Consider the following 40,730-nt stretch of genomic DNA (forward strand, 5'->3'; position numbering starts at 1 on the left):
CCCGCCGTCCAGCATGAGCTTGCCCATGCGGGCGAAGTCGCGGTCGGTGGCGTAGATGCAGCAGTAGCCGAGGGCGTCGCCGTGGGAGTCGTTGCCGACGTAGGCGGTGGCGGCCATGCCGCCGGGGCCCCAGATCTTGTCCTGGAGGTACCGGTAGTACGGCTGGCCTGTGGCCCGCTGGAGGACGAGCGCGAGCACGGCGGTGTTCAGGCTCGTGTAGTTGAACTGGGTGCCCTGGTCGACGGCCTTGGTGCGGGTCGCGGCGAACTGGAGCGTGCTGTAGAGGCCGAGGCTGACGCCGACGTGCAGCGGGACGTCGTCGACGGTCTCGTTCCAGGCGATCCCGGACGCCATCCGGAGCAGGTTGCGGATCGTCACGGACCCGTAGGCGGTGTTCGCGAGCTCGGGGACGTAGGCGCCGGCGGTGTCGTCGATCGAGCGGATCCTGCCTTCACCGAGGGCGACGCCGATCGCGTCGGCGGTGTAGGACTTGGCCATCGACCAGGACTGGAACAGCGAGTCCTTGGAGTAGCCGGGCGCGTACCACTCGTCGACGATCTTGCTGCCGTCCAGGACGACGAAGCCCTGCGCGGCGCGGTTCAGGTAGTCCCGCACCGTGTGCGTCTGGCCGTTGTAGGTGTAGGTGACCTTGCCGAGGTCGTGCGGGTCGCTGGTCAGCTCGACGGGGTTCGCGGACGGGGTGAGCGGGTCGAAGTTGGGCAGCTTCGCCGCTTCGAGGGCGGCCGCGGTGGACGGCGAGACGGGCGGTCCGGGCGGTCCGGGCGTGGCGAGCGCGGGGGCGGCGGTGAGGCCGAGGGTGAGGGCGGTGGCGAGCGCGACGGCGGCGGGCCTGCGGCGCATGGGGGCTCCCGGGGGGTGGGGTGGTCGGGCATGCGACGTCGAATCGAATAGCGATCGTTTCGGATTCGGCCTACCGAAACGTAACCTCGCGCGGAAGCCCCGGGCTATGGCCAACGGTGACAAACCGGGGCGCGGAACGCGCACACCGGGTAGGGGGACGGCATGCCGGAGCTGCCCGATGTCGAGGGGTTCCGCCGGGTGCTCGCCGAGCACGCCGGCGACCGGATCCGGTCCGTCGAGGTGCGCGACGCCGGGGTGCTGCGCGGGGTGGACGCGCGGCGGCTGGAGCGCGCGCTGCGCGGGCACCGGTTCGAGGAGCCGCGCAGGCAGGGCAAATGGCTGATCGCGCCCGCCGAGGGCCCGGTGCTGATCCTCCATTTCGGGATGACCGGATCGCTGTCGTGGCATCCGGCGGGCGAGCCGGAACACCGGTACGACCGGGTCGTGTGGCGTCTCGACGGCGGTGAGCTGCGCTTCCGCGACATGCGCAAGCTCCAGGGCGTCCGCCTCGCCCGGGACGAGCGGGACGCGGAACGCCGGCTCGCGGACCTCGGCCCGGACGCGCTGGACCTGTCCCGCGACGACCTCGCCGGGCTGCTGGCGAAGCGCCGCGGGCGGCTCAAGTCCGCGCTGACGGACCAGTCGGTGATCGCGGGGCTCGGCAACCTGCTGGCCGACGAGATCTGCTGGCGGGCCCGGATCGACCCGCTGCGGCAGGCCCGTGACCTGGACGAGGACGAGATCAAGGCGCTGCACAGGGCGATGCGGGACGTCCTGCGGGCGTCGATCAAGGCGGAGCGGGTGCCGCCCCGCCGCACCTGGCTGACCGGGGCCCGCGACGACCCCGAGGGTACCTGCCCGCGCTGCGGGACGCGGCTGTCGCGGCGGCGTGCGTCCGGCCGGATGACCGTGTGGTGCCGCCACTGCCAGCCCGCCTGAACACCGAGCGTCCGAGCGTCCGAGCGTCCGGGAGCCTGGGCGGCGGGGCGTGAGCGGCGCAGGGTGAGCGGCCGGGGCGGGCGGCAGGGGGCCGCGTGGCCAAAGGGTCGCAGTGGGCTTACCTGGCGGGGCAGTTGTGGCCGGGTGTCCCGGGTTCGACTAACTTATTGCGAGAAGGTGGCAACTGCGGCTTCTATGCGCCGTTGAGCGTGAGTGGGTGGGCATGCACATTCCGGACGGATACCTCAGTCCGCAGACCTGCGCGGTGGGCTACGTCATCGCCGTGCCGGCCTGGGCGGTCGCGGTCCGCCGCGTGCAGCGGGTGGTCCGCAACCGGCACGTGCCGACGCTGGCGGTGCTGGCCGCCGTCAGCTTCCTGGTGATGATGTTCAACATCCCGATCCCGGACGGCACCACCGCGCACGCGATCGGCGCCACGATCATCGCGATCTTGCTGGGGCCGTGGGCGGCGGTGCTGGCGGTCAGCGTGGCGCTGGGCTTCCAGGCCCTGCTGTTCGGCGACGGCGGCGTCCTGGCGTTCGGCTTCAACTGCGCGAACATGGCCGTCCTCGCGCCGTTCGTCGGGTACGGGGTGTACAAGCTGATCGCCGGGCGGTCCGAGCTGACCGCGCCGCGCCGGGCCCTCGCCGCGGCCGCGGGCGGGTACGCGGGGATCAACGCGGCGGCGTTCGCGGCGGCGATCGAGTTCGGCGTCCAGCCCGACCTGTTCCACAACGCGGCGGGCGCGCCGCTGTACGCGCCGTACCACTTGGACCAGACGATCCCCGCGATGATGCTGGCGCACCTGACCATCGCGGGCATCGCCGAGGGCATCCTGACCGGCGGCGTCGTCGCGTACCTGCAGCGCGCCAACGTCCCGCTGCTGCGCGTCAACCACGCCGGGGTCGCCGCGCCCGGCGAGAAGGCCGCGGGGCCGCGCCGCGTCCGGCCGCTGCACGTCGCGCTCGGCGCGGTCGCGGTCATGGCCGTGCTGACCCCGCTCGGGCTGCTCGCGCCCGGCGGCGCGTTCGGCGAGGACGCCCCCGAGGACCTCGACCTGCACAAGTACGGCCTGTCGGCGGTGCCGAGCGGGCTGAACAAGTACAACGGCTTCTGGCACCACGCGCTGTTCAACGGCTACGACTTCACCTCGGACGCGCACCCGACGATCGGCTACATCGTCTCCGCCGTGGTCGGGATCGCGATCGTCGGCGCCGCGATCTTCCTGATCACGATGGCGGTCCGCTGGGTCGCCGCGCGGCGCGGCGCGTCCCGCGCCACCGCGCCGGGGGAGGTGCGGTCGTGAGCGAGCAGGCGGCCGTCTCCGAGCGGGTGCAGGTGCCGCAGTGGCTGCTGCAGCCGGAGCTGGGGATGTGCCCGTGCGGGTGCGTCGGCAAGCGGAAGAAGGGCAGCTACCTGCGCAAGACGCTGAACGGCGGCGCGGGGCTGCTGCGCCAGGTGATGTTCAGCGACGACACGGCGCGGCAGGACGGCCTCCTCCAGCGGATCGACCCGCGGGTGAAGTTCCTGTCGGTGATCGTGCTGCTGGTCGCGGCCGGGCTCGCCCGCAACATCCCGACGCTCGTCGCCGTGTACGCGGTGACGCTGGCGCTCGCCGCCGCGTCCCGGCTGCCGGTCGGGTTCTTCATCAAGCGGGTCTGGCTGTTCGTGCCGATCTTCACCGGGATCATGGTGCTGCCCGCGACGCTGTCGGTCGTGACGCACGGGGACGTCGTCCTGACGCTGTGGCACTGGCACGGGCACGCGCAGGGGTTCACCAGCCAGGGCCTGACGTCCGCGGGCCTGATCGTCAGCCGGGTCGCGGTGTCGATCTCGCTGGTGGTGCTGCTGACCCTGACGACGCCGTGGGTGCGGCTGCTCGCGGCGCTGCGCTCGGTCGGCGTCCCGCGGATCTTCATCCTGATCATCGGGATGGCGTACCGGTACATCTTCCTGCTGCTCAACACCGTCACCGACATGTACCAGGCGCGGACGTCCCGTACCATCGGGGCGGCCAAGCACGACGGCGGCGCCCGCGCCTTCCTCGGCGCCAGCGGCGGCGCGCTGTTCGGCAAGGCGAACCAACTCTCGGAAGAGGTGCACCAGGCGATGACGGCGCGCGGCTACCGCGGCGACGCCAAGACCCTCCAGTCGTTCCGGCTGAAGGGCCTCGACATCGCCGCCGCCCTCTGCTGCGCCGCGCTCGCCGCGGCGATTCTCATCGGGGACCACGTTCTTGGAAGCTGAAGCGGCACCGCAGACCCTCGCCACGGACGTCACGTTCGAATGCCGTGATGTGAGCTACTCCTACCTCGACCGGTATCCGGCGCTGGACGGGGTGTCGCTGACGGTCCGGCCCGGCGAGCGCGTCGCGCTGCTCGGCGCCAACGGCTGCGGCAAGTCGACGCTGCTCAAGCTGCTCGACGGGCTGGTCTTCCCGAGCTCCGGCGCGTTCACCGCGTTCGGGCATCCGGTCACCGAGGACACCCTGGAGGACGAGCAGTTCTCGCAGGCGTTCCGGTCCCGGGTCGGGTTCGTGTTCCAGAACTCCGACGCGCAGGTGTTCTCCCCGAACGTCCGCGAGGAGATCGCGTTCGGCCCGCTCCAGCTCGGGCTGGCCCCGGACGAGGCGTCCGCGCGGGTCGACGAGGTGATCGCGATGCTGGACATCGCGGCGCTGGCGGACCGGGCGCCGTTCCAGCTGTCCGGCGGGCAGAAGAAGCGCGTCGCGATCGCGTCGGTGCTGGCCACGAACCCCGAGGTGCTGCTGTTCGACGAGCCGACCGCGGCGCTCGACCCTCGCTCGCAGTACTGGCTCACCGACCTGATCGAGCAGCTCGGCGCGGCCGGGAAGACGATCGTGCACGCGACCCACGACCTCGACGTGCTGCCCCGCATCGCCGACCGCTGCGTGGTGTTCTCCGAGGAGCACCGGATCGTCGCGGAGGGCGCCCCGGAGGAGATCCTCGCCGACCGCGAGCTGCTCCTGTCGGTCAACCTCATCCATCCCGGCTCCCGCCTCCCCTAGCCCGCCACACGCCTCCCACCTGGGGTTTCCGGCGGATGCGCGCGGGCACGGTCCACTCGTTGCCATCGTGGGACCAAGCACGGGGACGGGAGGCTCTCAATGACGGCGTGGTACGGATCCGGCGGGATGGACCCGTTCGAGGAGATGCTCGCCCGGTTCTTCGGGACCCGGGCGCATCGGCGGCCGACCGAGCGGATCAACCTCGCCCGGCTGATGAGCGAGCCCGCGCGCGAGCTCGTCCGGGACGCGGCGACGCAGGCGGCGCAGTGGGGCAGCCGCGACCTCGACGCCGACCACCTGCTGTGGGCGGCGACGCGGCAGCAGGGCACCCGGCACTGGCTGGAGCGGGCGGGCGCCGACCCGGACGCGATCCAGCACGAGATCGAGAACCACGCGTACCGGGGGGAGCCGCGGGAGGTGCAGCCCGAGCTGACGCCGGCCGCCAAGCGCGCGCTGCTCGACTCGCACCAGGTCTCGCGCGCGCTCGGGTCGTCCTACATCGGCCCTGAGCATCTGCTGTTCGCGCTGGCGCTGGACCGGGGGTCGAGCGCGGGGCGCATCCTGGACGCGGCGCACGTCACGCCGGACTCGCTGAAGTCCGCGGCCGGGGGCGGCGGGCAGCCGCCCGCGAACGGGGGCGGCGAGGGCCGGTCCGACACCCCGACGCTGGACGAGTTCGGCCGCGACCTGACGGCGCTGGCCCGGGAGGGCCGGATCGACCCGGTGATCGGCCGGGACGAGGAGATCGAGGAGACCGTCGAGGTCCTGTCGCGGCGCACCAAGAACAACCCGGTGCTGATCGGCGACCCGGGCGTCGGCAAGACCGCGATCGCGGAGGGCCTCGCGCAGCGGATCGTGGACGACGACATCCCGGAGACGCTGCGGAACAAGCGGATCGTGCAGCTGGACCTGTCCGGCGTCGTCGCGGGCACCCGCTACCGGGGCGACTTCGAGGAGCGGCTGAAGAAGGTCGTCGACGAGATCCGCGAGCACGCCGACGAGCTGGTGGTGTTCATCGACGAGATCCACACCCTCGTCGGGGCGGGCGGCGCCGAGGGCGCGATGACCGCCGGGAACATGCTGAAGCCGGCGCTGGCGCGCGGCGAGCTGCACGTGGTCGGCGCGACGACGGTCGACGAGTACCGCCGCAACATCGAGAAGGACGCGGCGCTGGAGCGCCGCTTCCAGCCGATCATGGTGCCGGAGCCGTCCACCGACGACAGCATCGAGATCCTGCGCGGGCTGCGGGACCGGTACGAGGCGCACCACCAGGTCCGCTACACCGACGAGTCGCTGGTCGCGGCCGTCGACCTGTCCAGCCGGTACCTGACGGACCGGTTCCTGCCGGACAAGGCGATCGACCTGATCGACCAGGCGGGCGCGCGGGTGCGGCTGCGGTCCGGGACGCGCGACGGCGGGCGCCGCGAGCTGGAGGACCGGCTCGACCGGCGGCGCCGCGAGAAGGACCAGGCCGTCGCCGACGAGGACTACGAGAAGGCCAAGGAGCTCCGCGACGAGATCAACCGGCTGCAGACCGACCTCGCCGGGATGCGCGACGACCACGAGCCGGTCGGCGTCCCGGAGGTGACGACCGAGGACATCGCGGAGGTCGTGTCGCGGATCTCCGGCGTGCCGGTGACGCAGCTGACGCAGGCGGAGCGGGAGCGGCTGTCGCGGCTCGAGGAGCACCTGCACGAGCGCGTCATCGGCCAGGAGGACGCGGTCGCGGCGGTCGCGCGGGCCGTCCGGCGGTCCCGCGCGGGGATGGGCGACCCGGACCGTCCGATCGGCGGGTTCCTGTTCCTCGGCCCGACCGGCGTCGGCAAGACGGAGCTGGCGAAGGCCCTCGCCGAGGCGCTGTTCGGCAGCCAGGACCGGATGATCCGGTTCGACATGAGCGAGTTCCAGGAGCGGCACACCGTCAGCCGGCTGATGGGCGCGCCGCCCGGATACGTCGGCTACGAGGAGGCCGGGCAGCTCACCGACGCGGTGCGGCGGCAGCCGTACTCGGTGATCCTGCTGGACGAGATCGAGAAGGCGCACCAGGACGTGTTCAACGTGCTGCTGCAGCTGCTCGACGACGGCCGGCTCACCGACGCGCAGGGCCGCACCGTCGACTTCCGCAACACCGTGGTGATCATGACGAGCAACCTCGGCTCCGACCTGATCACCGGGCGGACCGAGATCGGGTTCGGCGGCCGGGAGGGCGAGGACACCGCGCTGCGCGACCGGATCATGCGCCGGCTGCGCGAGTCGTTCCGGCCCGAGTTCCTCAACCGGATCGACGAGATCATCGTGTTCCAGCGGCTGGAGGCGGGGCAGCTCCGGCAGATCACCGACCTGCTGCTGGACGAGACGCGCCGCCGGCTGCGCGCCCAGGACGTCACCGTGTCGTTCACCCCGGAGGCGGTCGACTGGATCGCCGAGCGCGGCCACCAGCCGGAGTTCGGCGCGCGCCCGCTGCGCCGCACCATCCAGCGGGAGGTGGACGACCAGCTGTCCGACCTGCTGCTGTCCGGGGACCTCGCGCACGGCCGGCACGTGGAGGTGTCCGCGGCGCCCGGCGGCCTCCAGTTCGACGTGTCCACGTCGGCGTCGCCGTCGGACCAGCCGATCACGTCGCGCTGACGCACCGCGCTCCTTCCCTCGGGGCGACGCTTTCCTCGCGGCGGGGGCCCGAACGGCCGGCGCCGGGCCATCATGGGTGGGCCCGGCACCGGGCATATAGGGCACATCCCGACGTGAGGAGGGCGTGTGCGAGCGCGAAGGAGCGTCACGCCGGCGTCCGCGCTGACGATCGCCGCCGCTGCCGCCGCACTGTGCGCCTGCGGAGGCGGAGGCTCGGGCGCGTCACCGGCGCCGTCCAGGACGGCGACCGCCACGCCGCCGCCGTCCCCGCCGATCACCGCAGCGCCGTCGCCCACGGAGTCCGCGCCGCCGGGGACGTCCGGGCCGACCAGGGCTTCGGGCCGGTGCCGGACGGACGGGCTGAAGGTCCGCATCAGCACCGCGGGACCGGCGGCCGGGCAGCGTTTCGCGTTCCTCACGCTGACGAACACCTCGGACTCGGCCTGCCACGTCCGCGGCTATGTCGGGATGCTGCTGCTCACGGCGTCCGACCAGCCGATCCGGACGAACCTCGAACGGCTCTCCCCGCCCGGCCCGCAGACCGTCGTCCTCCGGCCGGGCGGCAGCGCCTACGCGCGCCTGCAATGGACCGTCGTCCCGGGGGCGCGCGAGCCCGCGCACGGGGCCTGCGCCCCCACACCGGGCCTCGTCTGGATCACTCCGCCGGACGAACGCGCCCACCTCGCCGTCGCCTGGAACCAGGGCGTGGTCTGCGGCGGCGGCCACGTCTCGACCACCCCGCTGCGCCCCGGCGCCGCGCCCCGCTGACGGCGGACTATTGCATAATGCAATGGATCCGGCTGGGGAAGGAAGACCGTAGTGCCGAGACGCAACGCCGTCCCGTACGGGTACCGCCGCATCGACGACGCGCAGGGCAACTACGTGACGCAGCTCCCCGTCGAGCCGCAGGCGAGCGTCGTCCGCGAGATCATCAGCCGCGCGGCCCAGGGCCAGGCGATCGCCGGGATCCTGCGCGAGCTGGAGGCGCGGGGCGTCCCGGCGCCGCGCGGCGGCCCCCGCTGGTCCTGGACGGTCGTGCACGACATCGCCCGCAACCCCGCCTACATCGGGCGTCCGCCCGGCGCCGCCGACCCCGACGACCTCGACCGCGTGCACTGGACGCCGCTGGTCCCCGACCAGCTGTTCTTCACCGCGCAGCGCGCCCTCGCCCCGCCGCCGGGCGGCTCCCTGCCCGGATACCAGGCGGTCGGCCTGCTGCTCTGCGCCCTCGCCCCCTGCCGCGAGCTCCTCATGTCCTGCCTGCCGTCCCTGTCCTGACTACGATGATGCGGCAGACCCAGCGCGCGGGAAGCGAGCCGTGCGCGGAAAGCGAGTCGCAGTGCCGCCGCGTGACCAGACGACGCCCCGCCGGGCCGGCGGCGCCGCCCGTCCCAAGGGCGCCTACCACGTCGAGGCGCTCGCGAAGGGGCTGCGCATCCTCGGGCTGTTCTCCGAGCAGCGTCCCGCGATGAAGCTGACCGACATCGTCGCCGAGACGGGCCTGCCGATGCCGACCGCGTTCCGGATGGCGGCCACGCTCGCCGCCGAGGGGTTCCTGGAGCAGCTCCCGGACGGCGCGTACCGGCCCGCGCCGAAGGTGCTCACGCTCGGGTTCTCCGCGCTGCGCAGCCTCGACCTCGTGCAGCTCGCGGAGGGGCCGCTGCGCCGGCTCGTCGAGGCGACCGGGCAGACGGCGAACCTCGGCGTGCTGTCCGGCGACCACGTGCTGTACCTGGTCAGGCTGCGCAACAACGACCTGGTGACGGCGAACATCCAGGTGGGGTCGCGGCTCCCAGCCGTCCGCACGTCGATGGGCAAGCTGCTGCTCGCCCACCTGGACGGCGACGAGCTGGAGCGCGTGCTGACCGGCGACTCGTTCGCGGGGACGGCGGGCCCGAACGCGCTGGCCTCGCCGGACGAGCTGCGTCCCGCGCTGGCCGAGATCCGCGAGCGCGGCTGGGCCCTTCAGGACGAGGAGCTGGCGTACGGGCTGCGGTCGGTCGCGGGGCCGGTCCGGGACGCGTCCGGCGCGGTCGTCGCGGCGGTGAACGTGGCGGTGCCCGCCACCGAGGTCTCGACGGACCGCCTGCTGGAGCGGATCCGCCCGCTGGTCCTGCGGACGTGCGCCGAGATCACCATGCTCCTCGGCGGCCGCTGACCCCCCGTCAGCCCCACCGGCCGTGCACTTCGCGAGCGACCTGACGATGGTGCTGCTGGACGTGCACGCACCGGTGACACTGGCGCTGATCAGCGGGAGGCCGCCTTGTGGAAGCGGCCCGCCTGCATGATCACAGTGAGGTTGGCGGGGTCCTGGAGGAGGGCGACGTCCCGCGCCGGGTCGCCCTGGACGACCAGGAGGTCGGCCAGGTAGCCGGACGCGAGGACGCCCAGCTCGTCCGCCATGCCCATGACCTCGCCGCCCCACTTCGTCGCGGCGACGAGCGCCTCGGACGGGGTGTAGCCGAACAGGTCCACGAAGAGCTGCAGGTCGCGGGCGTTGCGGCCGATCGGCGTCTGCGGGAAGCCGTAGTCGCCGCCCGGCAGGACGCGGATGCCGCGCCTGCGCATCTCCGGGTACAGCGCCGTCTGCGCCTCCAGCTGCGCGACCGACCCCATGCGCTCGGCCATCGCCCGGTCGATGCCGAACTCCTCCGCCTCGTGGACGTTCGCCCACATGATCCCGACGGCCGGGGCGGTGAACAGCTCGTCCTTGTGCTCCTCGAGCAGGTCGAGGGCCTCCTCGTCGGCGTACGAGCAGTGGTACACCGACCGGAACCCGTTCCGGACGGCCAGCTTGATCGACTCGGGGTTCTGCGCGTGGCAGTTCAGCCACACGCCCGCCTCCCGCGCCGCCGCGCCGGCCGCCGCGGCCTGCTCGGCGGTGTACTGGGTCTGCATCGAGCCGCCGGGGACGAACACGTCGTCGTTGCTGAGCAGCAGCTTCACCGAGTCGAACCCGAGCGCGGCCTGCTCGGCGATGAAGCGCGCGACGCCCGTCGGGGTGGTGTTCTCGGCGCCGTGCCGGACGGGGTTGTTGTCGCGCTCGAAGCTGGCGGCGCGCAGCCGCGGCCCGGGCGTCTCGCCGGCCGCGATGCGGTCGCGGAGCTGGACCTCCACGTTGCCCGGCGTCAGCGAGCCCGCCGAGTACGCGCTGGTGAAGCCCGCGTCGAGGAGGATCCGGGCGTTGCGCTCGGCGAGCGCGAGGTGCTCCTCGGCGGTGGGCGGGTTCCCGAAGAACGAGACGTCGACCGGCGGGTTGAAGCCGGGTTCGAGGTGGCCGACGGCGGACGGGAACGTCAGGTGCGCGTGCCCCTCGATCAGGCCCGGCATGACGGTCGCGCCCGTGCAGTCGACCACGGTGGCGCCCTCGGGGGCCGGGGAGTGGCCCGGACGGACGGCGGCGATCCGGTCGCCGCGCACGACGACCTCGCCGGGGAACGGCTCCCGGCCCGTCCCGTCGAACACCGATCCGCCGGTGAAGACGATCTCGCCCATCGCGGGCCTCCCTTCTAACTTTCAGTGTATGAAAGTCACTTTCTCAAAGTGGTAGTGCCAGCGTAATCCAGGTCACGCCACGGCGCCACGGGCGAAGTCCAGCGACGCCGCGAACACGGCGGCGACGTCCGGTGCGTTCCGCCAGATGTGGTCCGCGCCCTCGACCGGCCGGAACTCCACCGGCACGCCCGCCGCCCGCAGCGCGTCCGCCATCCGCTCGCTCTGCGTCATCGGCACGAACCGGTCCGCCGTCCCGTGCCAGAGCTGGAACGGCGGCGCGCCCGCGTGGACGTGGTTGATCGGGCCGGCCTCGGCGGCGAGGTCCGGGACGTCGCGGACGGCCGCGCCGAGCAGCCGCGACTCACGCGACGCCGGGTCGGCCGGATCCGGCATCGCGGACAGGTCGTACACCCCGTACCAGCCGACGACGGCCGCGATCCCCGGGCCGGTGAGGGCGGCGAGCGCGGCCAGGTGCGCCCCGGCCGACTCGCCCCACGCCACGATCCGCGACCCGTCGAACCCGTGCTCGCCGCCGTGCTCGCGCAGCCACCCGACCGCCGCCCGGACGTCGTGGAGCTGCGCCGGGTACCGGGCCTCGCCCGACAGCCGGTAGTCCACGGACGCGACGGCGAACCCGGCCTCGGCGATCCGCTCGAACGGCGACGGCCGCCAATCGGCGAACTCGTGCCCGAAGTCGCGGCGCGTGCACCGCTGCCAGCCGCCGCCGTGCACGAACAGCACGACCGGCGCGGCGTCCACAGGGGGCAGGTAGAGGTCGAGCAGCAGCGGCCGGTACCCGACCTCCGCCGCGTATTCGACGCCCTCCAGGACCCGGACGGTCACGGCGCACCGCCCGCCGCGACGAACCGCTGCGTGATGCTCCCGACCCCCTCCAGCTCGCTGACCAGGACCTCGCCCGGCCGGACGAACCGCTTCGGGGTGCGCGCGTTGCCGACGCCCGGCGGCGTCCCGGTGAAGACCAGGTCGCCGGGGAACAGCCGGCAGACCCGCGACAGCCGGACGACCAGCTCCGGAATGTCGTAGATCATCGACGACGTGCGGGCGCTCTGCACCGTCTCGCCCGCCAGGCTGCAGGAGATCGCGAGGTCGGCGGGGTCGTCGAACGCGTCGGGGGTGACGAGCCAGGGGCCGGTCGGGCCGAAGTTCGCGTGCGACTTGGCCAGGCTGAACTGCGGCTTCGCGCCCGCGAGCTGCGCCGTCCGCTCGGACAGGTCCTGGCCGAGGGTGATGCCCGCGACGTGGTCCCAGGCGTCCTCGCGCCGCACCCGGTACGCCTCCCGGGAGATCGCGACGACCGCCTCGACCTCCCAGTCCACCGTGTCGGACGGCAGCTCGACGTCGCAGACCGGACCGGCGAGGCAGCTCGCGAACTTCGTGAACGTCACCGGCGCCGATTCCGGCGGGTATCCGGCTTCGGCGGCGTGCTCGGCGTAGTTGATCCCGATCGCGAACACCTGCGACGGGCGCGGGACGGGCGCCCCGAGGTCCTCGACCGCGAACGGCGCGCCCTGCGCGGCGTCGAGCCCGGCGGCCCAGCCGCGGAACGCGTCCCACTCGGCGAAGACGGCCTGCGGGTCGGCGGCGAACCGCCCGCCGCTCGCCTCCGCCACGTCGATCGCCGCGTCGCCCCCGTCCGTGTCGTCCACGACCACGACGAGGCGGCCCTTGAGGTTGGCGATCCTCACCAGTCGACCTTCTCCGGAGCAGGCTCGCCGTGCGCTTCCTGCCAGGACACGACGTGGTTGCGCAGCGTCCCGACGCCCTCGATCTCGGCCTCGACCACGTCGCCGGGACGCAGGTAGAAGTCGAACGGGTTCGGCTGCACGGCCGCGACGCCCGAGACGGTGCCGGTGGTGATGATGTCGCCGGCGCTGAAGATCTGCGGCGAGTGGTACGCCACCAGGTGCGGGATCGACACGCGCATCTGCTTGGTGTGCCCGGTCTGCCGGACGTCGCCGTTCACCCGCAGCTGCATCGCGAGGTTCTGCATGTCGTCGATCTCGTCGGCGGTGACGATGTACGGGCCGATCGGGCAGAACGTGTCGATCGCCTTGCTGAACGAGAACACGCCCGACTCCATCTCGCGGCGCTGGATGTCGCGCGCGGTGATGTCGTTGAAGACGGTGAACCCGGCGATGTGCTCCAGCGCCTCGTCGGGGCCGAAGAACTTGCCGGGCTTGCCGATGATCACGGCCAGCTCCAGCTCGTAGTCCAGCTCCTTGGTGAGGTGCTCGGGGTACACGATCGGGTCGTCCGGGCCGATGATCGCGTCGACGTTCTGGAAGAACACGATGCCCTTGTGCACCGGGTGCGACCAGTTGACGGCCTGCAGCTCCTCGTGGTGGTCGGCGAAGTTGCCGGCGGTGTGGAAGAACTTCTTCGGCGTGATCGGCGCGCGCAGCCGCACGTCCGCCAGCTTCAGCCGCTCGCCGGTCTCGCCGACCTTCCCGTCCCGCTCGAAGTACGCGCGGGTGGACGGGACGTCCAGCTCGATGACGTCGTCGCCGTCGAGCCGCCCGACCCGGCCCTCGTCGAAAGTGATCAGTTTCATGGCTTCCAGTTTCCTCGGTGAATGGGGGAATCGGCAGGTCAGGGACGGTCCGGACGGCCGCGCGAGGCGCGCTTCTCGATCGCCGAGAGCGCCGCGTTGACGGCGAGCGCGCCGATGCACACGACCAGGACCATGGCGTCCAGCGCGGCGGCGCCGTGGTTGGTGATCTGGGTGGAGATGAACGTGCCGACGCCGTCCACCGAGATCATCAGCTCCGCGAGCAGCACGCCGAGCAGCGACAGCGCCGCGCCGATCTTCAGCGCGCCGATGATGTCCGGCAGGCAGGCGGGCACGACCAGGAACAGCAGCCGGCGCAGCCGCCCGGCGCCCATGGCGCGGCCGGAGTCCAGCACGGCGGGCTCGACCGCCGCGCCCGCCGTCATCGTCATGAGGATCACCGGGATGATCCCGTGGATGACGCCGAACGCGATCTCCGAGCCGTCGCCGAGGCCGAGCCAGAGCACGAACAGCGGGTACAGCGGCGCCATCGGAAGCGCGTACAGCACCGACACGACGTCGCGTCCGCCCAGGTAGACGTGCTTGTTGAGGCGCCCGAGCAGCAGCCCGACCGCGGGCCCGGCGACGGCGGTGATCGCGAACGCGACCAGGAACCGGTACGTGGTGTACCCGACGAGCGTCAGCGAGCCGCCCTCCAGCACCTTCGGCAGGCCGTCGGCGACGATCCGGCTCGGCGAGGTGAGGTAGTCGCCGCCCGCGTCCGTCAGCCGGGTCACCGCCTCCCACACCGCGACCAGCGCGGCGACCGTGCCCCAGCGGACGAGCTGGACCGCCGCCGCCTCCCGCGGCCGCGCCGTGCGCCGCGCGGCCGCGGGAGCGGCTCCGGTGATGGCCGTCATGTCACTTCGCCGCGGTGATCGCGGTGCTGAGGTAGGAGTCCTGCGCCGGCGACGACGTCGCGATGCCGAGCTTCGGCAGCGCCTTGGCGTAGCCGGCCATGCCCGCGGCGCTGATGCCGCCGTCCGGGGTGAAGCCGCCGATCAGCGCGTCGTAGGTCTGCTCCGCGATCGGCTTCGGCATGCCGAGCTTGGCCACGGCGAGCTCCACGGTCGGAGCCTTGTTGGCCTTCATCCAGGTCAGAGCCTTGGTGTAGGCACCGGCGAGCTTCTGCAGGTTCGCCTTGTTGCCGGAGATCGTGGACTTCTTCGCCATCAGCACGGCGAACTGCGAGTTCGGGCCGAGGACGTCCGCCGCCTTCTGCGCGATCCTGCCCTCGTGCTTGGCCTGGAGCAGGAACCCGAAGTTCACCGGCAGGACGAACCCGTCGACATCGCCGCGCTTCATCGCCGACATCGTCGCGGCGGGGTCGCCGAGCGGGACCTCCTTGACCTTCTCGAAGTCCACGCCGGACGCCTCGGCGGTCGCGCGGGTGATGTAGTCGGTGAGCGAGCCGGCCTTGGAGATGCCGAGCTTCTTCCCCGCGATGCCGGAGAAGCCGGTGATGCCGGACTTCTCGGGGACGATCAGCGCCATCGGGCTCTGCCCCATCACGCCGAAGAACGCCTGGGTGTCGAGCTTCTTCGCGGCGCCGGACACCGCGTCCAGCCCGGTCGCGGCGCCGACGTCGATCGACCCGCCGGTCATCGCCTTGGTGAGGTCGGACCCGGCGCTGAAGTCGACGACCTTGACGTCCAGCCCGGCGTCCTTGAAGAACCCCTGCTGGACGGCGACCCGGGCGGGCATCGCGTGCACGAAGTCCTGCGCCTGGACGAGCCCCAGCTTGATCGAGGTGGACGGTCCGGACGACCCGCCACCGCCGCACGCGGTGAGCGCGGCGGCGCACAGCGCCGCGACCGCGGCGATCCTTGCGGTGACCTTCATCGGGTAACGCCTTTCTGCAGCACGTGGGTGGTGAGCGAGAACAGGAGGTTGACGGCGACCGTGACCAGGCAGGCGATCACGATCCAGGCGAACAGGCCGGGGCTGTCGAGGCTCTGGCTGGCGGTGCCGAGCTGGTAGCCGATGCCGGCGGCGCCCGCGATGAACTCGGACGCGATGACGGTGACGAGGGCGAGCCCGAGCGACACGCGCATCGCGGCGAGCACAGGGCCGAGCACCGCCGGCAGCACGACCCCGGTGAGCCATTGCGCGCGGGTGGCGCCCATCGTCTGCGCAGCCGTGATCAGCCGGCCGTCGACGGTCGCGGTCGCGCGGGCCGCCGCGATCGCGATGGGGAAGAACGCGTACAGCGCGCCCAGCGCGATCTTGGAGTGCGAGCCGACCCCGAGCGTCGCCGCCAGCACCGGGTAGAGGATCACCAGCGGCAGCGCGTTCAGGCCGGTCAGGACGGGTTCGTACGCGCGGCGCAGCAGCCGCGACGAGCCGACGAGCACCCCCAGCGGGAGCGCGAGCACCGCCGCGATCCCGAACGCGGTCGCCGTCTCCTCCAGCGTGGTGCCGACCGGCTCCAGCAGCTTCGACGGCTCCGCGGCCAGGTCGGAGAGCGCCTGCCACACGTCGCCGATCGGCGGCAGCAGCAGCGGCGCGACCGCCCCCGTCCCGGCGAGCAGCGCCCACAGCGCGAGGACGGACGCGACCGTCCCCGCGTAGACGAGGACGCGGCGCGGCGCGATCACCGCACGTCTCCGGGGTCGTCCTCCAGCAGCAGCGCCGACAGCCGGTCGGTGAGCGCGTGGAACTCCGGTGTGCGCAGCACCTGCGGCTCGCGGGGGCGCGGCAGCGGGACCTCGATGATCTCCTTGATCGTCGCCGGGCGCGGCGTCATCACGATGATCCGGTCCGACAGGTACGCCGCCTCCGACAGGCTGTGCGTCACGAACAGCACCGTCTTGCCGTGCTCCTCCAGCAGCGTGACGAGCTGCTCGCCGATCTTCAGCCGGGACAGCTCGTCCAGCGCCGCGAACGGCTCGTCCAGCAGCAGGATCGACGCGTCCGACACCAGCGCCCGCGCGATCGCGACCCGCTGCCGCATCCCGCCCGACAGCTGGTGCGGGAAGCGGTGCGGGACGTCGCCGAGCCCGACCGCGCGCAGCGCGTCCAGCGCGCGCGCCCGCCGCTCGGCGCGGCCCACACCGGCGAACTGCAGGGCGATCTCGACGTTGCGCACTGCGCTGCGCCACGGGTACAGCGCGAGGTCCTGGAACACGAACGCCACGTCCCGGGGGCGGGGGCCGTCCACCGGCGTGCCGTCCACCAGCAGCTCCCCGGACACCGGCGCGAGCAGGCCGCCCACCGCGCGCAGCGCCGAGCTCTTCCCGCACCCGGACGGCCCGATCAGGCTGACGAACTCGCCCGGCCGCACGTCGAACGTCAGGTCCGTCGCCGCGGTCGTGTCGCCGTAGGCGAGGGTGAGGTCGCGGGCGGCCACCCTCGGTCGTTCCGCCTCCCGGACGCCTCCGGCCACGGCGCGGTCCTCGCGCTGTCCCGCCATGGCCCTACGCCCCGACCATGTTGAACCCGCCGTCGGCGAGCATGTAGGCGCCGGTGATGTGCGACGCGTCCTCGGTCGCGAGGAACAGCGCGGTGCCCGCGACGACCTCGGGCGGCGGGATCTGGCCCATCGGGGTCTGCGAGATCAGCTTCTCGCGGCGGCCCGACTTCCAGTCCTCGCGCTCCAGCGTCGCGCCGGTCTCCATGAACCCGGGCGCGAACGTGTTGACCCGGACGGCCGGCGCGAACGCCGCCGCGTACGACTTGGTGATGCCGAGCAGCCCGTACTTGGCGGCGGCGTACTGCGGAGCGCGCGCGCTGCCGCGCACCACGACGGTCGAGCCGATGTTCACGATCGAGCCGTGGCCCTGCTCCAGCATCCGGGACCCGAACTCGTGCGTCATCAGCAGCGTGCCCTTGACGTCGACGTCGATGACGCGGTCGAGGGACTCCTGCGTCAGCTCCTTCCACGACATCTGCTCGGTCGCGACGTCGCCGACGTTGTTGACCAGCACGTCCAGCTCGCCGGCGATCCCGAACACCTCGTCGGCGAGGGCGCGGATCGCGTCCCACGAGCCGATGTCGGCCTGCACGACGAACGCCTCGGCGCCCGCCTCGCGGACCCGCTCCGCGGTGCGCTCGGCGCCCTGCTTGGAGGAGTTGTAGTGCACCCCGACGCGGGCGCCCTCCTGCGCGGCGCGGACGGCGATCTCGGCGCCGAAGCCGGTGCCGGCCCCCGTCACCAGCACCGTCTTCCCCTCGAACCGCGGGAAGATCTTCTGAGCCATGTCGTTCTCCCTTTTCAGACGAGCGTGCGGCCGCCGTCGACGTACATGACGTGGCCCGTCATGAACGCCGCGTGCGGTGAGGACAGGAACAGGATCGGGCCGACGACCTCGGCGGGCGTGCCGAGCCGGCCCGCCGGCACGAGCCGGACAAGATCCTCGCGGACGCCGGGCCGCGCCAGGTACTCGGCGGTCAGCGGCGTCTCGACGTAGCCGGGCGCGATCGCGTTCACGGTGACGCCGTGCCGGGCCCACTCGGCGGCCATGACCCGCATCATCTGGTTCATCCCGCCCTTGGACGCCGCGTACGGCCCGTGCTTCTGGTGCGCGAGGTGCCCCGAAACCGAGGACAGGAAGACGATCCGGCCGTGGCCCGCCTCCACCATGTGCCGCCCGGCGGCCTGCGCCGCGCCGAACGCGGTGAACAGGTTGGTGCGCAGGATCCGCTCCCACTCGGCCTCGGTGAAGTCCAGCACCGGGCGGCGGTCGTTGATCCCGACGCAGTGCAGCAGCACGTCGAGGCCGCCCATCGTCTCGATCGCCTGCGCGACGACGGCGGCGCCGGCGCCCTCCTCGGTGAGGTCGGCGGCGATGGTGTGCGGCTTCGTCCCGCCGGGGCCGGGCTCCAGCGCGTCCAGCCGGTCCTGGTCCCGGTCGACCGCGGTGACGGCCGCGCCCGCGTCGAGGTAGCCGCGGGCGCACTCGGCGCCGATCCCGCCCACGCCGAGCACCAGCACCCGGGCGCCGTGCAGGCCCAGCCACGCGGTGCCCATGCCGGGCGCCGCCTGAGTCGTCCCGTCTGCCACTTGCGGTTCCTCGCCTTCCCCAACTAGCTTTCACTGTATGAAAGCTACTTTCACTAAGCATGAGTATGGTGTGACGCCGGTCATGGCGTCAAGGCGGGCCCCGGGCGGCGGGCCGTGACCCCCGTGACCTCCGGGGACGCGGGCGCCGAGCCGGACCGGTCGCGGTACCACATCGCCGCGCTCGCCAAGGGCCTGCAGGTCCTGAGCCTGTTCGACGGCGCGACGCTGTCCCTGCGCACCAGCGACATCGCCGCGCTGACCGGCATCCCCATGCCCACCGCGTTCCGGATCGTCTGCACCCTGGAGGACCTCGGCTACCTGGAGCGCCGGCACGACGGGACCGTCCAGCCCGGCGTCAAGGTGCTCACGCTCGGCTCGGCCGCGATGCGCGGCTCAGGCCTCGTGCAGCTCAGCGACCGGCCGCTGCGGCTGCTCGCCGACGCCACCGGCGAGACCGTCAACCTCGGCGTCCTCGTCGAGGACCGCGTCCTGTACCTCGCGCGGCTCCGCAACGCCGACCTCGTCACCGCCAACGTGCACGTCGGCTCGACGCTGCCCGCCACCTACACGTCCATGGGCAAGCTCCTGCTCGCCCACCTCCCTCCGGACGAGCTGGACCGCCGCCTCACCGACGCGTCGTTCGCGCCCGGCGCCGGGCCGAACGCGGTGCCCGACCGCGCCGCGCTCCACGCCCAGCTGGAGGAGATCCGCCGCGACGGGTACGCCGTCCAGGACCAGGAGCTCGCCCAGGGCCTGCGGTCGGTGTCGGTCCCCGTGCTCGGCCCGGACGGCGCCCCGGCGGCCGCGGTGAACGTCGCCGTGTCCGCCCTGCGCCGCCCCCTCGCCGACCTGCGCGGCGAGATCCTCGACCGGCTCCGCGCCACCGCCGCCGACATCACCACGAGACTGAGGACCCGATGACCCGCAAGCACCCGTTCCGCCCCGCCGACCTCGACGGCGACCGGCTCGCCCTCTACCGCTCCATCACCGAGGGCCCCCGCGCGCAGGGCCCCCGCCTGTTCGACCTGGTCTCGGACGACGGCGTGCTGCTCGGGCCGTTCAACGAGTTCCTGCTGCGCCCGGCGCTCGGCGACGCCCTCCAGCGGGTCGGCGCGGCCGTCCGGTACGAGGGCGCGCTCGGCGGCCGGGCCCGCGAGATGGCGATCCTCGTCGTCGCCGCCCACTGGGACAGCGCCTTCGAGCGGACCGCGCACGAGGCCGTCGGACGGGCCGCCGGGCTCACCGGCGCCGAGCTCGCCGCGATCGCCGCCGGCGCTCCGCTGGACCTCGACGACCCGATCGAGGCCGCCGTCCTCCGCCTCACCCGCGCCCTCGTCACCGGCGACGTCGACGACGCGACCTGGGAAGCCTGCGTCCCGCCGCTGGACCGCGAGACCGTCTTCGAACTGACCACCCTCGTCGGCTACTACGCCACCCTCGCCCTCCAGATGCGCGTCTTCCGCGTCTGACAGCGGGACCGTCGCGCACACTGGTCCTCCACGCGGGCGACGGAAGGACGGGACCGGAATGCGATCAGCCGGCGGCCACCGATGACCACCCGGGACCGCCGCGCCGCGCTGTCGCCGTGGCGGTTCATCGTCGTGTTCGGCGTCGTCTCCCTGCTCATGGACGTCGTGTACGAGGGCGCGCGGTCGGTCACCGGGCCGCTGCTCGCCTCGCTCGGCGCGTCCGCGACCGTGATCGGCGTCGTCACCGGGGCGGGCGAGGCCGCCGCGCTCGGCCTGCGGCTGGTGTCCGGCCCGCTCGCCGACCGCACCCGCCGGTTCTGGGCGCTCACCATCGGCGGGTACGCGCTGACCGCGGCCTCCGTGCCGCTGCTCGGCCTCGCCGGCGTCCTGTGGGCCGCGTGCGCGCTGGTCATCGCGGAACGCGTCGGCAAGGCCGTCCGGTCCCCGGCCAAGGACACGCTGCTCTCCCACGCCACCGCCACCACCGGACGGGGCCGCGGATTCGCCGTGCACGAGGCCCTGGACCAGATCGGCGCGTTCGTCGGCCCGCTGACCGTGGCGGGCGTGCTCGCGGTCACCGCCGACGACTACGCGCCCGCCCTCGGCGTCCTGGCCGTCCCGGGCGTGGCCGCGATGGCGATCCTGCTCTGGCTGCGCGCCCGCGTCCCCGCCCCCGCCGAGTACGAGCCGGGGGAGCACGAGCCCGCCGGCCGGGCGGGCGGGCCGCCACTCGAACGGGACGCCGCCGCGCCCGCGCTGCCGCGCGCCTTCTTCGTCTACGCGGCGTTCACCGCCGTCACCATGACGGGGTTCGCGACCTTCGGGGTGCTGTCGTTCCACCTCGTCCAGCGGCATCTGCTGGCCGCCGACCTCGTGCCGGTCGTGTACGCGGGGGCCATGGCCGCCGACGCCGTCTCCGCGCTGGCGAACGGCTGGCTCTACGACCGTGTCGGCCCGCGCGCGCTTGCCGTCCTGCCCGTCCTGTCGGCCGCGGTGCCCGTTCTTGCGTTCACCCGGTCGCTGGCCTTGGCCGTCGTGGGGGCGCTGGTGTGGGGCGCCGCCGTCGGGATCCAGGAGTCGACGCTGCGGGCGGTCGTCGCGGACCTCGTCCCGTCCCGGCGCAGGGCCACCGCCTACGGGATCTTCGCCGGCGTCCTCGGCGTGGCCGCGCTCGCGGGCGGCGCGCTCACCGGCGCCCTTTATGACCAGTCGGTCACCTTGCTGGTCGCCGCGGTCGTCGCGATCCAGGCCGCCGCGCTCGCCCTCCTCGCCGTCCTGCGCGGCCGGGCCGCCGGTGGGCGATCGGCGGGGTGATGAGTACCCGCCCGGCCCGCGGGAAGGACCTGCGCGAGCGAGCCCCGGCCGGGGGCCGCCGCTGACGGTCGCGCGCCGAGCGGAAAGGACCTGCCATGCCGTCAGATCCCGAACCCGCGCCCCGCGAGGACCCCGGGACGGACGAGCACGCGGCCCCGCCCGTCCGCCCCGGCGAGGACCCCATGGTCGTCGTCGACCGGCTGCACGTCACCTACCGCGTGCTCGGCGCCGACACCGACGACGGCTCCTCGCGCGTCCGCCGGGCGCTGCGCCGCGGCCGGCCCCGGCCCCGCGAGGTCCACGCCCTGCGCGGCGTCTCGTTCGTCCTGCACCGCGGCGAGGCCGTCGGCGTCATCGGCTCCAACGGCTCCGGCAAGACCACCCTGCTCCGCAGCATCGCCGGGCTCCTGCCGAGCGACCGCGGCCAGGTCTTCACCTGCGGGCAGCCCGTCCTGCTCGGCGTGAACGCCGCGCTGATGAACGACCTCACCGGCGAGCGCAACATCGTCCTCGGCTGCCTCGCCATGGGCATGCCGCTGCGCGAGGTCCGCGAGAAGTACGACGACGTGGTGGAGTTCTCCGGGCTCGGCAAGTTCGTCGACATGCCGATGAGGACCTACTCGACCGGCATGGCGCAGCGCCTCCGGTTCGCCATCGCCACCGCGCAGACCAGCGAGATCCTCATGATCGACGAGGCGCTCGCCACCGGCGACGCCCGCTTCCGCCGGCGCAGCGAGGACCGCCTGAAGGAGCTGCGCGACGAGGCCGCCACCGTCGTCCTCGTCAGCCACAGCCTCGGCACCATCGAGGAGACCTGCGACCGGACGATCTGGCTCGACCACGGCCGCGTCCGCATGGACGGCCCGTCCGCCGACGTGGTGGCCGCCTACCGCGACGAGCACGAGTGACCCGCCGCGGCGGCCTGAACGCCGGTCAGGTCAGAAGAGGTAGCCGATCAGCAGGGCCGTCCACAGGACGGCGAGCCATCCGTCCGTCGCGGCCCGCAGCCAGCGGGGCGCGTGGCGGACCTCCATGAAGCAGCGGATGATCAGGCGGCACTTGACGAGGCCGAGCACGGCGATGGCGGCGACGAGCCCGTCGCCCAGCGCCGTCGCGGACCGGGATTCGCCGGGGGTGAGGAACCGGGCGAGGACGGTCGCGGCCGTCAGGGCGGCCCAGGCGGCGAGGACGGCCCCCCTGTCCTTCCTCAGGAGCCGGTCGTCGGATGCGCTCACGCGGGTCACCTCATCAGGTAGAGGAGGGCGAAGATGACGACCCACAGCAGGTCCACCATGTGCCAGAACAGGACGCTCTGCTCGACGATCGTGGGCCGCCGCCTGCGGGGACTCCGCAGCTCGCGGACCGCGACGCCGAGGACGAGCACGCCGAGGGCCAGGTGGACGAGGTGGACCCCCGTAAGAACGAAGTAGAAGCCGAAGAACCCGTCATGGATCGTGTGGCCCTGGCTGATCTCGGCGTGCCACTCGTAGGCCTTGATCAGGACGAAAAGCACGCCGCACGCGCCGGTGGCCCAGAGCAGCCGCTGGGCGCGCCGCCACGCCCCCTCCCGGACGGCGAGCACGGCGAGGGCGGCGAACAGGGAGCTGGTGAGCAGGACGACGGTGTTGGTGACGCCGATGTCGATGTCCAGGTGCCGCTGGGAGGCGGTGAACCGTCCGGCCGACATGGCGCGGAAGACCATGTAGGTGACGAAGTAGCAGCCGAAGAAGAACAGGTCGCCGAGGATCATCACCCACATGTCGGCATCGCCGGGCAGGCGCCGTTCGCGGGCCGGAGGGCGGGGGCGCGTCGTGGTGCCGGGAGCGGTCATCGGGCGCCCTCCGCCTCGTAGAGGGCGGGGGTGCGCGCGGTCTCGCGCGCGGCGGCCTTGCGGAGGAGGACCAGCAGGCAGGCGACCCACAGGCCGAAGATGACGATGGCGATGTAGAGGGTGATCATGCCGTTCCAGGCGAACGCGCCGGAATGGTGGAGCCACATCTGGCTGGCCACGATCTCGGTGACGATCTGCCAGACGGTCACGTAGCCGAACCACTTGGGGAAGATGCGGTTGCGGTCGTAGAAGACGGCGATGGCCAGGACGGTGTACGCGGCCGTGAAGCAGCCGAGGGACCCGTTGTACGACAGCATGCCGAGGTCGTAGAGCAGGTACAGGATGTCGGGAGAGCGGTCGGGACGGAACGTCGCGGTGAGCCAGCAGACCAGCAGCACCTGGAATCCGGGGACGGCGCCCACGCCCATGGCGGCTATGTAGGCGTAGGCGAGCATCTTGCCGGACGACATCCGCTTCATGAAGTAGCCGATGATGCCGTTGGAGATCGCGGCGCCTCCGGCGATCACCAGCAGGAACACGAAGCCGATCTGGATGCCGAGGTGGTGCTCGTCGAACCAGGCGGCGGCCTGCGGCCCGGTGACGTCCGGGCGGGGCGGCGGGGTGGCGCGCCCCAGCAGGCATATCCCGACCGACAGGGCGGTGTAGAAGGCGGTGAAAGCCCAGTAGACGAGCCAGACCTCCCGCTTGCCCGCGCGTTTCGGCTTCGCGGGCTCAGCGGCCCCCTCTTCGGCGGGAGCGGCGTCCGTGTCCGTCATGACGGCACCCCGTCCTGCTCGGCCTGGTGCCGGAGGGCGGCGCGCAGGACGAAGAACATCACCGCGGCGAAGAGGGCGAAGGCGCCGTTGCGCAGCCAGAACGACACCAGCCCGTCCCAGGCCAGGGGGCCGTCGCGGAACACCGCCGCGCCCGCCGAGGGCGCCATGGCCAGCGCGGTCAGCAGCGCGTAATGCCCCACCCATCGCGGGAAGACCGGCGCCCCGCGGTCGTCGGCGTAGACGGCCAGGGCCAGCAGCACGAACTGGGCGACCAGCATGCCGATCGGTGCGATGAAGAAGAGCCACCCGAGGTCGTTGAGCAGCTGGATCAGGTCGTCCCCCCGGCCGGGGCGGAAGGCGGCCGCGGCGAAGAAGACGTCCGACAGCGCGAACAGGGTCGCCCCGGCCACGACGGCGGTGAGGTAGGAGAAGGCGTAGATGTGGCTCTCGCTGCGCATCCGCTGCATCTGCACCATGATCAGGACGAAGAACGGGACGATCAGGATGCCGAACAGGTTGAAGCCGACCATGCTGAGCTGGATCAGCGCGGTGTCGTCCCGGTAGAACGCCCCGACCTCGGCCGCGCTCATGTCCGGCGACATGGGCGGGAAGAAGCCGGGGAAGGCGGCGAACAGCGCCAGCAGCACGAGCGCCAGCACGGGCGCGGACCAGAGGATCACCTGCTGGGCCCGCAGAGCCGAGTGGGACGACTCCTCTTCGTCGGTGAGGACCTCCATGCGCTTCCTCTCCATCGCCGGGTCGGAAAGCAGATTCTCCTATGAAGGAAGGCGGTCTTCCGTAGCTGGAGCATGCCTCGCTTCCTGACGGTAGTCAATAATCGAGACGCGGTAAGATCCCTTGCCATGGCGCATGTTCCACCCGGCCCGAGAGATGACCACGGTCAAGGAAGGGCCGTACCGGTGCGCGCGCGTTCCCACGCCAGCCGGGACGCGATCGTCCAGGGCGCGCTGGCCCTGTGGCGCACCAAGGGCTTCGCCGGGACCACCGTCACCGACATCTGCAAGGCCGCCGGCGTCTCCAAGGCGCTGTTCTACGTGTACTTCGCCCGCAAGGAGGACGTGCTCGCGGAGATCGAGGTGTTCACCATGCGCGACGCGCACCTCGCCGCCCGGGCCGTCGCGTCCCGCCCCTACACGCTCGCCGAACTGATCGAAGCCGTCGTCGAGGTCCTGGAGCGCAACATGCGCCGCTACCCGCCGGAGCTGGTCTTCGAAGCCGTCATCGAGACCTACCGCTTCGAACGGCGCGCCCTGGCCGGCGGTGCGACGGACGCCGACCTCGCCTTCCTCTTCCTCCAGCCCTTCCAGCAGGCGCACCGCGACGGCAGGCTCCCGGCGGAGGCGGACGTCGCGCGGACCGCGCGCGTCGCGCAGATGCTCGTCGCCGACGGCATCAGGGACTGGGCCGCCGCCGGCTTCACCGCCGACCCCCTGGCGGGGCCCCTCGCCCAGGAGATCAGCGCGCTGATCGGCGCCCGCTGAACCGCACCGGACGGGCTCGGATGCGGGTCAGGCGTCGGGGAGCCAGTTGCCGTGGAAGCCGGGCGGGACGCGGACGGGCAGGTGGACGACCGCGACCGGGTCGCCGGTGAAGTCCTGTGCGGAGATGATGACGAGGTCGGTGGCGCCGCGGTCGGCGTCGTGGGCGAGGGCCATCAGGTAGCCGTCGTCCTCGGCGGCGCCGGGCGCGGACGGGACGAAGACGGCCTCGCCGACCGCCGAGCCGGCGGCGAAGAGGCGGGTGTCGGTGCGGCCCGTCCGGTAGTCGTGCTTGAGGAGGCCCTCGCCGACGAGTTCGCCGGGCGACGACTCCGAGGTGACGGTGTAGCCGTAGCGGTGCGGCAGGGACGTCAGCCGCTCGTCGACGCGCGGGAACTCCTGGGAGCGGTCGTCGAGGGTCTCCTGGGTCACGGTTCCGGCGGCCGGGTCGATGGTCCAGCGGTCCAGGACGGGCGGCGGGTTGCCCTCCAGGCGGCCGTCCCGCAGGAAGCTGGGGAACTTCACCAGGTCCAGCACGATCCGGTCGCCGTCGTCGTAGGCGTTCATGGTGTGGAAGACCCAGCAGGGGTCGATGCCGATCCACTGCACGTCGGACGCGTCGCCGGTGCGGGGCAGCAGGCCGATCCGCGCGGGGTGCGCGTCGTTCCAGGCGTAGGGGAGGGCGGCGCCGGACGCGGCCAGCGGCATGGAGAACGTCACGGGCAGGTCGTAGACGATGACGTACTTCTCGGTGAGGGCGAGGTCGTGCACCATCGGGCTGTCGGAGACGGGGATCTCCACGGAGCGGGTGACGAGGCCGGCGGTGCTCAGCACCGTGTACTGGAGGTGCTCCCAGCCGAAGTAGTAGGCGATGGCGTGCAGCTCGCCGGTGGCGGGATCCTTCTTGGTGTGGGCGGTGTAGCCGCCCTTGAGGGTGCCGCCGAAGTCGCAGGGGCCGAGGGTGCCGAGGTCGTGGCTCAGCTCGTACGGCCGGAACCCGCCCTCGATCAGCGCGAACGTGCGGCCGGCGTGGCCGATCACGTTGGTGTTCGGGGCGATGTCGAAGCCGTCGAGGGCCGGCCCCTCCGGCCACGGCTCGCCGAGCTCGGCGGCGACGCGGCGGGACCGCACCCAGCGGTTCCGGTACCACTCGGCGCGGCCGTCGCGCAGCCGCACGCCGTGGACCATGCCGTCGCCCATGAACCAGTGGTAGGACTCGGGGTCGTCCAGCCCGAGCGGGTTCGGGCCGATCCGCAGGTAGCGGCCGTTGAGCTCGGCGGGGACGCGTCCGGTGACGGGCACGTCGTGCGCGGTGGTCTCCTCGGTGACGGGGGCGTAGGGGCCTTCCAGGAACGTGTTCGGCATCAGCGGCCTCGTTTCTCCGGGGCGGTGGGGGCGCGGAACAGGCCGGCTCCCATGGCGGCGAGGGTGGACTCGAAGACCTCGCCCGCGTCGGCGGGGAGGTGGCCGGCCAGCTCGAGGCTGACCACGCCGTGGATGGCGGCCCACAGGGACGCGGCGACGTGGCGCGGGTCGCCGCCGGACAGCAGCCCGGCGGCGGCGCAGGCGGCCACGGCGTCCTGCAGGATCGTGAAGGTCGCCGCGGCCTTCACGAGGGCCTCGTCGCTCGGCCGGAACCCGGGGATGGGCTCGCCGAACATCAGCCGGTAGTAGTTGCGGTCGGCCAGCGCGTTGTCCCGGTAGGCCCGGCCCAGGTCGGCGAGGTGCTCCAGCGGGTCGGAGCGCTCCGGCACCGCGGCCAGCCGCCGCCGGAACCGCTCGAACGCCTCCACGTACAGCGCCTCGATCAGCCCGGCCTTGCCGCCGAACATCCGGTACAGGACGGTCGTGGAGCAGCCGACCTCGGCGGCGATCCGGCGCAGCGCCAGCGCCCCGGGCCCCTCGGTGGCCAGCAGCCCGCTGGCGGCGTCCAGCAGCGAGGTGCGGATCGCCTCGTCGCCCCGCTGCTGGGCCAGCTCGTACGCGCTCGAAGCCATACCGTCCTCAATAACGCCGTTTTTGCTCGATAACGCTGTTATCGCACGCCCTCGAACCCCCCGTCAACCCCCGGCTGCGGATGAGTACTCGTACTCATGCAGGACGGCGGCGGGGCACCCGAGACTGGCGGCATGACTGCCTCGCAAGCAACGCCGGCAACGCCCAGCGGCGCCGTCCAGCGCGGGCCGGGTTGGGGAACCGACATCGGAGTGGCGATCCTGCTGATCGTCCTTCAGGTGCCGGTGGTCGGGTACTCGTGGCTCTCGGCGGGCATGGACGGCTGGGCGCGCAGCTTCGACGACGAGAACCAGTACGGTCCCGCCTGGGACCACGCCGTCCTCGCCACACGGATCGCCGCGTGCGCCGGGCTGGCGGTCGCCCTGATGCTTCTGGCGTTCGGCAGGTGCAGGCGCGGCTGGGTGACCGCCGTGACGCAGGGCGTCCTCGCCCTCGTCCTGCTGGGCGGAGCATACGCAGCGCACCGCGAGGCCCACCCACCCACGGCGCCCGTCCAGCAGGAACACAACAGCGAAGGCGTCACCTCCTGCACCGCCCAAGCCCACACCAAAGACGGCTGCAGATGATCGTCCGCGCAACTCAGAGCGGACCTTTCCAGGCCCGTCAGTCAGGCTCGCCTGGCCATGCCTCCGGGGGGTCGCCGAAAGCGCGACGACTGGCCTTCACGGCCAGGGCCGCCACGGCGGCGTTGGCGCCGCCGCCGATCACGGCGCCGATGCCGAACGGCGCCACCCTGCCCAGGACGATGACCCCCTGCTTGGTCCCGTACTTCGTGATGAAGTGCTTGCCCAGGACCTTGTTGATCTGACGCAGCGCGTCGGCGGGCACCTTGGCGACGATCTGCTTCGCCCAGTGCTTCCCCGTGACCTCGGCGGCCTTGGAGATGGTGCCGGAACCGGACCCGCCGAGCAAGATCCCCATCACGATCGTCCGGCGCCGTTCGAGCTCGTCGATGGGGACTCCGTGGACCTCGGCCACCGAGAGCGCGAAGAGGACGCTCAGCTCGAGGGACGAGAAGGTCTCGCCCGCCGTCAGCGCCAGCGCGACTCCCGTGCCGACCCCCGGCGCGGCCGCGGTCCCTCCGACCGCGGCGCCCGACCCGGTCAGGGCGCTGACGTACATCCGCTCCAGGTTCCGGATGACCTGCGCCGGTGACGCGTCCGGGTTCCGCTGGCGGGCCCGGGCGATGTTCTTGCGCACCAGCGGGCTCTGCAGGTCGATCGCCTTGTCCAGGAGGTCGAGGACTCGCTGCCCGCGTCCGGCCGGCTCCGGCTCCGGCCCCGGAACCGGTTCGGCGAGCGCATCTGTCGTCATGCCTGGAACTCCTCGGATCGTCACCTGGCGGTGGGGGGCTCTTACTCAAGCAGCCGAGTGGATCTCGTACCAGGCGGATCAGGCCACCGACCGGTGGAAAGGCCGAAGGCGGCCAACCTCCTCAAGGGCGCGGAGGCGCACGGCGGGCGCGTCGCCCGGCGTGCGCCTCGCCGGGGGGTCAGCCTTCTATGCGGTGTTGGGTCCAGAAGGAGGTGAGGTCGGTCGTGGTGGCCGCTTGGGCGGCCTTCTTGAACTCGGCGGTGGTGGAGATGCCGTACCAGTGGCTCTGCGCGTAGGTCTTGAGCAGGTTCGCCATGGCGGAGTCACCGATCACGCGCTGCAGGTCGTGCAGGGCGCACTTGCCGTAGTCGTAGACGACGGTGGAGTAGCGGGACGAGTGCGCGTCCCAGTACGCCATCGCGTTGGTGATCTTTTCGTCGGACGACGCCCAGGAGACGTTGTTCCAGCAGCCCGCGCCGCTGATGCCGCGGTACAGGTCGGTGGCGTAGTCGGCGAACGCCTCGTCCAGCCAGGGGTGGTTGTACTCGTCGTCGCCGACGATCCCGTACCACCACTGGTGCGCCAGCTCGTGCGGGAGCGCGACGTTGCTGACCAGGTCGAGAACGAACCCCGGGTACTCCATGCCGCCGAACCAGAAGTTGTTGTCGAGGATCGCGTCGACCTCGCCGTACGGGTAGGCGCCGAAGCGGCCGGAGTGCGCGTCGATCGCGTCGGTGGCGAGCGACAGCATCTGCTGGGCGCTGGACTGGCTGATGCCGCTCACCCAGTACATGTTCACCGTGACGCCGTTCGGCGAGGTGGCGGAGATCTTGGAGAACGGGCCCGCGCCCCAGGCGAACTCGCGGACGTGCGTCGCGGTCGCGGTCGTGACCGTCCGGCCGGACGAGCCGGGGGTGTCGACCGAGGTGCCGGTGGCGGGGACGGAGAGGGAACTCGGGTGGTCGAGCGTCACCTTGTAGTCGCTCGCCAGCCCGTAGAACGACTCGCCGTTGTTGGTGTACGGGTCGAGGTGCCAGCCGTCGCCGTCGTGGACGGCGAGGACGGGCAGCGCGTTGCCGAGGAAGTTGTACGCCCCGTCGTGCCCGAACCGGTCGGCGCCGGACGGCACCGCGATGGCGAGGTCGAACGCGACGGTCCCGCTCTGCCCCTGCGGCAGCGGGTTCGGCAGCGTCACCTTCATGGCGGTGCAGCCGACCGAGAGGGCGGACGCGGTGCCTCCGGTCACGTTGGTGACGGTGATGGGGGTGCTGGACGGGCAGGTGCCGTGGGCGTTGTCCCACAGCCGCAGGTAGACCTCGGAGAGCGGGGCGGAGTCGGTGTTGGTGAACGCGACCGACTCGTGGCCCTGCCAGTTGGCGCCGGACGTGTCGCTGGTGAGGTTGACGGTGTAGGACTGCGAATCGGGGGTGCGGGTGCCGTCGCCGGTCGGCGGGGGAGTGGTCCCGCCGGAGACGTCGAGGGCGACGTCGTCGAGGACGAAGCTGGTCTGGGCGCCGGAGTCCTCCGTCCCGGTGAAGGTGAGCGTGACGGTCCTGCCCGCGTAGGCGGACGCGTCGAGGCTCTTCTTCACGTAGCCGGAGGCGGCGTCGAGGTTGGTGTAGGTGGCGACGGTGTCGCCGCCCATCTTCACGGCGAGCTTGTCGTAGGCGGTGCCGGGCGACTCGTCGGTGTCGACATGCAGGTAGAACGACAGGGTCGCCTTGCAGCCGGCGGGCAGCGTCACGGACTGCGACGCGGTGTCGGTGTGGGACGAGCCGTAGCCGTCGAGCCAGGCGAAGTGGGTGCCGGAGTGGGCGCTCTCACCGCTGCCGTTGGCGGACACGACGCCGGACGTGGTCGTCCACGGTGAGGTGCCGCTCTCGAACCCGCCGTTGGAGACGACCTGGGCGGACGAACAGTCGGTGAAGGTGGTGGCGTGTGCGGGCGCGGTCGCCGCGGCCAGGCCGGCCGCCGCGGTCGCCACGGCGGTGGCGGCGGCCAGGAGTCTGCTGTTCATGGTGCTCCTTGCTCATGACTGTCGCCGGTCCCCCAGCGGAGGGGACCGGCGACAGAGCGGGGGCTGGGGTTAGCGGGTCAGCCGGCGTTCAGGGCCACGTCGTCGAGGACGAAGCTCGTCTGGAGGTAGGCGTCCTCCGTGCCGGAGAAGGAGAGCGTGACCGTCTTGCCCGCGTAGGCGGACAGGTCGACGGTCTTCTGCGCGTAGCCCGAGTTGGCGTCGAGGTTGGAGTAGGACGCGACGGTCGTGCCGTTGGCCTTGACGGTCAGCTTGTCGTAGGCCGTGCCGGGCGACTCGTCGGTGTCGATGTGCAGGTAGTAGGTCAGGGTCGCCTTGCAGTTCGCCGGGATCGTCACCGACTGCGTGGCCGAGTCCGTGTGGGACTGCCCGTAGCCGTCGAGCCAGGCGAAGTGGGTGCCGGAGTGGGCGCTCTCGCCGCTGCCGTTGGCCGAGACGACGCCGGACGTGGTGGTCCACGGCGAGGTGCCGCTCTCGAACCCGCCGTTGGTCACCTTGTCGCCGGGCGCGGAGCAGCCGCCGCCACCGGGCGGGTTGACCGTCCAGTTGAAGGTGGCCGTGCCGGTCTGGCCGGAGGTGTTCTTGGCGGTGACCGTGACGGTGCTGGTGCCCGCGGTGGTCGGGGTGCCGGAGACGACGCCGGTGCTCGCGTTGATCGTCAGCCCGGCCGGCAGGCCGGTCGCGCTGTAGGTTAGCGCCTGCCCGTTCGGGTCACTGGCCTTGATCTGCACGCTCACGGGCTGGCCGACGGTGCTGGTCTGGTCGCCGGGGCTGGTGACCGTGGGGCCGCCGCCCTGGCCGGGGCAGGTGCCCGGGACGGGGTCGGACCCGGTGACGCTGACCGCCGCCCACGCGGCGTTGATGGTGTTGTACTCGGTGCAGTGCGTGCCGTACAGGTCGGCCGCGGCCTTCAGCGAGTCGGTGCGCGCCTGCGCGTAGTTCTCGTTGCTGTTGGCGTACGACGCCAGGGCCTTGTACCAGATCTTGGCGGCCTTGTCGTTGCCGATGCCCGTGACCGTGGAGCTGTTGCAGGTCGGGCTGTTGCCGTAGCCGTGGTCCCCGCTGCCGACGGCGGCGAGGAAGAACCAGTGCGCGAGCGGGCCGAGCGAGTAGTGCGGGTCCAGGCTGCCGTTGCTGCTGCTGTAGCAGTCGGGCGAGTTCCCGTCGAGCGACGGGTGGTACATCCAGCGCAGCGGCTGGTTGTCGCCGTTGATGTTGATCAGCTCGCCCATGGTGTAGTCGGGCGTGTCGTTCGGGTTGTTGGCGTAGAACTCCACCATCGTCCCGAAGATGTCGCTGGTGCCCTCGTTCATCCCGCCGGTCTCGCCGTTCTCCTCCCAGCCGACGAGGGCGCCGCTGACGCCGTGGCTCATCTCGTGGCCGGCGACGTCGAGCTCGACGAGCGGGCGGGCGTTGCTCTGGCCGTCGCCGTAGGTCATCTGGGTGCCGTCCCAGAACGCGTTGACGTAGGCGTTGCCGTAGTGGGTGCGGGACGGGACGCCGCGGCCGTCGCCGAAGATGCCGCTGCGGCCCTGGACGTTCTTGTAGTAGTCGTAGGTCATCGCGGCGCCGTAGTGGGCGTCGACGCCGGCGGAGGCAGGGTCGCTGTTGGTGCCGTTGCCGAAGGTCCCGGTGGTGTTGCTGAAGGTGGTCCCGGTCCCGGACGTGGCGTGGTTGAGGTTGGTGGTGTAGCCGTTGCCGTGGGACGGGTCCTTCATCGTCCACGTGCTGCCGGACTGCGTCAGGTCGAGGTTGACCGTCCCGACGTAGATGCCGTGGCCGGTGCCGGCGGTCAGCGCGGCCCGCGGGGCGGCGGGGGCGGCGGGAGCGGCGGCGCGGACGCCGGCGGGAGCGATGGTGTCGATCTCGTCGCTGCTCTGGAGGACGCGGCCCTTGCGGGCGTCGACCATGACGTGCAGCCTGCTCGGGGTCTGGTCGGCCTTGGTGCCGGACACGACGGTCTCCCAGACCAGCGTGGCGGACCGGCCGTCCATCTTGATCGCGAGCTTGGGCGCGGAGACCGCCGAGACGGTGCCCTTGATCTGCTTGCGGGCGAGCGCGGCGGCGTTCTGGGAGCTGACGGCGGGGGTGGTGCGGATCGCGCCGGAGGTGGCGGACGCGGTCTCCAGCGTCCGGTAGGAACCGTTGGGCTTGAGGTGGACGATGAGGTCGCCGCCGTAGACGGGCAGCCCCTTGTAGGTGCGGTCGAAGCGGACGTCGGCGGCGCCGTCGCGGCTGACGGCGACGGTCCGGACCTTGAACGCCTGGCCGCTCGCGCGGTGGGCGCGCGCGCCGTGCGCGTCGAGGGCCTTCTGCGCGTTCTTGATGGCCTTCTTGCGGGTGGACGGGGCGGGGTTCAGCGTGAAGTCGGCCTTGGAGAACGCGTTCGGGCCGGCGGGCTGCGACTTGGCCTTGGGGGTGGGCCGCGGGGTGGCCGCGGCCTGTGGTGCGACCGCGACGCCGGTGAGGGCGATCAGCGCGGCCGCCGATGAGGCGATCGCGATTGTCCGTTGGGACATGGGGGTGGTTGTCCTTTCACCACTGAAGCGGGTATCCCGTGGTGACGGGGGTGGACGTCCGGGCGCCGCGACATCCGCTCCCTTCTGCGTGATTTGCTTCAAGCCGGGCATCACGGACAAGCGCGAGTCTGTGGACACGTGAGCGTTTGCAGAAGCCTCACGGCGAACGCATAGGGATATCCCTATGGCCGCGGGCACACCCCGCCCGCGGGCCGGAGGAACTCAGCCGAACCGCAGGTCAGCGGCCGGACACCGCCAGCCGCGCGACGTCCACCCGGGAGCGGACGCCCAGCTTGCGGAACGTCCGGGTGAGGGCCGCCTCGACGGTCTTCACGCTGAGGAAGAGCCGGGACGCGATCTCCCGGTTGGTCGCGCCCTCGGCGACCAGCACGGCGACCTCCCGCTCGATGTCGGTGAGGACGTCCAGCGGGTGGGCGCCCGCGGACCTGTCCCGCTCCGGGCCCTGGTGCTCGTGCCTGCCGTGGTCGAGGTCCCGCAACTCGTCCTGGACGAGGTCCAGCCAGGGTTGGGCCTGCGCGCGGGCGAAGATGTTCCGCGCGCGCTGCAGGTCGGTGCGCCCCGCGTCCGTGTCTCCCGTGCGCGCGCGCAACAAGCCCAGCTCCAGCCAGGCCCGTCCCTCCTCCAGCCGATACGGCAGGGCCTGCGACTGCTCGACCGCGCGGACGAGCCCGTCCAGCGCGCCGTCCCGGTCGCCCTCCGCCGCGCGGACCAGCGCGGACGAGCGTTCCAGCACCGCCAGGACGCTGCGCCGCCCGAGCCGCGACGCCTGCGCCCTCGCCTCGGCCAGCACGTCCGCCGCGTCCTTCGTCCGGCCGACGGCGACGAGCGCGTCGGCGAGGTCGGCGTGCCAGCGGCGCACCGCCGGGTCGCCGAGCCCCTGCGACGTCTCCATCAGCCGGACCCGCTCCAGGATCCGCACCGCGGCGGCGGCGTCGCCGAGCCGCAGCCGCACCTGCGCCTCGGCGTGCAGCGCGCGCGGCAGGAACAGCAGGTCACCGTCGCTCTCGCTGTGCTGGAGCGCCTGCTCCGCCGCGGTGAGCGCCCGTTCGAGGTCGCCGCCCGCCGCCTCCGCCAGCGCCAGCGCGTACCACGACGGGCCCTGGCTCAGCCCGGAGTCCTCCGCGAGGTCGAGGCTCTGCCGGGCGAGGCTGAGCGCCTGCCGGCAGCGGCCCCGGTGGATCTCCACCTGGCTCATGCAGAACTGGCTCAGGCACAGGCTCTCGACGACGCCGCGCTGGCGGACGCCGTAGATCAGCGTCCGCAGCTCGTTGCGGGCCTCCTGCAGCCGGTCGTGCAGCAGGTGGTGCCGGTGCTTGAGGTAGATCGGCCCGTTGTGGTGCCACATGACCTGCGGCTCCTGCGGGTCGGCGAGCGCCCGGCGCAGCGTCTGCTCGCCCTCCGGGCGGCCCAGGAAGAACTCGATGTTCGCCTGCTTGGTCAGCGCGAGCAGCTCCGTCGCCCGGTCCCCGGCGACGGCGGCCAGCTCGGCGGACCGGCGCGCGTGCTCCAGCGCGGCCTCCGCCGAGCCCAGCACCATCCACGCCCGCCAGCTCAGCCGGTAGTGCAGCGGGGCGAGCAGCTCCGGCTCGCCCCGCGCGTCCTCCATCGCGCGCGGGAAGACCTCCTCCACCTCCGCCAGCGCCTGGCCGGAGGAGTCCATCACGACCATCCAGGCGCGCACCCGGTCGCGCGGCCGCGCGGTCGTCTCCAGCACCAGGTGCGCCAGCCGCCGCGCCAGCGGGTAGTCGCCCGCCGCGACGGCGTCCTCCGCCGCGCGCAGCCGGCGGCCGGCCTCGGCGTCCCGCTCGGTCTCGGGGGTGTGGTCGGCGGCCAGCTCGCCGAGGTGCGCCGCCGTCGCCAGGCCGCCGCGGCGGCGCGCCACGGCGGCGGCGTCCTCCAGCGTCCCGGCGATCCGCCGGTCCCGGCCCGAGGTCAGCTTCGCCAGGTGCAGGGCCCGCTCCACCGGATCGCGGACGGCCTGCGACAGCGCCGCGTGCGCCGCCTTCCGCTCGACGGCCTCCGCCTCGGCGTAGATGACGGCCGACAGCAGCGGGTGGGTGAACCGGATCTGCCCGCCCGCGTCCACGTCCACGATGCCCTGCCGTTCGGCCTCCGCCAGGTCCGCGCCGCCGGCCCGGCGCAGCAGCTCGACCGACGGGCGGCTCGCCGCGCTCGCCATCAGCAGCGTCTCGCGGGTGGCCCGGGGCAGCGCGCTCACCCGCTTCTGGATGAGCACCGACAGGCTCTGCGGGATCGGCAGGGCGCCGCCCGGCGCGCGGCCGTCGTCCAGCGCGCCGCTCTCCACCGCGCTGCGCGCGAGCTCCACGGCGAAGAACGGGTTCCCGCCGCTCGCCCGGTGGATCCGGGCCAGCTGCGAGCGCGGCCAGGACCGGCCGAACCGGTCCGCCAGCAGCGCCGCGAGCTCCGCCGCCGTCATCGGCGGCACCTTCAGCGTCAGCACCGGCTTCGGGCACAGCCCCGCCGCGTCCCGCCACTGCCCGCCGGACCCGCGCGGGTCGCCGAACGACGCCCGGACGGAGACGACCATCCGCAGCGGCGGCGCGAGCCGCCCGGCCCGCCGCGCGACGAACGCGAGCAGCTCGCCGGTCGGCCGGTCCAGCCACTGCGCGTCGTCGACGAGGACGAGCCCGGGCCGGTCGGCGCACAGCATCCGCAGCGTGTGCAGCACGCCGAGGCGCAGGCACAGCAGGTCGCGCTCGCCGATCGGGACGTCGTGCAGCAGCAGCGCGGACCGCAGCGCGCGGCGCTCCGGCTCGGGCAGCCGGTCGACGACCTCGTCGGCGCCCTGCGCGACCAGGTCGATGAGGCCGAGGAACGGCAGGTGCCGCTCGGTCTCGGCGGGGCAGCACGCGAACACCCGGTGCCCGGCCGCGGCGTACTCGTCGGCGAGCGTGGACACGAGCGTGGACTTGCCGATCCCGGTGGGGCCGACGAGCAGCGCCCCGCCGCCTCCGGCGAGATGGCCGCGCACGTCGTTCAGCACGTTCTCCCGGCTCGGCGCCGGGGCGCCGCGGACGCGCTGGAGCCGTTCCCCGTCTGTTGCCGGAGGACGCGCAGGTGGGACGATGCCCATCGCGTCTCCGCCGGCCGGCCGGATCGCATGCCTCATCGCGTGGCCTCCGCACCGCCTGGGTCGGCGTGTGAACCCGTCGCGGACGGTAACCCGCTCCGCAACGGCAGTCAAGATCCCGGTGGCGGTCCGGCCGGGACGGCCCCGGCGGCCTCCGGAGACGCCCCCGGCGGCGGTCATGACTTCAAGTCAGTACGTCCATATGTAAGAACAAAGTATTGACTGGCCCTCGCCTGGCGGATACAAATGTGCCCCAAGCCACACAGATGACGAGAAGGTGAACAGAGGGTGAACACTCTCTGAACTTCACGTGACACGCCATCCCCTCGACCGGGCCATTGGAGGCACACCATGCGGGTCGGACTGTTGGGCGCGGGACGGATCGGGGCCTGGCACGCCCGGTTCCTCAGCGGACATCCGGCGGTCGGGGAACTGGTGATCGGCGACGCCGACGCGCGCCGCGCCGAGGCCCTCGCCGGTCCGCTCGGCGCCCGCGCCGCCGACCCCGACGCGGTGCTCGCCGCCGGCCCGGACGCGGTGCTCATCGCGACGCCCACCTCGACCCACGCCGACCTGCTCGTCCGGGCCTGCGAGGCGGGCGTGCCCGCGTTCTGCGAGAAGCCCGTCGCCCCCGACCTGCGCACCACGCTGGAGGTGCGCGACCGCGTCGCCAAGACCGGGGTGCCGGTGCACATCGGCTTCCAGCGCCGCTTCGACGCCGGGTACGCCGCCGCCCGCCAGGCGGTGCTGGACGGCCGGCTCGGCGACCTGCACCGCGTCCACCTCGTCACCGCGGACCCGGCGCCGCCGCCCGCCGAGTACGTCGCCTCGTCCGGCGGGATCTTCCGGGACTGCCACATCCACGACTTCGACATCCTGCGCTGGGTCACCGGCCGCGAGGTCGAGTCGGTGACGGCGGTGGGCGCCAACCGCGGCGACGGCTACTTCGCCGACGCGCACGACGTCGACACCAGCGCGGCCGTCCTGGTGCTGGACGACGGCACGATCGCGACGATGCAGGGGTCCCGCTACAACGGCGCCGGCTACGACGTCCGGATGGAGCTGTCCGGCACCGCCGGGACGTGGGTGGTCGGGCTGGACGAGCGGGCCGCGCTGCGGTCGGCCGAGCCGGGCGTCGACTGGCCGTCGGGGGACGCGTGGACCAACTTCTGGGACCGGTTCGAGCCCGCTTACGCGAGCGAGATTGGAACGTTCCTAGACATGGCGCGGGGCCACGCGGACAGCCCCTGCACCGTCGACGAGGCCCTGGAGGCGCTGCTCATCGCCGAGGCCGCCACCGTGTCGCTGCACGAGGAACGCCGCGTCCGGACCGCGGAGCTGCGATGATCTGGGCCATCGCGTTCGGCGCCGTCGCCCTCGCCTTCGTGTGGGTGACCGGCGTCAACGACGGCGCCGCGCTGCTCGGGCTGAGCGGCCGCTACCCCCGCTCGCCCGCGCCGCTGCTGATGCTGCTCGTCCTGCTGCCGCTGGTGCTCGTCCCGCAGCTCGCCGGCACCGCCGTCGCGCGGACCTTCACCGAGCGGCTCGCCGACCTCGGCGACCCGCACGGCGCGGTCGCGTTCCTGCTCGGCGTCACGGTCGCGCTCGGCGTCGTCGGGCTGCTGTCCCGCAAAGGCCTGCCGACCAGCCTCACCCTCGCGATCCTCGGCGGCATCGGCGGCGCCTGCCTCGGCATGGGCCTGCACGTCTCCTGGGACGGCCTCGCCACCGTCCTGCTCATCGGCGCGGCCGCTCCGCTCGTCGGGACGACCGTCGGCTACGGCCTCGGGCTCGCCTCGCGGCGGGTCCCCTCGTTCGCCGGCATGCCGCGCGCCGTCCGCACCGCCCACGTCGTCGCCTACGGCGCGCAGTGCGCCGCCTACGCCGCGAACGACGGGCAGAAGATGCTCGCCGTCGTCAGCGTCGCCCGCCAGGTCGTGACGACGCGGCGGCTCGGCGCGGTCGGGCCCGTCCAGCCCGCGCCGCTGATGCTGCTGCTGATCGCGGTGGTGTTCTGCGCGGGCGCGCTGAGCGCGGTGCACCGCGTGGGGGAGCGGCTCGGGCGCGGCCTCGTCCTCGCCCGCCCGCTGCACGTCGTCTCGACCGAGGCCGCCGCGGCGGCGTCGGTGGCGGCCAGCTCGCTCGCCGGCGCGCCCGTCAGCATGACCCAGTCCGTCACCGCCGGCGTCGTCGGCGTCGCCGCCAGCGAGGGCGCGTCCCGGGTGCGGTGGCAGAACGTCCTCGGCATCGGCGCGGCCTGGCTGTTCACGCTGCCGCTGGCGTTCGCCGCCGGCGCCGCCGGCGGCCTCGCCGCGAGGGCGCTGTGAGCGCCGCGGTGCGGCCCGCGCGCCGCTTCCGGCTCGTCTGGGACGACCTGCGCGGCCGGTCCGGGAACCGGGTGATCGACCAGGTCGGGCGGCAGATCCGCGCCGTCCGCGACGGCGCCGAGCTGGCCCGCGCGATGGCCGCCGGGCGCACCCCGCCCGCCGACGCGCGCGCCCGGATGGCCGAGATCGAGCACGCCGGCGACGCCGAGCGCGCCGCGCTCGCCGCGATGCTGCGCGGCGTGCTCGCCACCCCGATCGACCGCGAGGACCTGTTCCGGCTGTCGCGGTCCGTCGACGACATCCTCGACAACCTGCGCGACTTCGTCCGCGAGGCCGACCTGTTCGGCCCGCCGGACCTCGACTTCACCCTCGCACCGCTGGACGCCGTCCTCGACGGGCTGACCGCCCTCGACGGCGCCGTCCGGAAGGTCCTCGCCGAGCCCGCCGCCGTCACCCTCGCGGCGCTGGGCGCGCGCAAGGCCCGCAACCGGGTCCGGGAGACCCGGCAGGCCGAGCTGGCCCGCCTGTTCGCCGGACCGCTCGGCATCGACGTCCTGCGCGGCCGGGAGCTGCTCGCCCGGCTCGACGCGGTCGGCCGCCGCCTCGGCGAGGCGGCGGACGCGCTGTCGGACGCGATGCTCAAACGAAGTCACTGACCCCGCCGTCACCGAATGACCCCGCTGTCACCGCATGAGAGCCGCAGGTCGGGGGCCCGCGGATGCACACCGAGGAGAGAACTCACATGATCCGCACCATTCCCGCCGGGCGCCGCGCCCGGGCCGGTGCCGCGGCGGCCGCCGCCGTCGCCACCGCGCTGCTGAGCGCCTGCGCGCCGTCGACCAGCGGGCAGGCCGGCGGCGAGGGGACGCCGCTGCCGTCGGTGACCGTGGAGGACGCCGCGTCGTTCAAGCTGGACGACCTCGTCGCCGCCGCCAAGAAGGAGGGCAGCGTGCTCGCCTACGACGGCAGCGGCGACGTCAAGGACATGGCGGAGGCGTTCACGAAGAAGTACGGCATCAAGGCCGAGGGCGTGAAGTCCAAGGCCGCCGACACCGCCGAGAAGATGACCCGCGAGGCGCAGGCCAAGAACGTCACGATCGACGTGAACCTGTTCGAGGACGGCCCGATGCTCGTCGGGCAGCTGCTGCCGCAGCAGATCGTCAAGACGTGGATCCCGCCGGACCTCGCGCCGCACATCAGCGAGGCGAACCGCAACCCGCTGATGATGATCTCCAAGGCGTACGTGTTCGTCTACAACTCCAAGCTCAGCCCGCAGGGCTGCCCGGTGAAGAACATCTGGGACGTCACCGACGCCAAGTGGAAGGGCAAGGTGATGCTGCAGGACCCGCTGGGCAAGGAGGTCTTCACCCAGTGGTTCACGCAGATGGCCAAGCAGGGCGGCGACAAGCTCACCGCCGCCTACGAGCAGCTCGGCAAGGGCAAGCTCAAGCTGTCCGAGGACGACCCGGCGCACGAGTGGGTGAAGCGGTTCGCGCAGAACTCGCCGGTCCTGACCACCGAGGACGAGGACGTCGCCGCCGGGGTCGCCGCCCCGAACCAGACGCAGCAGCGCATCGGCCTGCTCTCCATCGCGAAGTTCCGCGACCTGGAGGAGAAGGGCTACCAGATGAAGGTCTGCGAGGGCATGAACCCGTGGGTCGGGTTCGCCTACCCGAAGTTCGCGACCATCGCGACCGGCTCCAAGCACCCGAACGCCGCGAAGCTCTTCGTGCACTTCGCGATGGAGAAGGAGGGCTTCGACCTGGAGGCCCACGCCGGCGGGGTGTCCGGTAACGACGCGGTCGGCGTCAGCAAGAACAACCCGCCCGGGCTGACGGACTGGAACACGCAGCTGTACCAGTTCTCCGCGAGCCAGCTGATCGCCGACTTCCGTGCCCGCCAGGACATCAAGGACTTCTGGCGGCTCAACCACCACTGATGTCCCGTCCGGCGGGCCGCCCCGAGCGGCGGCCCGCCCCGCCCGCACCCCCGCGGT

39 protein-coding genes (1 of these 39 running past the window's edge) are annotated in these 40,730 nt (G+C 72.8%); 18 read left to right on the forward strand and 21 right to left on the reverse strand.

All coding sequences use genetic code 11. The features are described 5' to 3' along the window. Positions 1–861, reverse strand: partial view of a serine hydrolase gene (locus tag AB0C78_RS16035; protein WP_360747705.1) — the 5' portion only. It extends 249 nt beyond the left edge of the window; only the first 861 of its 1,110 coding nucleotides appear in the window; its start codon is at positions 859–861; its stop codon lies beyond the left edge, outside the window. A gap of 162 nt (positions 862–1,023) precedes the next feature. Between AB0C78_RS16035 and AB0C78_RS16040 the strand changes: the two genes are divergently transcribed. From AB0C78_RS16040 to AB0C78_RS16075, 8 genes are all read left to right on the forward strand, one after another. Further along, the gene (locus tag AB0C78_RS16040) at positions 1,024–1,800 is read left to right on the forward strand and encodes a DNA-formamidopyrimidine glycosylase family protein (protein ID WP_360747708.1); all 777 of its coding nucleotides are present in this window, start codon (positions 1,024–1,026) and stop codon (positions 1,798–1,800) included. 223 nt (positions 1,801–2,023) lie between these two features. After that, positions 2,024–3,106, forward strand: coding sequence for a cobalt transporter CbiM (cbiM, locus tag AB0C78_RS16045; protein ID WP_360747817.1), 1,083 nt, complete (start codon positions 2,024–2,026; stop codon positions 3,104–3,106). Further along, complete coding sequence (cbiQ, locus tag AB0C78_RS16050) at positions 3,103–4,047, forward strand: cobalt ECF transporter T component CbiQ (RefSeq protein WP_360747711.1); 945 nt, start codon at positions 3,103–3,105, stop codon at positions 4,045–4,047. The genes cbiM and cbiQ overlap by 4 nt, the downstream gene beginning before the upstream one ends. Then, positions 4,037–4,828 carry an ABC transporter ATP-binding protein gene (locus AB0C78_RS16055; protein WP_151539366.1) on the forward strand — a complete coding sequence of 264 codons (792 nt, stop codon included), beginning with the start codon at positions 4,037–4,039 and terminating at the stop codon, positions 4,826–4,828. Before cbiQ ends, AB0C78_RS16055 begins: the two co-directional genes overlap by 11 nt. Before the next feature lie 99 nt (positions 4,829–4,927). Continuing rightward, entirely contained in the window at positions 4,928–7,456 is a 2,529-nt protein-coding gene (locus AB0C78_RS16060; RefSeq protein WP_360747714.1) for an ATP-dependent Clp protease ATP-binding subunit, read from the forward strand. Positions 7,457–7,582: 126 nt separating this feature from the next. Continuing rightward, on the forward strand, positions 7,583–8,224 hold the full coding sequence (locus AB0C78_RS16065; protein WP_360747717.1) for a DUF4232 domain-containing protein: 642 nt from the start codon (positions 7,583–7,585) through the stop codon (positions 8,222–8,224). Between the two features lie 51 nt (positions 8,225–8,275). Next, positions 8,276–8,734, forward strand: coding sequence for a recombinase family protein (locus AB0C78_RS16070; protein ID WP_360747720.1), 459 nt, complete (start codon positions 8,276–8,278; stop codon positions 8,732–8,734). A 61-nt stretch (positions 8,735–8,795) separates the two neighbouring features. After that, the gene (locus AB0C78_RS16075) at positions 8,796–9,614 is read left to right on the forward strand and encodes an IclR family transcriptional regulator (RefSeq protein ID WP_360747723.1); all 819 of its coding nucleotides are present in this window, start codon (positions 8,796–8,798) and stop codon (positions 9,612–9,614) included. Between the two features lie 89 nt (positions 9,615–9,703). Here the strand turns inward: AB0C78_RS16075 and AB0C78_RS16080 are convergent, their stop codons facing one another. From AB0C78_RS16080 to AB0C78_RS16125, 10 genes are all read right to left on the reverse strand, one after another. Further along, complete coding sequence (locus AB0C78_RS16080; protein WP_360747726.1) at positions 9,704–10,951, reverse strand: amidohydrolase family protein; 1,248 nt, start codon at positions 10,949–10,951, stop codon at positions 9,704–9,706. A gap of 72 nt (positions 10,952–11,023) precedes the next feature. Continuing rightward, positions 11,024–11,794: an alpha/beta hydrolase gene (locus AB0C78_RS16085; RefSeq protein WP_360747729.1), complete on the reverse strand. Its 771-nt coding sequence runs from the start codon at positions 11,792–11,794 to the stop codon at positions 11,024–11,026. Beyond that, the gene (locus AB0C78_RS16090) at positions 11,791–12,657 is read right to left on the reverse strand and encodes a fumarylacetoacetate hydrolase family protein (RefSeq protein ID WP_360747732.1); all 867 of its coding nucleotides are present in this window, start codon (positions 12,655–12,657) and stop codon (positions 11,791–11,793) included. Before AB0C78_RS16090 ends, AB0C78_RS16085 begins: the two co-directional genes overlap by 4 nt. After that, positions 12,654–13,523: a fumarylacetoacetate hydrolase family protein gene (locus AB0C78_RS16095; RefSeq protein WP_151539359.1), complete on the reverse strand. Its 870-nt coding sequence runs from the start codon at positions 13,521–13,523 to the stop codon at positions 12,654–12,656. The genes AB0C78_RS16090 and AB0C78_RS16095 overlap by 4 nt, the downstream gene beginning before the upstream one ends. 38 nt (positions 13,524–13,561) lie before the next feature. Continuing rightward, a complete protein-coding gene (locus AB0C78_RS16100; RefSeq protein WP_360747735.1) occupies positions 13,562–14,380 on the reverse strand; it encodes an ABC transporter permease subunit in 819 nt (272 codons plus the stop codon). Between the two features lies 1 nt (position 14,381). Next, on the reverse strand, positions 14,382–15,362 hold the full coding sequence (locus AB0C78_RS16105; RefSeq protein WP_360747738.1) for an ABC transporter substrate-binding protein: 981 nt from the start codon (positions 15,360–15,362) through the stop codon (positions 14,382–14,384). Then, on the reverse strand, positions 15,359–16,117 hold the full coding sequence (locus tag AB0C78_RS16110) for an ABC transporter permease subunit (protein WP_360747741.1): 759 nt from the start codon (positions 16,115–16,117) through the stop codon (positions 15,359–15,361). Before AB0C78_RS16110 ends, AB0C78_RS16105 begins: the two co-directional genes overlap by 4 nt. Further along, positions 16,114–16,932: an ABC transporter ATP-binding protein gene (locus AB0C78_RS16115; protein WP_360747744.1), complete on the reverse strand. Its 819-nt coding sequence runs from the start codon at positions 16,930–16,932 to the stop codon at positions 16,114–16,116. Before AB0C78_RS16115 ends, AB0C78_RS16110 begins: the two co-directional genes overlap by 4 nt. 4 nt (positions 16,933–16,936) lie before the next feature. Beyond that, a complete protein-coding gene (locus tag AB0C78_RS16120; RefSeq protein ID WP_360747747.1) occupies positions 16,937–17,719 on the reverse strand; it encodes an SDR family oxidoreductase in 783 nt (260 codons plus the stop codon). Positions 17,720–17,733: 14 nt separating this feature from the next. Beyond that, positions 17,734–18,522 (reverse strand): SDR family oxidoreductase, encoded by a 789-nt coding sequence (locus tag AB0C78_RS16125; RefSeq protein ID WP_360747750.1) that lies wholly within the window; start codon positions 18,520–18,522, stop codon positions 17,734–17,736. A gap of 114 nt (positions 18,523–18,636) precedes the next feature. Between AB0C78_RS16125 and AB0C78_RS16130 the strand changes: the two genes are divergently transcribed. The 4 genes from AB0C78_RS16130 (at position 18,637) to AB0C78_RS16145 (ending at position 22,213) form a co-directional block, all read left to right on the forward strand. Continuing rightward, positions 18,637–19,443: an IclR family transcriptional regulator gene (locus tag AB0C78_RS16130; protein ID WP_360747753.1), complete on the forward strand. Its 807-nt coding sequence runs from the start codon at positions 18,637–18,639 to the stop codon at positions 19,441–19,443. Then, positions 19,440–19,991: a carboxymuconolactone decarboxylase family protein gene (locus AB0C78_RS16135; RefSeq protein WP_360747756.1), complete on the forward strand. Its 552-nt coding sequence runs from the start codon at positions 19,440–19,442 to the stop codon at positions 19,989–19,991. Before AB0C78_RS16130 ends, AB0C78_RS16135 begins: the two co-directional genes overlap by 4 nt. 81 nt (positions 19,992–20,072) lie before the next feature. Then, a complete protein-coding gene (locus tag AB0C78_RS16140; protein WP_360747759.1) occupies positions 20,073–21,305 on the forward strand; it encodes an MFS transporter in 1,233 nt (410 codons plus the stop codon). 182 nt (positions 21,306–21,487) lie between these two features. Continuing rightward, positions 21,488–22,213 (forward strand): ABC transporter ATP-binding protein, encoded by a 726-nt coding sequence (locus tag AB0C78_RS16145; RefSeq protein WP_360747820.1) that lies wholly within the window; start codon positions 21,488–21,490, stop codon positions 22,211–22,213. 30 nt (positions 22,214–22,243) lie between these two features. Here AB0C78_RS16145 and AB0C78_RS16150 read toward each other — a convergent pair whose 3' ends face one another. From AB0C78_RS16150 to AB0C78_RS16165, 4 genes are read right to left on the reverse strand one after another with little or no spacing between them, the layout of a single operon-like run. After that, positions 22,244–22,540 (reverse strand): cytochrome C oxidase subunit IV family protein, encoded by a 297-nt coding sequence (locus tag AB0C78_RS16150; RefSeq protein ID WP_360747762.1) that lies wholly within the window; start codon positions 22,538–22,540, stop codon positions 22,244–22,246. Positions 22,541–22,545: 5 nt separating this feature from the next. After that, positions 22,546–23,136, reverse strand: a complete 591-nt coding sequence (locus tag AB0C78_RS16155; RefSeq protein WP_360747764.1) for a cytochrome c oxidase subunit 3 — start codon at positions 23,134–23,136, stop codon at positions 22,546–22,548. Then, complete coding sequence (locus AB0C78_RS16160; RefSeq protein WP_360747767.1) at positions 23,133–23,912, reverse strand: hypothetical protein; 780 nt, start codon at positions 23,910–23,912, stop codon at positions 23,133–23,135. Before AB0C78_RS16160 ends, AB0C78_RS16155 begins: the two co-directional genes overlap by 4 nt. After that, entirely contained in the window at positions 23,909–24,649 is a 741-nt protein-coding gene (locus AB0C78_RS16165; protein ID WP_360747769.1) for a hypothetical protein, read from the reverse strand. Before AB0C78_RS16165 ends, AB0C78_RS16160 begins: the two co-directional genes overlap by 4 nt. A gap of 183 nt (positions 24,650–24,832) precedes the next feature. Between AB0C78_RS16165 and AB0C78_RS16170 the strand changes: the two genes are divergently transcribed. Next, entirely contained in the window at positions 24,833–25,414 is a 582-nt protein-coding gene (locus AB0C78_RS16170) for a helix-turn-helix domain-containing protein (protein WP_360747772.1), read from the forward strand. A 27-nt stretch (positions 25,415–25,441) separates the two neighbouring features. Here the strand turns inward: AB0C78_RS16170 and AB0C78_RS16175 are convergent, their stop codons facing one another. Next, positions 25,442–26,776, reverse strand: coding sequence for a carotenoid oxygenase family protein (locus tag AB0C78_RS16175; protein WP_360747775.1), 1,335 nt, complete (start codon positions 26,774–26,776; stop codon positions 25,442–25,444). Further along, positions 26,776–27,408 (reverse strand): TetR/AcrR family transcriptional regulator, encoded by a 633-nt coding sequence (locus tag AB0C78_RS16180; RefSeq protein WP_360747778.1) that lies wholly within the window; start codon positions 27,406–27,408, stop codon positions 26,776–26,778. The genes AB0C78_RS16175 and AB0C78_RS16180 overlap by 1 nt, the downstream gene beginning before the upstream one ends. 132 nt (positions 27,409–27,540) lie before the next feature. On the opposite strand from AB0C78_RS16180, the gene AB0C78_RS16185 reads away from it, so the two are divergent. Beyond that, complete coding sequence (locus AB0C78_RS16185; protein WP_360747781.1) at positions 27,541–27,993, forward strand: DUF6234 family protein; 453 nt, start codon at positions 27,541–27,543, stop codon at positions 27,991–27,993. Between the two features lie 37 nt (positions 27,994–28,030). On the opposite strand, the gene AB0C78_RS16190 is transcribed toward AB0C78_RS16185, so the two are convergent. The 4 genes from AB0C78_RS16190 to AB0C78_RS16205 form a co-directional block, all read right to left on the reverse strand. Beyond that, positions 28,031–28,741, reverse strand: coding sequence for a hypothetical protein (locus AB0C78_RS16190; protein WP_360747784.1), 711 nt, complete (start codon positions 28,739–28,741; stop codon positions 28,031–28,033). Between the two features lie 178 nt (positions 28,742–28,919). Continuing rightward, positions 28,920–30,758, reverse strand: a complete 1,839-nt coding sequence (locus AB0C78_RS16195; RefSeq protein WP_360747787.1) for a M1 family aminopeptidase — start codon at positions 30,756–30,758, stop codon at positions 28,920–28,922. A 77-nt stretch (positions 30,759–30,835) separates the two neighbouring features. Then, positions 30,836–33,295: a M4 family metallopeptidase gene (locus AB0C78_RS16200; RefSeq protein WP_360747790.1), complete on the reverse strand. Its 2,460-nt coding sequence runs from the start codon at positions 33,293–33,295 to the stop codon at positions 30,836–30,838. Positions 33,296–33,533: 238 nt separating this feature from the next. Further along, on the reverse strand, positions 33,534–36,446 hold the full coding sequence (locus AB0C78_RS16205) for an AAA family ATPase (protein ID WP_360747793.1): 2,913 nt from the start codon (positions 36,444–36,446) through the stop codon (positions 33,534–33,536). 312 nt (positions 36,447–36,758) lie between these two features. Between AB0C78_RS16205 and AB0C78_RS16210 the strand changes: the two genes are divergently transcribed. The 4 genes from AB0C78_RS16210 (at position 36,759) to AB0C78_RS16225 (ending at position 40,673) form a co-directional block, all read left to right on the forward strand. Continuing rightward, positions 36,759–37,754, forward strand: a complete 996-nt coding sequence (locus AB0C78_RS16210; RefSeq protein ID WP_360747796.1) for a Gfo/Idh/MocA family oxidoreductase — start codon at positions 36,759–36,761, stop codon at positions 37,752–37,754. Continuing rightward, positions 37,751–38,734 (forward strand): inorganic phosphate transporter, encoded by a 984-nt coding sequence (locus AB0C78_RS16215; protein ID WP_151544936.1) that lies wholly within the window; start codon positions 37,751–37,753, stop codon positions 38,732–38,734. Before AB0C78_RS16210 ends, AB0C78_RS16215 begins: the two co-directional genes overlap by 4 nt. Next, positions 38,731–39,390 (forward strand): DUF47 family protein, encoded by a 660-nt coding sequence (locus tag AB0C78_RS16220; RefSeq protein WP_360747799.1) that lies wholly within the window; start codon positions 38,731–38,733, stop codon positions 39,388–39,390. Before AB0C78_RS16215 ends, AB0C78_RS16220 begins: the two co-directional genes overlap by 4 nt. A gap of 86 nt (positions 39,391–39,476) precedes the next feature. Continuing rightward, complete coding sequence (locus tag AB0C78_RS16225; RefSeq protein ID WP_360747802.1) at positions 39,477–40,673, forward strand: ABC transporter substrate-binding protein; 1,197 nt, start codon at positions 39,477–39,479, stop codon at positions 40,671–40,673. Positions 40,674–40,730 lie beyond the last annotated feature (57 nt).

This window comes from Actinomadura sp. NPDC048394, from assembly GCF_040651755.1.
GTDB lineage: Bacteria > Actinomycetota > Actinomycetes > Streptosporangiales > Streptosporangiaceae > Spirillospora > Spirillospora montaniterrae.

What these genes read in the sequence shown, in the direction of transcription:
- AB0C78_RS16185 (WP_360747781.1), top strand. Translation starts at nt 27,541, where the DNA reads ATGACTGCCTCGCAAGCAACGCCGGCAACGCCCAGCGGCGCCGTCCAG.
- AB0C78_RS16195 (WP_360747787.1), bottom strand. Translation starts at nt 30,758, where the DNA reads ATGAACAGCAGACTCCTGGCCGCCGCCACCGCCGTGGCGACCGCGGCG.
- AB0C78_RS16095 (WP_151539359.1), bottom strand. Translation starts at nt 13,523, where the DNA reads ATGAAACTGATCACTTTCGACGAGGGCCGGGTCGGGCGGCTCGACGGC.
- AB0C78_RS16080 (WP_360747726.1), bottom strand. Translation starts at nt 10,951, where the DNA reads ATGGGCGAGATCGTCTTCACCGGCGGATCGGTGTTCGACGGGACGGGC.
- AB0C78_RS16060 (WP_360747714.1), top strand. Translation starts at nt 4,928, where the DNA reads ATGACGGCGTGGTACGGATCCGGCGGGATGGACCCGTTCGAGGAGATG.
- AB0C78_RS16100 (WP_360747735.1), bottom strand. Translation starts at nt 14,380, where the DNA reads ATGACGGCCATCACCGGAGCCGCTCCCGCGGCCGCGCGGCGCACGGCG.
- AB0C78_RS16155 (WP_360747764.1), bottom strand. Translation starts at nt 23,136, where the DNA reads ATGACCGCTCCCGGCACCACGACGCGCCCCCGCCCTCCGGCCCGCGAA.
- AB0C78_RS16135 (WP_360747756.1), top strand. Translation starts at nt 19,440, where the DNA reads ATGACCCGCAAGCACCCGTTCCGCCCCGCCGACCTCGACGGCGACCGG.
- AB0C78_RS16200 (WP_360747790.1), bottom strand. Translation starts at nt 33,295, where the DNA reads ATGTCCCAACGGACAATCGCGATCGCCTCATCGGCGGCCGCGCTGATC.
- AB0C78_RS16225 (WP_360747802.1), top strand. Translation starts at nt 39,477, where the DNA reads ATGATCCGCACCATTCCCGCCGGGCGCCGCGCCCGGGCCGGTGCCGCG.
- AB0C78_RS16120 (WP_360747747.1), bottom strand. Translation starts at nt 17,719, where the DNA reads ATGGCTCAGAAGATCTTCCCGCGGTTCGAGGGGAAGACGGTGCTGGTG.
- cbiM (WP_360747817.1), top strand. Translation starts at nt 2,024, where the DNA reads ATGCACATTCCGGACGGATACCTCAGTCCGCAGACCTGCGCGGTGGGC.
- AB0C78_RS16160 (WP_360747767.1), bottom strand. Translation starts at nt 23,912, where the DNA reads ATGACGGACACGGACGCCGCTCCCGCCGAAGAGGGGGCCGCTGAGCCC.
- AB0C78_RS16205 (WP_360747793.1), bottom strand. Translation starts at nt 36,446, where the DNA reads ATGAGGCATGCGATCCGGCCGGCCGGCGGAGACGCGATGGGCATCGTC.
- AB0C78_RS16115 (WP_360747744.1), bottom strand. Translation starts at nt 16,932, where the DNA reads ATGGCGGGACAGCGCGAGGACCGCGCCGTGGCCGGAGGCGTCCGGGAG.
- AB0C78_RS16210 (WP_360747796.1), top strand. Translation starts at nt 36,759, where the DNA reads ATGCGGGTCGGACTGTTGGGCGCGGGACGGATCGGGGCCTGGCACGCC.
- AB0C78_RS16165 (WP_360747769.1), bottom strand. Translation starts at nt 24,649, where the DNA reads ATGGAGGTCCTCACCGACGAAGAGGAGTCGTCCCACTCGGCTCTGCGG.
- AB0C78_RS16140 (WP_360747759.1), top strand. Translation starts at nt 20,073, where the DNA reads ATGACCACCCGGGACCGCCGCGCCGCGCTGTCGCCGTGGCGGTTCATC.
- AB0C78_RS16145 (WP_360747820.1), top strand. Translation starts at nt 21,488, where the DNA reads ATGGTCGTCGTCGACCGGCTGCACGTCACCTACCGCGTGCTCGGCGCC.
- AB0C78_RS16105 (WP_360747738.1), bottom strand. Translation starts at nt 15,362, where the DNA reads ATGAAGGTCACCGCAAGGATCGCCGCGGTCGCGGCGCTGTGCGCCGCC.
- AB0C78_RS16040 (WP_360747708.1), top strand. Translation starts at nt 1,024, where the DNA reads ATGCCGGAGCTGCCCGATGTCGAGGGGTTCCGCCGGGTGCTCGCCGAG.
- AB0C78_RS16175 (WP_360747775.1), bottom strand. Translation starts at nt 26,776, where the DNA reads ATGCCGAACACGTTCCTGGAAGGCCCCTACGCCCCCGTCACCGAGGAG.
- AB0C78_RS16215 (WP_151544936.1), top strand. Translation starts at nt 37,751, where the DNA reads ATGATCTGGGCCATCGCGTTCGGCGCCGTCGCCCTCGCCTTCGTGTGG.
- AB0C78_RS16180 (WP_360747778.1), bottom strand. Translation starts at nt 27,408, where the DNA reads ATGGCTTCGAGCGCGTACGAGCTGGCCCAGCAGCGGGGCGACGAGGCG.
- AB0C78_RS16190 (WP_360747784.1), bottom strand. Translation starts at nt 28,741, where the DNA reads ATGACGACAGATGCGCTCGCCGAACCGGTTCCGGGGCCGGAGCCGGAG.